The following is a 57,429-nucleotide window of genomic DNA, read 5'->3' on the forward strand; positions in this document are numbered from 1 at the left end:
TCTTCGTCGTGCAGCCGTTCACCGAGCCGGTCAGCGAGCACATCATGGAACTGCTGATCACGCTCGACGCGCTGCGCAGCGCGTCCGCGCGGCGCGTCACGGCGGTGATCCCGTACTACTCGTACGCGCGCTCGGACAAGAAGGACGCGCCGCGCATCTCGATCACTGGGCGCCTCATCGCCGACATGCTCGCGACCGCCGGCGCGAACCGCGTGCTGACGATGGATCTGCACGCCGACCAGGTGCACGGCTTCTTCAGCGTGCCGGTCGACCACCTCACCGCGATCCCGACGATCGCCGAGCATTTCCGCCAGAATCACGATCTGTCGCGGATGGTCGCAGTCGCGACCGACGCCGGCGGTGCGAAGCGCGTCGGGCGCTTCTCGGAGCGCCTCGGCATCCCGATGGCGATCATCGACAAGCGCCGCGTCAGCGACACCGACGTCAAGCAAGGCCGCGTCGTCGGCGAAGTCGCCGGGCGCGACGCGGTGATCTTCGAGGACGAGATCTCGACCGGCGGCACGCTGCTCGCGACGATCGCGACGCTGCGCGCGGCCGGAGCGCGCTCGATCCATGCTGGCGCAGCGCACGGCGTGCTGTGTGGGCCGGCGATCGAGCGGCTGCGCGACGCGCCGATCGAATCGATCATCGTCACCGACACCGTGCACATGCCGCCCGGGAAGCGGCTCGACAAGATCACGCAGCTCACTGTCGCGCCGCTGTTCGCCGCGGCGATCGAGCGCATCCACAGCGGCGAGAGCGTCGGCGCGCTGTTCGGTTAGCGGAAACGCCGCGAGCGAGCGGTGACGGCCGTCCTGCCCGGCACCGACCGCCGCTCTCGGGGCACGACCTTGATCGGCGTCCAAAACTGCGACCGCGTTCTTTCGCGTGGCACTTCCGTCCCGCCCGCAGGTTCCGCACGCACGGCTACCGCCGCTTGTAGCCGGTCAGCATCGACAGGATGAGGTTTTCACGGTGGCGCACGCTTTCGAAGATCGCCGCGGCGACATGGAACGCGATCGCGCCGAGCGTGAGATTGACGGCGGCGCCGTGCACCTCCTCGAGAATTTCACTTCCCCACCCCCAATCCGTCGTCATCAGCCAGCCGGTAGTGCCGGTCGCGGCCACCATCGCCATCAGAAACACGATCATCACCGCGGCTGCCGGATTGTGGCCCAGATGGCGCGGCTCGCGACCGCGCGCGAGCCGACCGACATAGTCGATCAATGTCGCCGGCCGTGGCACGAAGTCGGCAAAGCGTGCGTGCGCACTGCCGACGAATCCCCACACGACGCGGAACGCGACCAACGCGAGCGCGAAGTATCCCGCCCACTGGTGAGGGGACTCGGCGTCCTCGGACGTGAGATAGGCGGTGGCCACCGCAGCGACCAAGCCCCAGTGAAAAATGCGCACCGGGCCATCCCAGACTCTGATCTTTTCGATGGACATCGCGGCCCCCTCTGCGATCGCGCTTACCCGCGCTTCTCTTTGACGACGCTGCCGTCGATCGGGCTGAAGTAGATCTCGACTTTCTTGCCGTCCTTGTCCTTGCCGTAGATTTCGTAGCAGTTGCCGTCCGTCGTCTTGAACTTGTCGACGGTATAGCCCTGTTCGGCGATCTTCTGTTTCATCGCTTCCTCGGACATCCAGTCCGATTTCGGCTGGTCGGTGCACTGCGGGCCGGCGAAGGCAACGGCGCTCAGCGTCAGGCCGGCGACGGCAAGCAAGGCGTTAACGGTTCTCATGGGGATTCTCCAGGTTGGTTGGCATGCCTGATCGGCACGGAACGCATTGTGTCGCGCCGAACCTGAACCCCACCTTAACGACCCCGGTGAAACGAGCCCGGTGTTGGTATCCGTATATGTCAGCGCCCATCCCGAATGGAACGGATCGCACTTGCCCGCGAGTTGTGGGCCACCTCCGATCCGGCCGCGCCTGAGTCGCTCGTTCAGCTTTTATTCATCTGCGTTTCCACAGAATGGATTCCATGCCATCCCGGCATGAAAGGAGAACGGTCATGAAACTTCGTCATCTCATCGTCGCCGCTTCCAGCGTGCTGATTGGCACTGCCGCTTTCGCCGGCCCGACGTGCACCGAAACGCCGGAAAGCAGCTGGATGCCGCAAACGACCATGCTCAGGAAGCTCGTCGACGCCGGCTACACGCTCGAGCGCTTCCAGGTCACGAAGGGGAATTGCTACGAGCTATACGGCACGGACAAGGACGGCAACAAAGTCGAGATCTACCACAACCCGGTCGACGGCAGTGTCGTCGAGGCGAAGACGAAAACAAAAACGAAAACAAAGACTTCTTGAGCCAGGCCCTGTACGGGTGTCGTCCGTCACCTGACCTGATCGCCTCGTCGGCGGCGTAGCCCCGAAAGTCCTTGGCGCACCTGCGTTGAACGAAAAAGAGCTCGAAATACGCGTCAACCGAGCCGGAAGACCGGCATGAGCCGGCCCGTCAGGGTGCCGGCGTGATTGCGGATCTCGGCGTCGCGCCATTGCTGCAGGGGGCTTGGATCGGGCGGCAGCAGGCTGAGCTGCTCGAGCACCGCGTACGTTGCGACCCGTACCGCCCGCGGGGCGCCGTCCGCGATCTTGAGCGCGATGCCGAGGCCGCGGCTGGCAACGCCGAGCGCCTGCACCCCTTCGGCGCCGCCCTTCGCGACCCGGTCTCCCGCGGCGGCCTGCATCAGAATCAGGTCGCCGCGCCGTACCCCCGACACCATTGTGGGGTGCGCAGTCATCGCATCGAAAAGGGTGGCGAGGCCGGCGGCCGGGCCGGCGTCTTCAGCGGGCGCAGCGAGCCGCGCGTAGGCGTACGCGAGCCGCGCAAGCGGGAGCGCGTAATTCGGCGCGCCGCAGCCGTCCGTGCCGGCGACGAAATCGCTTTCGCCGCACTCGAGAAGCCCGGCGAGCGCGCGCCGAATGGCTTGTTGCAGCGGGTGGTCGGCGTCGGGATAAGTTTCGCACGGCTCGTCGCGCAGGCGGCACCATGCGAGAAAACCCGCGTGCTTGCCGGAGCAGTTGTGATGCAGCGGCGTCGCCGCCAGGTCGGGCGGAACGGGAATTCCGGTCGCAGCGTAAAAAAGCGGCGGATGCGAACCGCATTGGAGGTCGCGCTCGCTGCAGCCGACCCGCGCGAGCATGTCGGCGACGGCCGCGACGTGGCGCGGCTCGCCGGAGTGGCTCGCGCACATCAGCGCGACCTGTTCCGGCGAGAAGCCGAAGCGGGCCGGGCCGCCGTCGGCGACGAAGGGGAGCGCCTGGAACGGCTTCAGCGCCGAGCGCGTGAACACCGGGAAATCGACGTCGCCGACGCTGCAGACGAGGCTGCCCGTCGCGCTCGCGACTGCGATCGAGCCGTAATGCACGGACTCGACCGCCCCGCCGCGGGTCGCGATAACGAGCGGCACATGCCGCGGAAGCGGTGTCGTTTCGTTCATCGAGAACGTCCTTTGCCGTTGCGGCGTGCGAGGACTGCTTACAGCAGCGGCGCGAGCCAGCGCGCGGCGGTGTCGACCGTCATGCCGGTGCGCTGCGCCCAGTCCTCGAGCTGGTCGCGGCCGATCTTCGCGATCGCGAAATAGCGCGCGTCCGGGTGCGCGAAATAGAAGCCGCTGACGGAGGCCGCCGGGCTCATCGCGAAGGATTCGGTCAGCGCCATGCCGGCGTTCTTCGGCGCATCGAGCAGCTCGAACAGCGCCGCCTTGACAGTGTGGTCGGGACACGCCGGGTAGCCGGGCGCCGGCCGGATGCCACGATACTGCTCGCGGATCAGCGCGTCGTTGTCGAGCGCCTCGTCGGCAGCATAGCCCCAGAACTCGCGGCGCACGCGCGCGTGCAGCCATTCGGCGCAGGCTTCGGCGAGCCGGTCGGCGAGGCTTTTCAGCATGATTGCGTGATAGTCGTCGTGCACGGCGTGGAAGTCGGCGAGCCGCTTGTCGATGCCGATGCCGGCAGTGACCGCGAACGCGCCGGCGTAGTCGGCGACGCCCGAATCCTTCGGCGCGACGAAATCGGCGAGGCAGTAATGCGGCTTGCCGGCCGGGCGCTCGTGCTGCTGACGCAGGCCGTGCCACATCATCAGCGCCGCCGAGCGCGTCTCGTCGCCGTAGAACGCGATGTCGTCGCCGAGGCTGTTTGCCGGGAACAGGCCGAACACGGCGCGCGCCTGCAGCCAGTTTTCCGCGATGACGCGCTCGAGCAGCGCGCGGCCGTCGGCGAACACATTACGCGCCGTTTCGCCGACGAGTTCGTCGTCGAGGATTTTCGGATAGCTGCCGGCGAGGTCCCAGGTCTGGAAGAACGGGCCCCAGTCGATGAACGGGACCAGCTCGGCGAGCGGCACGTCGAGCGCGTGCACGCCGAGTGTGTTCGGCTTCGGCGGCCGGTAGCCCGCGTAAATTGGGGTCAGACTCGATTTCGATACTGAAGTCGAGTCTGACCCCAATTTGACGTCGGCCCAATCGGTGTGGAACGCGTTCGCGCGCGCCGCTTCGAGGCTGACGAGCTGCACCCCTTTCTTGTTCGCGTGCTGCGCGCGGATCCTGTCGTAGTCGGCAGCGAGCTGCGTCTTGAAGTCCGCGGCGCCGCCTTCGGACAGCAGCGCCGTGACGACGCCGACCGCGCGCGACGCGTCCGGCACATAGACGACCGGGCCGGTGTAGTGCGGCGCGATCTTGATCGCGGTGTGCGCGCGGCTCGTCGTCGCACCCCCGATCAATAGCGGCAGCGCCGCGCCGTTGGCGAAACCCTGGCGCTGCATCTCGGCCGCGACGTGGCTCATCTCCTCGAGCGACGGCGTGATCAGGCCCGACAGGCCGATCGCCTGCGCGTCGTGCTCGCGCGCGGCATTGAGGATCTTCTCGGCCGGCACCATCACGCCGAGGTCGATGATTTCGTAGCCGTTGCAGCCGAGCACGACGCCGACGATGTTCTTGCCGATGTCATGGACGTCGCCTTTGACGGTCGCGACGACGATACGGCCTTTCGACGTCGCGCCGGTCCTGAGCTTCTCGGCTTCGATGTACGGGATCAGGTGCGCGACCGCCTGTTTCATGACTCGCGCGGACTTGACGACCTGCGGCAGGAACATCTTGCCGGCGCCGAAAAGGTCGCCGACGACGTTCATCCCCGCCATCAATGGCCCTTCGATGACCGACAACGGCGGCTTGCCTGCAGCTTCGAGCTTCGCGCGCACTTCCTCGGTGTCGGCGACGACGAAGTCGGTGATGCCCTTGACGAGCGCGTGCGACAGCCGCTCCTCGACCGGCAGCGCGCGCCACGCGAGGTCCGGCCCGGCGTTCTTCGCGCGGCCTTCCTTGACGCTTTGCGCCGCCTCGACGAGCGCCTCGCCGGCGCCGGGCTTGCGATTGAGCACGACGTCCTCGACCTTGTCGCGCAGCACCGGATCCAGATCGTCATAGACGCCCAACTGGCCCGCGTTGACGATGCCCATCGACAGGCCGGCACGGATCGCGTGGAACAGGAACACCGTGTGGATCGCCTCGCGCACCGCGTCGTTGCCGCGGAAGCTGAAAGACACGTTCGACACGCCGCCGGACGTCTTCGCATACGGCAGGTTCGCCTTGATCCACGCGACCGCCTCGATGAAATCGACCGCGTAGTTGTCGTGCTCCTCGATGCCGGTCGCGATCGCGAAGATGTTCGGGTCGAAGATGATGTCCTCGGGCGGAAAGCCGATCCCGGTCAGCAGATCGTACGCGCGCTTGCAGATCCCGGTCTTGCGCTCGAACGTGTCGGCCTGGCCCTGCTCGTCGAACGCCATGACGATGACCGCGGCGCCGTACTGGCGGCACAGCCGCGCCTGGCGCAGGAACTCGGCTTCGCCTTCCTTCATCGAGATCGAGTTGACGACGCCCTTGCCCTGGATGCACTTCAAGCCCGCCTCGATGACGCTCCACTTCGACGAGTCGAGCATGATCGGCACGCGCGAGATGTCCGGCTCGGACGCGATGAGCTTGCAGAAGCGCTCCATCGCCGCGAGCGAGTCGAGCATCGCCTCGTCCATGTTGATGTCGATGACCTGGGCGCCGTTGTCGACCTGCTGACGCGCGACCGCGAGCGCGTCGTCGAAGCGCCCCTCCAGAATCATCCGCGCGAACGCTTTCGAACCGGTGACGTTGGTGCGCTCGCCGACGTTCACGAACAGGCTGTCGGCGCCGACGTTGAACGGCTCGAGGCCCGACAGGCGCAGCTTCTTCTCGAGCACCGGCACCGCGCGCGGCGCAAGACCGGAAACGGCGTCGGCGATCGCCTTGATGTGCGCCGGCGTCGTGCCGCAGCAGCCGCCGACGATGTTGACGAGGCCCGACGCCGCCCATTCGCGGATCGCGCCGGCGAGCGCTTCGGGCGTCTCGTCGTAGCCGGTCGGCGACAGCGGATTCGGCAGGCCGGCGTTCGGGTGCGCCGAGACGTGCGTGTCGCAGAGGGTCGCCAGTTCCTCGACGTACTGGCGCAGCTCCTTCGCGCCGAGCGCGCAGTTCAGGCCGAACGAGATCGGCCGCGCGTGCGCGAGCGAGTTCCAGAACGCTTCGGCGGTCTGGCCCGACAGCGTGCGTCCCGACGCGTCGGTGATCGTGCCGGAGATCATCACCGGCACGCGATTCGCACCGGCGGCTTCGAGCTCCGCAAAGAGCTTCTCGATCGCAAACACCGCGGCTTTCGCGTTCAGCGTGTCGAAAACGGTCTCGATCAATAGCAGGTCCGCGCCGCCTTCGAGCAGCGCGCGCGCCGACTCAAAATAGTCGCCGACGAGCGCGTCGAAACTGATGTTGCGAAAGCCCGGATCATTGACGTCGGGCGAAATCGACAGCGTGCGCGACGTCGGCCCGAGCACGCCGGCGCAAAAGCGCGGCTTGTCGGGGTTGCGGGCGGTGTATTCGTCGCACAGCTCGCGCACGAGGCGGCTGCCTGCGACGTTGATCTCGTACGCGCAGTCGGCCAGGCCGTATTCGGCCTGCGACACGCGCGTGCCGTTGAAAGTGTTCGTCTCGATGATGTCGGCGCCGGCGTCGAGATAGGCGCGGTGGATGCCGGCGACGACGTCGGGCCGGGTCAGCACGAGCAGGTCGTTGTTGCCTTTCAGGTCCTTCGGGTGATCGCGGAACCTTTCGCCGCGGTAATCCGGCTCGCCGAGCTTGTGCTGCTGGATCATCGTGCCCATCGCGCCGTCGAGGATCAGGATGCGCTGGGCGAGGAGAGTGCGGAGTTCTGCGGTGCGGTCGGCTTGCATGGGGGCTACCTCGCTCGTGCGGTTCAGGCACCGGGCAGAAGCCGCAACAAGCGCACAAAAGCGAACGGCGCGGCAAACCCCGGTGGATGGTTTGCGAGCGCCGTTGTTCGGTTGCCGAGCCTGGCCCGGACATCAGTCCCACGGGTCGCAGCGCTCCTCGGCAAGGGAGCGATTCTAGGGAATTTGCCGCAGCGTGCCAAGGCGGTTCACGAGGAGATGCCTCCCGGTGGCCGCGCCGTCGATCCGGACCACGCCTGCGCACATGCTCGCCACATCCCGTTACAATCGTCGCCAAGGAGGGCGCCATGAACATCGAATGGTGGCAGTGGGCGGTCGCAGGCATCGTGCTGGTTCTCGCCGAACTGGCGATCCCTTCCTTCTTCGTGCTCTGGTTCGGCGTCGCGGCCCTCGTGATGGCGCTCGTCGTGCTCGCCGCGCCGGCGCTCACGCTCACGACCCAGCTCGCGCTGTGGACCGCGCTCTCGCTCGCGATGGTCGCGCTGTGGTTCCGCGTGTTCAAGCCGGGCTTTCACAAGACCCGCGTCGGCACCTCCGCGGGCGAGATCATCGGCGAAGTCGGCCTGCTCGTCGCGGCAGTGGCGCCGTTCCAGCGCGGCCGGGTGCGCTTCCAGCGCCCGGTGCTGGGCGCCGAGGAATGGGTATGCCTCGGCGAAAGCGAGATTCCCGCCGGGGAGCGCGTGCGCGTCGTCGCCGTCGAAGGCAGTTTCCTGAAAGTCGTCAAAGCCTGAGCAAGGGGTTCCATGAGCGAAGGGTTCATCGTCGTCGTCGCAGTCCTGATATTCGTCGTCGTCACGCTCGCGAAGGGCGTGCGCATCTTGCCGCAGGGCGAGGAATGGATCGTCGAGCGCCTCGGCAAGTATCACGGCACGCTGAAACCCGGCCTCAACGTCATCATCCCTTATCTCGACAAAGTGGCTTACAAGCTCGTCACCAAGGACATCATCCTCGATGTGCAGGAGCAGGAGGTCATCACGCGCGACAACGCGGTGATCGTCACGAACGCGATCGCCTTCATCAAGGTCACCGACCCGGTCAAAGCGGTGTATGGCGTCACGGACTTCGCCGAGGCGATCCGCAACCTGATCATGACGACGCTGCGCTCGATAGTCGGCGAAATGGAGCTCGACGCCGCGCTGTCGTCGCGCGACAAGATCAAGGCGCGGCTACGAGAGAGCATCGCCGACGAGGCCGTCGACTGGGGCCTCACCGTCAAGTCGGTCGAGATCCAGGACATCAAGCCGTCGGAGTCGATGCAGCGCGCGATGGAAATGCAGGCTGCCGCCGAGCGCGAGAGAAAGGCCGCGGTGACCAAGGCCGAAGGCGCAAAGCAGGCCGCGATCCTCGAAGCCGAAGCGCGCCTCGAATCGGCGAAACGCGACGCCGACGCGCAGGTGATGCTTGCCGAAGCATCCGCCGAAGCGATCCGCCGCGTCGCCGCCGCAATCGGCGACCAGCCCGGGCCGATGATGTACATGCTCGGCGAGAAATACATCGCCGCGATCGAGCGCATGGGCTCGACCAACAGCGCCAAACTCGTCGTGCTGCCGGCTGACTTGCAGGAAACCGTGCGCGGCCTGCTCGCGCGCGGCAAGCTCGCGGTGTAGCACAGCGGACAACGAAGTCGTGCTGCAGAAGGGCCCCGAGCTCGGCGCCCGCCCGGATGGGCTCGCGCAGCAGTGCCGCGCAGCAGTGCCGAATTGGCCGCGAAATCGGCGCTGCCCCGGTCTAGGATGAAATCCCCTGCAGACGAACCGACGGAGAGCCGCCATGAAAAGAATTCTTTCCCTTGCCGTCCTTGCCGCTGCCGCGACCCTGTCGCCGCTCGCGCCGGCGGCCGATCGCGCTTATTTCATCGAGCCTGGCGACGGCGCAGCGGTGCCCGAGGAATTCACGGTCAAGATGGGTGTCGAGGGCATGCGCGTGCAACCCGCCGGCGAGCTCGCCGAACGCACCGGGCATCATCACCTGATCGTCGACGGCAAGCCGATCGAAGCCGGCAAAGCGGTGCCGACCGATGCGACGCATCTGCATTTCGGCAAGGGCCAGACCGAAACCACGCTCAAGCTCCCACCCGGAAAGCACACGCTGACGCTCCAGTTCGCCGACGGCCTCCACCAGTCTTACGGGCGCGGGTTCAGCGATACGATCAGCGTGCACGTGAATAACCCGCTGGCCGTCACGCCGGCAGTGCTCGAACCGTAGAACGCGAGGCGGCGACGGAGCGCCGGCCGCGCGGCAGGAAAAGCGTCAGCCGCTCGTTCGGCTGCCGAAGCCGCACGGGGCGACGGTGCGCCCCCTCACCACGGGTGCCACGGGTAGCCGTGCCAGCCGAAGCCCCAGCCCCAGTACGGCGATCGGTACGAGAACGGATAGCCGTACGGGTAGCGATAGGAATACGGGTACCAATAGCCGGACACCATGCCGTCGCGGGGATAGACGTAAGTGCGGCTGGTGCGCACGACTTTGCCGTCGATGAAATGCACGTTGAACAGCGTCGCGACGCCCGGGCCGTCGTTGTAGACGTTCCAGTCCCACACCTCTTCGCCGCTGAGCTTGAACACTTGCACCGAGCGGTGCGTGCCGAGCAGGCGCGAGACTTCGTCCTGCGTCATGCCCGGCTTGACGCGCGCGAGATTTTCGTCGGAGAGCGCGTCGTACTGGTCGATCACGACGCCGCTCGCGTCGACGGTCACCATCAGCGCGCGATGGCCGTACGGCTGCGTCGAGTATTCCAGGGTCGTCGTGCCGTCGCCGTTGTCCCAGCGCCGCGTCGGTTCGCCGTGCACGGCGAGCGCCTCGGCTTCGGTCGTCAGCGGGCGCGGCGGGGTGAAAGCCGCGCAGCCGGAGAGGATCAGCAGCGCGAGCAGCGCGAGGATGCGGGATGCCATTCAGCCTCCTCGATATTCGGTGTTCCGGCTCGTCTTCGCGACGCGCCCGTCGCTGTTGAAATGCACCGTGAAGAACGTCGCATCGCTCGAAGGCGGCGGCGGTTCGATGCGCCAGTTCCACACGGTCTCCTTGCTCAGCTCGAAGTACTGGCGCGACGCCGGCTTGCCCAGCACGCGGCGCACTTCGTCGCCGGTCATGCCACGTTGGATGCGCGCGAAGCCCGTTTCGTTCAACACCTGATCGACGCTGCGCAGCACATTGTCGGGGCCGATCGTGATCATGTAGCACTTCGTGCCCTCGGGCTGGCGCGAGTACTCCCACGTCACCGAGCCGTCGTCGTTCTTCCACTCCATGCCGGGCGGGCCGAAGCGGTCGCGCACGTCCATCGCCGTGGAGACGCCGGGCTTGAGTTCCTGCAGGTTGAAATAGTCGCACGCGGACAGGCCGATGGCCGCGAGCACGCTGCACAGGAGCAGTAAAAAGCGCTTCATGGACTGGTTTCTCCCCGCTGCCGGACGGCGCCGATGGCTATCGTGCCGTGGGCTAGAATCGCATCATGCCGGCGTGCAGATCAAGTCGCTGCCGCTGGTGACCTGCACCCACCCGGGAGGAGCCTCATGAAAAAGACATTGCTCGCACTCGCACTGGTCGGCTTCGGTTGGTCGGCCCTTGCCCAGACGTCAGTGAAGATCGGCCACGCCGGGCCACTGACCGGTCCGATTTCCCACATCGGCAAGGACGGCGAAAACGGCGCGCGCCTGGCGATCGACGACGCCAATGCGAAGGGCATCACGATCGGCGACCGGAAAGTGCAGTTCGAACTCGTCGGCGAGGACGACCAGGCCGACCCGCGCGTTGCGACGACAGTCGCGCAGCGCCTCGCCGACACCGGCGTCAAGGGCGTCGTCGGCCACGTCACGTCGGGGGCGTCGATTCCGGCGTCGCGCATCTACGAACAGGCCGGCATACCGATGATCACGCCGTCATCGACGAACCCGAAGCTCACGCTGCAGGGATACGACGTCACGTTCCGCGTCATCGCGAACGACCTGCAGCAGGGCGCGGCGATGGCCCGGCATGCGGCGCAGAGCCTGCAGGTCGGCAAGGTCGCGATCATCGACGACCGCACCGCGTACGGGCAGGGGCTCGCCGACGCGTTCGCCGACAGCCTGAAGCAGCACGGCGTGCAGGTCGTCGGGCGCGAATTCACGACCGACAAGGCGACCGACTTCACCGCGATCCTGACGAAAATCAAGGGCAGGCAACCGGACGCGGTGTTCTTCGGCGGCATGGATGCGCAGGCCGCGCCGATGCTGCGCCAGATGAGGCAGCTCGGCATCGGCGCGCGCTTTCTCGGCGGCGACGGGGTGTGCACCAGCGAAATGATCAAGCTCGCCGGCGAGGCGATGAGCGCCGACACGTACTGCACGCAGGCCGGCATCCCGATGGCGAAAATGCCCGGCGGCGCGCAGTTCAACGCGCGCTTCAAGGAGCGCTTCAACACCGACGTGCAGCTGTATGCCCCCTACAGCTACGACGCGACGATGGCGCTGATCGAGGCGATGAAGACGGCCGGCTCGGCCGAGCCGCAGAAATACCTGCCCGCGCTGCGCAAGCTGAACATGCAGGGCATCACCGGCACGATCGCGTTCGACAAGAACGGCGACATCCGCGACGGCGGGGTCACGATGTACCGCTTCAGCGACGGCAAGTGGGAAGCGCTGAACTGAACGCGCGACCTCGACGCCCCGCCGCTGCGGCGCGGCGGGGCGAAATTCCGCCGCGCGGCAGATCGCGGACTCACCATGGCGTCATTGCCGGGCAGTATAGTGGCGCTTTCCGCGGTGTCCGTCGCGCCGGCGTCGAGCGGGCCGGCCGGCTTGCCGCCACGCTGCTGCCGAGGGCGCCGGCGACGGGACGCGCGCGGCGCATCCGCACGGTTTCCCGATTTTCACTGGAGGGGCAAGCATGAAGAGAAGCGTTGTTGCACTCGCGGTCCTGGGGCTCGGCCTGTCGCTGGCCCATGCGCAGGAAACCGTCGTCAGGCTCGGCAGCGTCGCCCCGCTGACCGGCACGATCTCCCACCTCGGCAAGGACAACGAGAACGGCGCGAGGCTCGCGATCGAGGACGCGAACGCGAAAGGCGTGACGATCGACGGCAAGAAAGTCCGGTTCGAACTGCTCGGCGAGGACGACCAGGCCGACCCGCGCACCGGCACGACCGTCGCGCAGCGCCTCGTCGATGCCGACGTCAAAGGCGTCATCGGCCACCTGAATTCGGGCACGACGATTCCCGCGTCGCGGATCTACAACCAGGCCGGCGTGCCGATGGTGTCGCCGTCGGCGACGAACCCGACGCTGACCCGCCAGGGCTACCCGGGGGTGTTCCGCACGATCGCCAACGACGTGCAGCAGGGCGGCATGCTCGGCAAATTCATCGTCGGCTCGCTCGGCGCGAAGACCGTCGCGATCATCGACGACCGCACCGCGTACGGCCAGGGTCTCGCCGACGAAACCGACAAGGCGGTCAAGGCCGCCGGCGGCAAAGTCGTCGCACGCGAATTCACGACCGACAAGGCGACCGACTTCAATGCGATCCTGACCAAGATCCGCGGCATCAAGCCGGACGCGATCTTTTTCGGCGGCATGGACGCGCAGGCCGGCCCGATGCTGCGCCAGCTGAAGCAGCTCGGCATCGACGCGAAATTCGTCACCGGCGACGGCGGCTGCAGCCCGGAGATGATCAAGCTCGCCGGCGACGCGATCAGCGCCACCGCGTACTGCTCGATGCCGGGCCTCGCGATCGACAAGATGCCGGGCGGCCCCGAGTTCCGCACCCGCTACAAGGCGCGCTTCAACACCGACGTGCAGATCTATTCGCCGTACGCGTACGACGCCGCGACGGCGATCATCCGGGCGATGCAGGCGGCCGATTCGGCCGAGCCGTCGAAGTACCTGCCGGCGCTGAAGAAGTCGAACTTCCAGGGCATCATCGGCACGGTCGCGTTCGACGACAAGGGCGACATCAAGGAAGGCGCGGTGACGATGTACCAGTATAGGAACGGCGCGTGGTCCCCGCTGTGAGCTTCGCCGGGACGTGACCGCATACGGGCGGAACCGGGGCGCGACAGAAAGTGTTTGCGCGTCGGAGTCGCCCCGGCATCACAAGGGTAACGATGGAAATCTTCCTGCAGCAACTGGTCAACGGCCTGGTCGTCGGCAGTGTCTATGCGCTCGTCGCGCTCGGCTACACGATGGTCTATGGCATCCTCGGGCTGATCAACTTCGCCCACGGCGACCTCGTCATGGTCGGCGCGATGGTCGCGTTGCAGACGATGCTGTTCCTGATGGGTGCCGCGCCCGGGATGTCGCCGCTCACGATGCTGACGCTGTCGCTCGCCGTCGCGATTCCGGTGTGCATGCTCCTCGGCTACACGATGGAGCGCCTCGCGTACCGGCGGCTGCGCAACGCGCCGCGGCTGGCGCCGTTGATCACCGCGATCGGCATGTCGTTCCTGCTGCAGACGATCGCGATGATCCTGTGGGGACGCAACTACCACACGTTCCCGCAGCTCGTTTCGACCGCGCCGCTGCAGCCGGTCGCGGGGGTGTTCGTCACGCCGATCCAGGTGACGATCGTCGTCGGCTCGGCGCTCATCATGGCCGCGCTGATCGTGCTCGTGACGAAGACCAAGCTCGGCCGGGCGATGCGCGCGACGGCCGAGAACCACCGCGTCGCGGCGCTGATGGGCGTCGACACGAACCTCATCATCGCGCTGACGTTCGTCATCGGCGCTGCGCTCGCCGCGGTCGCAGGCGTGATGTACGCGAGCAACTACGGCATCGCGCACTACGGCATGGGTTTCATGCCGGGGCTGAAAGCCTTCACCGCCGCGGTGCTCGGCGGCATCGGCAACCTCGGCGGCGCGATGCTCGGCGGCATCGTGCTCGGCCTCGTCGAATCCTTCGGCGCCGGCTACATCGAGCACCTGACGTTCGGCTTCCTGAATTCGTCCTACCAGGACATCTTCGCGTTCATCATCCTCGGCCTCGTGCTGATCTTCCGGCCCACCGGCCTGCTCGGTGAACGCGTGTCCGACCGGGCCTGAACGGGGGAATCCGATGAACGAGCTCGCTTCGGCCGTCCCCTGGCTCGGGCGCCGCAACCCGCAGGCCGCGCGCTGGCTGATCGTCATCGTCGCGCTCGCCGCGCCGCTCGTCGCGGTCCTGTTCGGCCGCACCTGGGTGCGCGTGCTCGACTTCGCGCTCCTGTACGTGATGCTCGCGCTCGGGCTGAACCTCGTCGTCGGCTTCGCCGGCCTGCTCGACCTGGGCTACATCGCGTTCTATGCGGTCGGCGCCTACACTGCCGCGTTTCTCGCGTCGCCGCATTTCGGCGTGCATCTGCCGTTCTGGATCGTGCTGCCGGTCGCGGCCGGCTGCGCCGCGCTGGCCGGGATCATGCTCGGCTTTCCGGTGCTGCGGCTGCGCGGCGACTACCTCGCGATCGTCACGCTCGGCTTCGGCGAGATCGTGCGCATCTTCCTCAACAACCTGAACTATCCGGTCAATATCACGAACGGGCCGCAGGGGATCAACGCGCTCGACCCGCTCGTGCTGTTCGGCTGGGACCTGTCGCGCAACATCCCGGTCACCGAAAACCTGTCGATCAACTCGCTGTTCCTGTACTACTACTTCTTCCTCGCGTGCGTCGCGGGTTCGATCGTGTTCATCCAGCGCCTGCAGGTGTCGCGCGTCGGGCGCGCGTGGGCGGCGATGCGCGACGACGAGCTCGCCGCCAAGGCGATCGGCATCAACACGCGCAACTTGAAGCTCCTCGCGTTCTCGCTCGGCGCGACGTTCGGCGGCGTCGCGGGGGGCCTCTTCGGTGCATTCCAGGGCTTCGTGTCGCCGGAATCGTTCTCGCTGATGGAGTCGATCGCGGTGCTGACGATGGTCGTGTTCGGCGGCATGGGCAACGTCGCCGGCGCGATCGTCGGCGCGTTGATCCTGTCGGCGCTGCCCGAGATCCTGCGCCACCTCGCGCTGCCGGTGCAGCAGGCGCTGTTCGGCACGGTGCTGCTCGACCCCGAGGTGCTGCGCATGCTGCTCTTGTCGCTCGCGATGATCCTGATGATGCTGTTGAAGCCCGCCGGCCTGATCCCGGCGCACGCGCGCTACTCGCACGTCGAGCACCTGAAACGCCACGGAGTGGCGCGGTGATCGCGCTGCTTGAAGCCCGCCACATCGACAAGCGCTTCGGCGGCCTGAAAGCGCTGTCGGACGTGTCGCTGACGATCGGCAAAGGCGAGATCTACGGCCTGATCGGTCCGAACGGCGCCGGCAAGACGACGCTCTTCAACGTGCTGAGCGGCGCCTACGCGTCGGACGGCGGCGAGTTCGTGTTCAATGGCGCAGTGCTGCCGTCGGCCAAGCCGCATCTGGTCGTCGCGCAGGGCATCGCGCGCACGTTCCAGAACATCCGCCTCTTTCGCGAGCTGACCGCGCTCGAGAACGTCATGGCCGGCCACCACATCCGCACGAAAGCGAGCGTCTTCGGCATCCTCGTGCAGAACCGCCACACCGTCGAGGAAGAGCGCCTGACGACCGAACGCGCGTACGAGCTGCTCAAGTACGTCGGCATCGAGCGCTTCGCGACCGCGGTCGCGAAGAACCTGTCGTACGGCGACCAGCGCCGGCTCGAGATCGCGCGCGCGCTCGCGACCGAGCCCCAGCTGCTCGCGCTCGACGAGCCTGCGGCCGGCATGAACGCGACCGAGACTGCGCAGCTGAAGCTGCTGATCGAGCAGATCCGCCGCGACGGCATCACCGTGCTCCTGATCGAGCACGACGTGAAGCTCGTCATGGGGCTGTGCGACCGCGTCGCGGTGCTCGACTTCGGTTGCAAGATCGCCGAAGGCATTCCGTCGGTCGTGCAGACGGACGAAGCGGTCATCAGCGCGTACCTCGGCGGGGGCTGCCGGCATGAACCCTAGTCCGGCATCGCCGCTGCTGCGGCTCGACGGCGTGCAGATCGCGTACGGCGGCATCCACGCCGTGAAGGGCATCGACCTCGCGCTGCAGCGCGGCGAGCGCGTCAGCCTGATCGGCGCGAACGGCGCAGGAAAAACGACGACGCTGAACGCGATCGCCGGCCTCCTGCCGCTCGCCCGCGGCGAAATCCGTTACGACGGCGACAGCATCGGGCAACTGCCGGCGCACAAGCGGCTGCGCCGCGGCATCGCGCTGGTGCCCGAAGGGCGCGGCATCTTCACGCGCCTCACGGTCGAGGAGAACCTGCGCATGGGCGCGTATGCGCGCCGCGACGCCGCCGGCATCGAAGCCGACCTGGACCGCGTGTACGCGATGCTGCCGCGCATCAAGGAGCGCCTCGCCCAGGTCGCCGGCACGCTGTCCGGCGGCGAGCAGCAGATGCTCGCGATCGGGCGCGCGCTGCTGTCGCGCCCCAAATTGCTGCTCCTCGACGAGCCGTCGATGGGGCTTGCGCCGCTGGTCGTCGAGAAGATCTTCGAAGTCCTCCGCTCGGTCGGCGACGAAGGCGTGACGATCCTGCTCGTCGAGCAGAACGCGAACCTCGCGCTGGAATTCTCGCAGCGCGCGTACGTCATGGAATCGGGCCGCCTCACGCTGTCCGGCAGCGGCGCGGAGCTGCTGACGGACCCGAAAGTGCGCACCGCCTATCTTGGCGAGATCGACCCCGTCGGCGAACGCGGCTGAACCCGGCGGGGGCGGACCGGATCAGGCTTCCAGGCGGCGCTGCCAGGACAGGAAGCACAACAGGCCGAGCGACAGGAAGCCTACCATGCCGGCGGCGAGCGTCAGCCGCGAGCCCCACAGCAGCGGCGCGAACACGCCCGCAGTCACCGCATTGACGCTGACCTGCAGGAAGCTCTGGCAGCTCGACGCGAGGCCGCGCCGCGCCGGGAAACGGTCGAGCGCGATCAGCGTCAGGCTCGGCGTCGCCAGCGCCATGCCGATCGTATAGAGGGCGATCGGCAGCACCGACCACGGCAGGCCGGGCGTCACCAGCGCGCCGATCAGCACGTTGAGCACCGCCGCCCCGCCCATGATCGCGAAACCGGTCGTGATCGTGCGCCGGTGCTGCCAACGCCCGGCCATGCGCCCGGACAGCGCCGAGCCGCACACCATGCCGAGCACCGTCGGCACGAACATCCAGCCGAACTGCTGCGGGCCGAGGCCGAGATGCCCGATCAGGAACGCCGGCGCGGACAGCACGTACAGGAAGAAGCCGTTGAAGTTGAACGCGACCGCTCCGGCGACGAGCAGGAACGCGCCGCTGCCGAGCACTTTCGCGTAGGCGCGGCCGAGGCTGACCGGATGCAGCGGATGGCGCGCCGCGGCGGGCAGCGTCTCGGGCAGGTAGCGCCACGTCAGGTAAGTCAGCCCGCCGGCGAAGAGCGCGAGAAACACGAACACCGCGCGCCAGCCGGCGAGCGCCAGCAGCAGCCAGCCGATGATCGGCGCGATCGCCGGCGCGATCGCGAAAATCATCGTGACGCGCGCCATCAGCCGCTGCGCCTGCACGCCGTCGTAGAGGTCGCGGATCACCGCGCGCCCGACGACCATTCCGGCGCCGCCGGACAGCCCCTGCAGCACGCGCCCGGCCCACAACCATTCGATCGACGGCGCCAGCGCGCACACGAGCGACGCCAGCACGAACAGCGCCAGCGACCCAAGGATCACGCGGCGCCGGCCGAATCGGTCGGCCAGCGCGCCGTGCCACAGCACCATGAACGCGAAAGTCGCCATGTACGCGGTCAGCGTCTGCTGCACTTCGACCGGCGTCGCGCCGAGCGAGGCGGCGATCGCCGGAAAGGCCGGCAGGTAAGTGTCGATCGAAAATGGCCCGATCGCGGCGAGCGCGGCGAGAATCGCCGCGAGCCAGGGCGAGGAAGCAGGCATCGGAATCTCTCTGGGAATCTTCTGTTTTTCTGTTTTTCTTCACGTTGCCGCAGCCCGGCACGCTTTCGGCACACCCGCAGCTTTGCCCGCGATGCCCGGCCCGGCCACACGCGCGGGCGCGCTATTTAAGGCGGCAATTAAATACAACCGTTCGCCCTGAGCCTGTCGAAGGGCATTGGCTGGGCTTCGACAGGCTCAGCCTGAACGGCATTTTCCTGCCGGGTTAACAGCGCGCGTCCAGCCCGCGTCGATACTGGATCGCTTCGGCCATATGCGCCGGACTGACGGCGTCGGCATCGGCCAGATCGGCGATCGTGCGGGCGACTTTCAGGATGCGATGATACCCCCGCGCCGACAGGTTCAGCCGCTCGATCGCGTGGGCGAGGAGCTTGCGGCCTTCGCCGTCGGGCGCGCACAACGCGTCGACACGGCCCGCCGCGAGCCGGCTGTTCGGCTCATTCTGGCGCTCGCGCTGGCGCGCCCACGCGCGCTCGACGTGGGCGCGCACCGCTGCGCTCGATTCGCCGGCCGGTTGCGCGAGCATCTCGGCGTGATCGAGCAGCGGCACTTCGATGATGACGTCGATGCGATCGAGCAGCGGACCCGACAGCTTGCCGCGATAGCGGGCGATCTGGTCCGCCGAGCAGCGGCAGCGGGCGCTGCCGGCATGGCCGCAGGGACAGGGGTTCATCGCCGCGACGAGCTGGAAGCGGGCGGGGAATTCCGCGCGGCGCCGCGCGCGCGACACGGTCACGAGGCCGGTTTCGAGCGGCTCGCGCAGCGCCTCGAGCACGCGCCGGTCGAATTCGGGCAGTTCGTCGAGGAACAGCACGCCGTGGTGCGCCAAGCTGATCTCGCCGGGCCGCGGGTCGGCGCCGCCGCCGACGAGCGCTGGCGCGGACGCCGAGTGATGCGGCGCGCGATACGGCCGGCGCCCCCAGTGCCGCACGTCAAACGAGCCTTCGATCGACTGGATCGCCGCGCTCTCGATCGCTTCGGCCTGTTCCATCGGCGGCAACAGCCCGGGCAGGCGCCGCGCGAGCATCGACTTGCCGGTCCCCGGCGGCCCGAACAGCAGCAGCGAATGCTGTCCGGCCGCGGCGACTTCGAGCGCGCGGCGCGCCTGAAGCTGTCCCTTGACTTCGGCGAGATCGGCGTCGGGCGATCCGGCGCAGCCACGTCGCGGAGGCGCGTGAGGCAGCAGCGCGGCGTGCCCGTTCAGGTGCCCGCACACCGCGAGCAGGCTCGCCGCGGCCAGCACGCTCGCCCCTTCCGCGAGCGCCGCTTCGTCCGCATTGGCGACCGGCAGCACCAGCGCGCGCCGTTCGCGGGCGGTCTCGAGCGCGACCGCGAGCGCGCCGCGTACCGGCCGCAGCGCGCCGTTCAGCGACAGCTCGCCGACGAACTCGTGCCGCGACAGCGCGCCCGCGTCGATCTGGCCCGATGCCGCGAGGATGCCCAGCGCGATCGGCAGGTCGAAGCGCCCGCCCTCTTTCGGCAGGTCGGCCGGAGCGAGGTTGACGGTGATGCGGCGCTGCGGAAACTCGAACTGCGACGTGACGATCGCGGCCCGCACGCGATCGCGCGCCTCGCGCACTTCGGTGTCGGCGAGCCCGACGAGGTTGAAAGCGGGCAGGCCGTTGGCGAGGTGGACTTCGACCGTCACTTCCGGTGCGGCGAGGCCGACCAGCGCGCGGGTACGTACGAGAGCCAGCGACATCGAAGTCTCCGGAATGGACTGGCAACAGTCTACCGGAGACGGGGTCTATGACAAACGCCTAGATGGTTCGCCGTGACGGCGTTGCGCCGGACGAGGTGGCGGCGGCGCGGGCGCGCCGCGCGACTCAGCCGGCGTCGTTTTCGGTGCGCACGCGCGTCAGTTCGGATTCCAGCGCGGCGACGCGGTCTTCGAGTTCGGCGAGTTTTTGGCGCGTATGCGCGAGCATTTCGCGCTGGACGTCGAATTCCTCGCGCGTGACCAGGTCGAGCTTGCTGAAGGCGCTGCCGAGCAGGGCTTTGGCGTTCTTCTCGAAATCGCGCGCGGGATTGCTCCCGGCAATTTCGGAAAGCTTGGCGCCAAGTTCATCGAGGATGCGGGGACCGGGCATGGCGGCACCTGTGCGGCGGTTGTGATCGGAAAAGCAGTTTATCACGGCGGATTTCGGCCCGCCGACCGCAAGGGATCCACGATGCACCATCGTGCGCTGGCCGCACCGTTTCGGTGCATCACGCAAAGTCGAAGCCTTGTACCTTGCACCGGAACGCGTGCCTGAAGGCCATGAATCTCCATTAATCGCTTGTCAATCATAAGGTTGCAAACCGCCTGCGAAGCCTGGCATCGATCATGCTTATGGTGCACTGCCAGATAATTCCCTTCGAAGGAGCCCCCCATGCGCAAGAGCACAATCGCCGCCGCCCTCTTCACCCTTGTGCCGGCCCTCGGCACGGGCTCGGTCCTCGCCGCCGACAGTCCCTTCACCGCGAACGTCAGCGTCGTCAGCGACTATGCGTACCGCGGCATCAGCCAGACCGATGAACGCCCGGCGCTGCAGGGCGGGTTCGATTACGCCGGCGACCGCGGTTTTTATGTCGGCGTGTGGGGCACGAACGTCTCGTGGCTGCGCGACGCCGAAACGGACGCGTCGTCGGGCAACAGCCTCGAACTGGATGTGTATGGCGGCTACCGGACCGCGTTCGGCGCGCTCGGCTTCGATGTCGGCCTGTTGCAGTACTACTACCCGGGCGACTTCGACCGCTCGTGGCGGCGCGACACCGGGCTGTCGAAGCCGGACACGCTCGAAGGCTACGTCGGGCTGAGCTGGGCATTCCTGACGTTCAAGTATTCCCATGCCTTCACCGATCTGTTCGGCACGCCCGATTCGGATCACAGCAAGTACTTCGACGTGACGGCAAGCCACGAACTGACGCCCGGCCTCGTGCTGAGCGCGCACGTCGGCCGCCAAGTCGTCACCGGCCCGGCCGATTCATATACCGACTGGAAGATCGGCGCGACGCAGGCGCTTGGCGACTTCACGCTCGGCCTGCATTACGTCGATACCGACCTCGACGACGTCGATGTCGCCGAGGAGCGCGTGATCCTCTCGCTGAGCCGGACCTTCTGAACTCCCACCGCTGCCGCGGGCACGTCCCGCCCGACTGAAAGGAAAGACCATGAAATTCGTCACTGCGATCATCAAGCCGTTCAAACTCGACGAAGTGCGTGAAGCGCTCTCGGCGATCGGCGTGCAGGGCATCACCGTCACCGAAGTCAAGGGTTTCGGTCGCCAGAAAGGCCACACCGAGCTGTATCGCGGCGCGGAATACGTCGTCGATTTTCTGCCCAAAGTGAAGATCGAAGCGGCGATCCACCCGGATCTGCTCGACCAGGCGATCGAGGCGATCGAAAAATCGGCCACGACCGGCAAGATCGGCGACGGCAAGATCTTCGTTTTCGATCTCGAACAGGCGATCCGCATCCGCACCGGCGAAACCGGCCCCGACGCGCTGTAACGGAGAAAAAATCATGAAGAAACTCTTTGCAATGCTGCCCGCGGCGCTTGCGCTCGGGCTGGCCGGCGGCGCGGCGCTCGCCCAGGACGCTGCAACGACCCTCGCACCCGCCGCCGAAGTCGCCGCGGCAGCGCCGATCGTCGAGAAAGGCGACGTCGCGTGGATCATGACCTCGACGCTGCTCGTGCTGTTCATGGCGCTGCCGGGCCTCGCGCTGTTCTACGGCGGCCTCGTGCGCTCGAAGAACATGCTGTCGGTGCTGATGCAGGTGATGGTGGTGTTCTCGCTGATCGCGGTGCTGTGGGTGTTCTACGGCTACTCGCTCGCGTTCACCGAAGCGAGCCCGTTCATCGGCTCGCTCGACAAGCTGTTCCTCGCCGGCGTCACGCCCGACACGCTCGCCGACACCTTCACCGAAAACGTCAAGTTGCCCGAGTACGCGTTCATCGCGTTCCAAGCGACGTTCGCCGGCATCACCGGCGCGCTCGTCGTCGGCGCGTTCGCCGAACGGATGAAGTTCTCGGCGGTGCTGGTGTTCTCGGTGATCTGGTTCACGCTGTGCTACCTGCCGATCTGCCACATGGTGTGGGGCCCGGGCGGGCTGCTGCTCGGCGATGGCGCGCTCGACTTCGCCGGCGGCACGGTCGTGCATGTCAACGCCGGGGTCGCGGGGCTCGTCGGCGCGTACATGGTCGGCAAGCGCATCGGCTTCGGCCGCGAAGCGCTGACGCCGCATTCGCTGACGCTGACGATGGTCGGCGCGTCGATGCTGTGGGTGGGCTGGTTCGGCTTCAATGCCGGCTCGAACCTCGAAGCGACGTCGGGGGCGGCGCTCGCGTTCATCAACACGCTGGTCGCGACCGCCGCCGCAGTGCTCGCGTGGTCGCTCGGCGAGGCGCTGTTCAAGGGCCGCCCGTCGATGCTCGGCGCCGCGTCGGGCGCGGTCGCCGGCCTCGTCGCGATCACGCCGGCGTGCGGTTCGGTCGGGCCGATGGGCGCGATCGTCATCGGCCTGCTCTCCGGCTTCGTCTGCCTGTGGGGCGTCAATGGCTTGAAGCGCATGCTCGGCGCGGACGACGCGCTCGACGTGTTCGGCGTGCATGGCGTCGGCGGCATCCTCGGCGCGATCCTGACCGGCGTGTTCACCGCGCCATCGCTCGGCGGCACCGGCGCCGAGGATTTCTCGATCGCTGGCCAAGTCTGGATCCAGACCTATAGTGTACTTATCACGATCGCGTGGTCGGCCGTCGTCGCGGTGATCGCCTACAAGGTCGCGGACCTCCTCGTCGGGCTGCGGGTGCCGGAAGAGGAAGAACGCCAGGGGCTCGATGTCACCGCCCATGGCGAGACGGCATACCACCACTGAGCTTTACGGCCGGGGATCCCTCCTCTTCCCCGGCCACGGGACGGGCGCCCGCTCGAGGGCGCCCGTTTTTTATCGGCTGGAGCAACAAAGAAAGGAGGCTTGCGCCTCCTTCCGTGTTTTGCGGCGCAGCCCGCTTACCCGATCGTCCAGGTTTCGCCGCCTTGCAGCAGCTCGGCGAGGCGGCCGTCGCCTTTTTTCGCACGCGTGTCGGCGTGCAGCTGCGCGTTGAGCTCGTCGTAGCTGTCCTTGCGCACCGAGCGGAATACGCCCAGCGGGACGGGCAGGTCGGGCGTGTCGAACTGCGACAGGAAGAACGCGAGGCCGCTGTGCGCCGCTTTCTCGTCATGCACGACGAGCTCGCTTTCGGCGACGCCGCCTTCGCCGAGCGCCACGACTTCCGGCTCCATGCCGCGCAGACGGATGCCGCGGTCGCGCGCCTTGCCGAACACCAGCGGCTTGCCGTCCTCGAGGAGCACGCGCGCGTCGTCGCGCGTCGCCTTGTCGGTCAGCGTCGAATACGCGCCGTCGTTAAACACGATGCAGTTCTGCAGGATCTCGACGAACGCCGTGCCCTTGTGCGCGGCGGCGCGCGCGAGCACCGAGGCGAGATGCGGCAGATCGGTGTCGACCGAGCGGGCGACGAACGTCGCACCGGCGCCGAGCGCGAGCGCGACCGGCGAGAACGGCCGGTCGATGCTGCCGAGCGGCGTGCTCTTGGTCTTCTTGCCCATTTCGGAAGTCGGCGAATACTGGCCTTTCGTCAGCCCGTAGATGCGGTTGTTGAGCAGGATCACTTTCAGGTCGATGTTGCGGCGCATCGCGTGGATGAAGTGGTTGCCGCCGATTGCCAGTGCATCGCCGTCGCCGGTGACGACCCACACCGACAGCTCGGGGCGCGCGAGCTTCAGCCCGCTCGCGATCGCCGGCGCGCGTCCGTGGATGCTGTGCATCCCGTACGTGTCCATGTAGTACGGGAAGCGGCTCGAACAACCGATGCCGGAGATGAAGGCGAAGTTCTCGCGCGGGATGCCGAGCGTGGGCAGGAGCTTCTGGATCTGCGCGAGGACGGCGTAGTCGCCGCAACCGGGACACCAGCGCACGTCCTGGTTCGATTCGAAGTCTTTTTTCGTCAGCGCGACGGGTGCGGACAAGTCGTTCATGATGATCTTCCTGTAACGGTGGGGCTCGTGGACGCGGTGCAGCGCGGGCGTCAGCTCAGTTCGAGGATGCGGTCATGGATTTCGCTGACCTTGAAGGGCTTGCCCTGCACCTTGTTCAGCGGCACGACCTCGCGCAGGTAGCGTTCGCGCAGCAGCTTCGAGAGTTGCCCCATGTTGAGTTCCGGCACCAGCACCGTCTTGTAGCGTCCGAGCAGCTCGCCGAGGTCCGGCGGCAGCGGGTTGAGGTGGCGCAGATGCACGTGCGCAACCGAGCGGCCTTCGGCCTCGGCCTTCTCGCGCGCCTGCGCGATCGTGCCGTAGGTGCTGCCCCAGCCGATGACGAGCAGGTCACCGGACGCCGGCCCCTCGACCGTCGTCGGCGCGATGTCCTGCGCGGTGCCGGCGACTTTCGCGGCGCGCACTTCGACCATGCGCTGGTGGTTCAGCGGATCGTGCGAGATGTTGCCGGTGAGGAAGTCCTTTTCCAGGCCGCCGACGCGGTGCTCCATGCCCGGCGTGCCGGGGCGCACCCACGGGCGCGCGAGGTTCTCGTCGCGCGCGTACGGCTGGAAGCTTTCCGGATCGGTGCGATAGCGCACTTCGACTTTCGGCAGGCTCGCGACGTCGGGAATCCGCCACGGCTCGGCCGCGTTCGCGATGCCGCCGTCGGTCAGGAGGATCACCGGCGTCATGTATTTGACGGCGATGCGGAACGCCTCGATCGCGCAGTCGAAGCAGTCGGCCGGCGAGCGCGCGGCGATCACCGGAATCGGGCATTCGCCGTTGCGCCCGTAGATCGCCTGCAGCAGGTCGGACTGCTCGATCTTCGTCGGCAGGCCGGTCGACGGGCCGCCGCGCTGCACGTTCACGATCACCAGCGGCAGCTCGAGCATCACCGCGAGGCCCATCGCTTCGGTCTTCAGCGCCATGCCGGGGCCGGAAGTCGTCGTCAGGCCGAGCGCGCCGCCGTAAGCTGCGCCGATCGTCGAGCAGATGCCGGCGATCTCGTCCTCGGCCTGGTAGGTCGTGACGTTGAAATGCTTCAGCGCGGACAGTTCGTGCAGGATGTCGGTCGCCGGCGTGATCGGGTACGAACCGAGGAAAAGTCCGACACCCGACGACTCGGACGCGGCGACGAAGCCGAGCGCCGCAGCGTGGTTGCCGGTGATGCTGCGATAGACGCCCGGCGTCGCCGCCGCTTCGCGCACCTGGTAGGTCGCGGCGAAGATCTCGGCAGCGTCGGCATACGCGAAGCCGGCGCGCAGCGCATTGACGTTGGCGTCGGCGAATTCGGGCTTCTGCGCGAACTTCTCGTAAACGTCCGCGATCTCGTCTTCGATCGGCCGGCCGTACAGGCACAGCATCAGGCCGAGCGCGAAGTAGTTCTTGCAGCGGCCGACTTCCTTCTTCGACAGGCCCGAGTCACGCAGCGCCGCCGCGGTCAGCGCCGAGATGTCGATCTTGAACAGCCGGTAACCGTCGAGGCTGCCGTCTTCGAGCGGATTGCTCGTGTAGCCGGCTTTCGCGAGGTTCGTGTCGGCGAACGCGCCGGTGTTCGCGATGATGATGCCGCCGTGCTTGACGTCGGCAAGGTTGGTCTTCAATGCCGCCGGGTTCATCGCGACGAGCGCGTCGGGCGCATCACCGGACGTGAACACCTGGCGCGACCCGTACTGGATCTGGTAGCCGGACACGCCGAACAGCGTGCCGGTCGGCGCGCGGATTTCGGACGGGTAGTCGGGGTGGGTCGCGAAGCCGTGGCCGGCTTTCGCGACGGCTTTCGAGAATTCGGAACCGGTGAGCTGCATGCCGTCGCCGGAGTCGCCGACGAAACGGATCACGACGCTGTCGAGCGCCTCGACGGCCCGTGCGTGGGCGTTCGATGCGCCGGCGGTTTCGCTGCTGCCGCAGGCTTCCCTGCTCTCGACTTCGGCCTCGGACGTGTATCCGGCTTCTGACATGACTTTCCTCCTCGATGGGCCCGGGTTGCCTGCCCTGGTTGCGGCGCGACGCCATCGACCGCGGGCGGGTTTTTGTTGATTACAAACAGTTTGACGTCCATCAGTATTGACGCAGGTCAAGAGAAGCGAAATATCGCGGCAGCGAAACACTTTTCCCGGACCGGCGGAATTGCCGACGCGCGCGCGCGGCCGCCGCCCTCGGGGCAGCTGCAGCTCGCCAGCGGACTTGCGGGAGGGAAGGTGCGGAACCGGCAGAGCGCAACCGCTTGCATCGCCCTTCGGCGGCGCGCAGGAGCGCCGAGCCGGGCTCAGCCGGCGCAGTCGATCTCGTCGCGGTGGCCGAAGCCGGCGGCGTTGTCGATGAAATACACGCGCTCGGGCACGAAGCGGTACCAGCGCACTTTCGCCAGCGCCTTGACGATCGCCGCCGGCGCCAGCGCGAGCTTGCCGACGACCGGGTACTTGTCGCCATACAGCCGGCGCGCGCGCTTTTCCTCGTCGCCCGACACTTCGCACGCCAGCCCTTCGGCCTGGATGCCCTTGATCTGCGGCCAGTCCGCGTAGTCTTCCTGCACCGTGACCGCGACCCGCGCATGCGCGGCAAGCGCGCCGGCGTGGCGACTCGCCGGCGCCGACAGGAAATACAGCGTGAAGCCGTCGCTGACGTAGAACACCGCCGCGGCCCACGGGCCGTCGCTGCCGTGCGTCGCGAGCGTCATCACGTGGTGCGTCTGCAGGTACGCGAGCGCCGCTTCGCGCGCCGCTGCCGCGCTCAAGATTCGACGCTCCCCGGCTCGCGCACGGGCTGCGGCGTCGCCCGCGCATGGCCGCTTTCGTGCAGCCGCTTGAGCCGGTACGCGAGCTGCGGGCGGCTCAGGCCGAGCATGCGCGCCGCGGACGACAGGTTGCCGCGCGCCTTGTCCGTCGCCGCTTCGATCAGCATCGCTTCGACCTGGTCGAGCGTCAGTGTGCCGTCGCACACCGCGTCGCAGATCGACTTGCCGGCCTCGCCGTCCCCGGCGTCGAGCTTGCCGTCCGGGTCGAGCCCGAACTCGCGCGCCTCGTCGCCCCACGACAGGAACAGGTGTTCGACTTCGATGCGCGTGCCGTGCGGCGCGAGGATCACGCCGCGTTCGACGGTGTTCTGCAGCTCGCGGATGTTGCCGGGCCACGCGTAGGTCGTCAGCGCGCGCTTGGCCTTGTCGGTGAACCCGAGCAGCTTCTTGCCGTTGATCGCAGCGTGCTTTTCGAGGAAATGCTTGGCGAGGACGGAGATGTCCTCGCGGCGTTCGCGCAGCGGCGGGATGTTGATCTGGTAGGCGTTGAGGCGATAGTAAAGGTCGGCGCGAAAGCGCCCTTCCTTGACGAGCTGCGGCAGCCCGACGTTGGTCGCGGCGACGAGGCGCACGTTGATCTTGCGCACCCGGTCGTCGCCGAGGCGCTCGACTTCGCCTTCCTGCAGCACGCGCAGCAGCTTGCTCTGCGCCGTCAACGGCAGATCGCCGATCTCGTCGAGGAACAGCGTGCCGCCGTCGGCGCGCTCGAAACGCCCGGGGCGCGACACCAGCGCGCCGGTGTAGGCACCTTTCTCGACGCCGAAAAGCTCGGATTCGACCAGATCGTGCGGGATCGCCGCGCAATTGATCGCGACGAGCGGACGGTCGCGGCGCGTGCTCATCTCGTGCAGCGCGCGCGCGAACAGTTCCTTGCCGACTCCGGTCTCGCCGAGCAGCAGCACCGAGATCGGGCTCGCCGCTGCCTGGCTCAGCAGCTCGAGGGCGGCGCGAAAACCCGGCGAAGTGCCGATCATGTCGCCGGGAATCTGGTTCTTCTCGCCGATCGTCGAGCGCAGCTGCACGACTTGCGTCTGCAGGTCGATCAACTGGTCGGCGATCGACTCCGGCGCGAAGAAGCGCATGTGCTCGTCGGCGTCTTCCCATTCCTCGACCGGCTTGCCGACGATGCGGCAGCACTCGTCGCCCATGCCGACGCATTCGACTTCCTTGTACAGGATCGCACGTCCCATGAACGCCGAAGTGTAGCCGCAGGCGTAACCGATCTGCGTCCAGCACACCGGCTCGTCGTGCGTGCCGAAGTGCCGGCGGTGCGACTGGCCTTCCCACGAATTGATCCAGCGGAATTCGCCGTAGAAGCTGCCGGACGCGCGGTCGAACTCGACGCGGATCGGCACGACGCCGACGTTGCCTTCGAGCGCATGCAGCCGCGGTCCGGTCATGAAGATTTCCATGTCCGTCATGTCCTGCGCGCGGGTGCGCACGAGCTCGGCGTCGCGCATCCCCGAAGCGTAGCCCATGCGCAGCAGCAACCCGCGCGCGCGGGTGATGCCCAGCGTGTCGATCAGTTCCTTGCGCAAGGACGCCTGCGCTTCCGCATGCACGAGCAGCATGCGGTGTTCATGAAGCCATATCTGTCCGGTGTCGGAACAGAAATGCACGCGTGACCTCAGGTCAGCGCCGTCTGCGCGGCTCGCGTCTTGGAGCTTGGTCATGCCTCGCCCTCCTCCTGGATCGCTTGTTCTACGCGTCGCCACGACCCCTCGTGTTGACCTGGATCAAAGAGTTCAGACGACAACTATGCGGCCGGAGCCGGACCGCCACTGAACGGCAGTTCACCAAATGATCAAGCCGCGTCGCCACGGAAGATGAAATCTCATCAATTGGTAAAGCTGCGCTCGTTGCCCGCTGCCGCGCCGCGGCCCCGCTTCTGCGCCTTTTCCGGCCTTTTGCGTCAGCCCCCGAAAACGCTTCCATCGCGCGCCGTACGGGCGCTCCGGCTCCATCCCCGGGTCTGCAGAAGGCCTGTTCGGCCGCGCAGCGCCACCGCAATGGCACACCCCTTGCGAAAGGACTCCGGCAGGCGTCGTCCAACAAATCCGGGTGCCGCGACCGACACCGGAATTACAAAGGAGGGGGCATCAGATGAAGTTTCCTGTTCCGCACGACATCAAGGCCAAGACGATTCCCGGGACCGAAGGCTGGGAGCGGATGTATCCGTACCAGTACCAGTTCGTCACCGACGACCCGCAGCGCAACCAGTACGAGAAGGACACTTTCTGGTTCTACGACGGGCTGCATTACCCGGAGCCGCTGTACCCGTTCGACACGATCTGGGACGAGGCCTGGTACCTCGCGCTGTCGCAGTTCAACAACCGCATTTTCCAGGTGCCGCCGGTGCGCGGCGTCGATCACCGCATCATCAACGGCTACATTTATATCTCGCCGGTGCCGGTCAAGGACCCGGACGAGATCGGCCGCCGCGTGCCCAATTTCATGGAGCGGGCAGGCTTCTACTACAAGAACTGGGACGCGCTCGAAGCGAAGTGGAAAGTGAAGATGGAGGCGACGATCGCCGAGCTCGAGGCGCTCGAGATCCCGCGCCTGCCCGACGTCGAGGACCTGTCGGTCGTCACTGACGGGATTGGCGAGTCGAAAGGCTATCACCTGCTGAAAAACTACGACGACCTGATCAACCTCGGCATCAAGTGCTGGCAGTACCACTTCGAGTTCCTGAACCTCGGCTATGCGGCCTACGTGTTCTTCATGGACTTCACGCAGAAGCTGTTCCCGAGCATCCCGATGCAGCGCGTCACGCAGATGATCTCCGGCATCGACGTGATCATGTACCGCCCTGACGACGAGCTGAAGGAACTGGCGAAGAAGGCGGTCGCCCTCGAAGTCGACGGCATCGTCGCGGGGCACCGCGAATGGGACGACGTCAGGGCCGCGCTCGGCGCGCACCGCCACGGCGCCGAGTGGCTCGCCGCGTTCGAGAAAGCGCGCTACCCGTGGTTCAACATCTCGTCGGGCACCGGCTGGTTCCACACCGACCGCAGCTGGAACGACAACCTCAACATCCCGCTCGACGGCATCCAGACCTACATCGGCAAGCTGCGTGCGGGGATCTCGATCGACCGGCCGATGGAAGCGGTGCGCGCCGAACGCGACCGGATCACCGCCGAATACCGCGAGCTGATCGACAACGACGAAGACCGCAAGCAGTTCGACGAGTTGCTCGGCTGTGCGAAGACGGTGTTCCCGTACGTCGAGAACCACCTCTTCTACGTCGAGCACTGGTTCCACTCGGTGTTCTGGAACAAGATGCGCGAAGTCGGCGCGATCATGAAGGAACACGGCATGATCGCTGACGTTGAGGACATCTGGTACCTGCGTCGCGACGAGATCAAGCAAGCGCTGTGGGATGTCGTCACCGCGTGGGCGACCGGCGTCACGCCGCGCGGCACCGCGACCTGGCCGGCGGAAATCGAATGGCGCAAAGGCGTGATGCAGAAATTCCGCGACTGGAACCCGCCACCGGCGATCGGCGTCGCGCCGGAAGTGATCCAGGAGCCTTTCACGATCGTCCTGTGGGGGGTCACGAACAACTCGCTGTCCGACTGGGCCGCGGTCCAGGACATCGGCGACTCCGGCACGATCACCGAGCTGAAAGGCTTTGCCGCGAGCCCCGGCACGGTCGAAGGCCGCGCCCGCGTGTGCCGCAGCGCCGAGGACATCCGCGACCTGCAGGAAGGCGAGATTCTCGTCGCGCCGACGACATCGCCATCGTGGGCGCCGGCGTTCGCGAAGATCAAGGCGTGCATCACCGACGTCGGCGGCGTCATGAGCCACGCGGCGATCGTGTGCCGTGAATACGGCATGCCGGCGGTGGTCGGCACGGGCGTGTCGACGCGCGTGATCCGCAGCGGCATGACGTTGCGCGTCGATGGCTCGTCCGGCGTGATCTCGATCATCACGAGCTGAAAAGGTGACTCCGATGGGAAGCGTTATTTCTGCAGCGGCCCTGCCTTGGGCCGCCCTCGACAGCGTCGCGCCGAAAGTGTGCTCTTTCGACGAGTGCGGCAAGGATTCGGTGCAGCTCGTCGGCGGCAAGTGCGCGTCGCTCGGCGAGCTGATCAACGCGGGCGTGCGGGTGCCGCCGGGCTTCGCGCTGACCACCCGAGGCTATGCCCAGTTCATGCGCGAGGCCGGCATCCAGGCCGAAGTCGCGGCGCTCCTCGACGGCCTCGATCACGAGGACATGGACAAGCTCGAAGAGGCGTCGCACGCGATCCGCGAGATGATCGAATCGCGCCCGCTGCCGATCGAGCTCGAGGACCTGATCGCCGAGGCCTACCGCAAGCTGTCGGTGCGCTGCTACCTGCCGGCGGTGCCGGTCGCGGTGCGCTCGTCCGCGACCGCCGAGGACCTGCCGGGCGCGAGCTTCGCCGGCCAGCAGGACACTTACCTGTGGATCCGCGGCGTCGATGACGTGATCCATCACGTGCGCCGCTGCATCTCCAGCCTCTACACCGGCCGCGCGATCGCCTACCGCATGAAGATGGGATTCCCGCACGAACAGGTCGCGATCAGCGTCGGCATCCAGAAGATGGCGAACGCCTACACCGCGGGCGTGATGTTCACCGTGCATCCGGCGACCGGCGACCGTTCGGTGATCGTCATCGACGCGAATTTCGGCTTCGGCGAATCGGTGGTGTCGGGCGAAGTCACGCCGGACAACTTCGTCGTCAACAAGATCACGCTCGACATCATCACGCGGACGATCTCGACGAAGGAGCTCTGCCACACCGTCGATCTGAAGACCCAGAAGTCGATCGCGCTTCCGGTGCCGGTCGAGCGCCAGAACATCCAGTCGATCACCGACGACGAGATCAGCGAACTCGCGTGGATGGCGAAGAAAATCGAAAAGCACTACGGCCGCCCGATGGACATCGAGTGGGCGATCGACAAGAACCTTCCGGCCGGCGGGAACATTTTCATCCTGCAGGCGCGCCCCGAGACGATCTGGAGCAACCGGCAGAAAACCACCGGTGCGGCAAGCAGCACGTCGGCGATGGATTACATCGTGTCGAGTCTGCTCGCCGGAAAACGACTCAGCTAGGAGGGCGACCAAAGTGATCGTACGCAACTGGATGCAGCCGAATCCGACCGTGCTGACCGGCGACACCCTGCTGTCCGAGGCGAAGCGGATCCTGTCGGAAGCCAATGTCCACGCGTTGCCGGTCGTCGATGACGGCCGCCTGCGCGGGCTCATCACGCGGGTCAATTGCCTGCGCGCCGCGCACGCCGCGCTGCGCACCCAGGACACCGACGAGCTCAGCTATTTCTCGAATCACGTCAAGGTCAAGGACATCATGGTCCGCAACCCGGCGACGATCGACGCCGACGACACGATGGAGCACTGCCTGCAGGTCGGCCAGGAGCACGGCGTCGGCCAGCTGCCGGTGATGGACGGCAACAATGTCGTAGGCATGATCTCGGCGATCGAGATGTATTCGCTGGCCGCGCATTTCCTCGGCGCCTGGGAAAAGCGCAGCGGAGTGACGCTCGCGCCGATCGAGCTCAAGCCGGGCACGATGGGCCGCATCGTCGACATCGTCGAATCGGCGAACGCCGAACTGCTCGCGATCTATCCGATCAGCATCGGCCACCTGAACGCGGCCTCCGCGTCGCAGGCGAAGAAAGTGATCGTCCGCTTCCACGCCGCCGACAACGACGCGGTGATCCGCGCACTCGGCGACGCGGGATTCGAAGTCATCGAATCCGTCCAGGCAATGCATTGAGCCCTCATTTTCCGCCTTCCCGCTGACCTGCACCGTCACCCACCGAGGAGTTTTCGAATGGATCTGAGATATTTCATCAACCAGTGCGCCGACGCCCACGAACTGAAGCGCGTCACGACCGAGGTCGACTGGAATCTGGAGATCTCGCACGTCTCCAAACTGACCGAGGAGAAGAAAGGCCCGGCGCTGCTGTTCGAGAGCATCAAGGGCTACGACACCCCGGTATTCACCGGCGCGTTCGCGACGACGAAACGCCTCGCGATCATGCTCGGCCTGCCCCACGACCTGACGCTGTGCCAGTCGGCGCAGCAGTGGATGAAGAAGACGATCACCTCCGAAGGCCTGATCAAGGCGAAGGAAGTGAAAGAGGGGCCGGTGCTCGAAAACGTGCTGACCGGCAACAAGGTCGATCTGAACATGTTCCCGGTGCCGAAGTTCTTCCCCCTCGACGGCGGGCGCTACATCGGCACGATGGTGTCGGTCGTGTTGCGCGACCCCGAGACCGGCGAAGTGAACCTCGGCACGTACCGCATGCAGATGCTCGACGACAAGCGCTGCGGCGTGCAGATCCTGCCCGGCAAGCGCGGCGAGCGGATCATGAAGAAGTACGCGAAGATGGGCAAGAAAATGCCCGCCGCGGCGATCATCGGCTGCGATCCGCTGATCTTCATGGCCGGCACCCTGATGCACAAAGGGGCTTCCGACTACGACATCACCGGCACCGTGCGCGGCCAGCAGGCCGAGTTCCTGATGGCGCCGCTGACCGGCCTGCCGGTGCCGGCCGGCGCCGAGATCGTCCTCGAAGGCGAGATCGATCCGAACGCTTTCCTGCCGGAAGGCCCGTTCGCCGAATACACCGGCTATTACACCGACGAGCTGCACAAGCCGATCCCGAAGCCGGTGCTCGAAGTGCAGCAGATCCTGCACCGCAACAACCCGATCCTGTGGGCGACCGGCCAGGGCCGGCCGGTCACCGACGTGCATATGCTGCTCGCCTTCACGCGGACCGCGACGTTGTGGACCGAGCTCGAGCAGATGCGCCTGCCGGGCATCAGTTCGGTGTGCGTGCTGCCGGAATCGGCCGGCCGCTTCTGGGCGGTCGTGTCGGTCAAGCAGTCGTATCCGGGCCATTCGCGCCAGGTCGCCGACGCAGTCATCGGCAGCAACACCGGCAGCTACGGCATCAAGGGCGTCATCACCGTCGATGAGGACATCCAGGCCGACGACCTGCAGCGCGTGTTCTGGGCGCTGTCGTGCCGTTACGACCCGATGCGCGGCACCGAGCTCATCAAGCGCGGCCGCTCGACGCCGCTCGATCCGGCACTCGATCCCGACAGCGACAAGCTCACGACGTCGCGCATCCTGATGGACGCGTGCATCCCGTACGAATGGAAGCAGAAGCCGGTCGAGGCGCGCATGGACGACGAGATGCTCGCGAAGATCCGCGCGCGCTGGCACGAGTACGGGATCGGGATCTGAAGTACCTCCGTTCGCCCTGAGCCTGTCGAAGGGCAATCGGCAGGGCTTCGACAGGCTCAGCCCGAACGGTATCCGGGTGCTCGGCTGGCGAGACGGAAGTGATCAATCAAGAGGGATTTGGAGACATGGAACAGGCAAAGAACATCAAGCTGGTGATCCTCGACGTCGACGGCGTGATGACCGACGGCCGCATCGTCATCAATGATGAAGGCATCGAATCGCGCAACTTCGACATCAAGGACGGCATGGGCGTCGTCGTGCTGCAGCTGTGCGGCATCGACGTCGCGATCATCACGTCGAAGAAGTCCGGCGCGGTGCGGCACCGTGCCGAGGAGCTGAAGATCAAGCGCTTCTTTGAGGGGATCAAGAAGAAGACCGAGCCGTACGCGCAGATGCTCGAGGAGATGAACATCTCCGACGCCGAAGTCTGCTACGTCGGCGACGACCTCGTCGATCTGTCGATGATGAAGCGCGTCGGCCTCCCGGTGGCGGTCGGCGACGCGGTCGCGGACGTCAAGGAAGCGGCGGCCTACGTGACGACGGCGCGCGGTGGCCACGGCGCCGTGCGCGAAGTCGCCGAGCTGATCCTGAAAGCGCAGGGCAAGTGGGACGCAGTCCTCGCGAAAATCCACTGACCGATCCAACACTTTTCGAATCGCTTTTATCCACAGCAAGGAGATCGACGTGGCAAAGATTTCAGCACCGAAAAGCAACCGCGAATTCATCGACGCGTGCGTCAAGTCCGGCGATGCCGTGCGCATCAAGCAGGAAGTCGACTGGGACAACGAGGCCGGCGCGATCGTGCGGCGCGTCTGCGAGCTCGGCGAAGCCGCGCCGTTCATGGAGAACATCAAGGACTATCCGGGCTTCAGCTACTTCGGCGCTCCGCTGTCGACCTACCGCCGCATGGCGATCTCGCTCGGCATGGACCCGGCCTCGACGTTGCCGCAGATCGGCGCCGAGTACTTGAAGCGCACGAACAGCGAGCCGATCGAACCGGTCGTGATCGACCGCCGCGACGCGCCGTGCAAGGAGAACGTGCTGCTCGGCGCCGATGCCGACCTGACGAAGCTGCCGGTGCCGCTCGTGCATGACGGCGACGGCGGGCGCTACGTCGGCACCTGGCACGCGGTGATCACGAAGCACCCGGTGCGCGGCGACGTGAACTGGGGCATGTACCGGCAGATGATGTGGGACGGCCGCACGATGTCGGGCGCGGTGTTCCCGTTCTCGGATCTGGGCAAGGCGCTGACCGAGTACTACCTGCCGCGCGGCGAAGGCTGCCCGTTCGCGACCGCGATCGGTCTGTCGCCGCTCGCCGCGATGGCCGCGTGCGCGCCGTCGCCGATCCCCGAGCCGGAACTGACGGGCATGCTCGCCGGCGAGCCGGTACGCCTCGTGAAGTGCGAGACGAACGATCTCGAAGTGCCGGCTGATGCCGAGATCATCATCGAGGGCATGATCCTGCCCGACTACAAGGTCGAGGAAGGCCCGTTCGGCGAATACACCGGCTACCGCACGAGCCCGCGCGACTTCCGCGTGACGTTCCGCGTCGATGCGATCACCTACCGCAACAACGCGACGATGACGATCTCGAACATGGGCGTGCCGCAGGACGAAGGGCAGCTGTTGCGCTCGTTCTCGCTCGGGCTCGAGCTCGAGAAGCTCCTGAAGAGCCAGGGCATTCCGGTCACCGGCGTGTATATGCACCCGCGCTCGACGCACCACATGATGATCGTCGGCGTGAAGCCGACCTACGCCGGCATCGCGATGCAGATCGCGCAGCTCGCGTTCGGCTCGAAGCTCGGGCCGTGGTTCCACATGGTGATGGTCGTCGACGACCAGACCGACATCTTCAACTGGGACGAGGTCTATCACGCGTTCTGCACGCGCTGCAATCCGGAGCGCGGCATCCACGTGTTCAAGAACACGACCGGCACCGCGCTGTACCCGCACGCGACGCCGCACGACCGCAAGTACTCGATCGGCTCGCAAGTGCTGTTCGACTGCCTGTGGCCGGTCGACTGGGACAAGACCAACGACGTGCCGACGCTCGTCAGCTTCAAGAAAGTCTATCCGCAGGACATCCAGGACAAGGTCACGAACAGCTGGACCGATTACGGCTTCAAGCCGGTCAAATAAGGAGACGACGCGATGAACCAGTGGGAAGTTTTCGTCATGGATCTGGCCGAACTGCCGGAAGGCACGGAGCTCGAACTGAGCGTGCGCACCCTCAATCCGGGATTGAAGAAATACACTTATCAGCGCGTCAAGGCCGAACTGTCGAATTCGCTCGACAAGTTCCCCGACCGCCTGCAAGTGCGCTTCGGGCGCGGCCAGCTGTGCAAACAGGAGTTCTCGATCCGCATCATCGAGCAGGTCCAGCGCATGCCGGCGAAGTATCTGTAGCAACGCGTGCCCGGGCCCCGTGCGGGTTCCGGGCAGCGCCAGCACATTCAGGACGCGCACCCGCGGCCGGCGCCGCGGCTCTACACGGTTTCAAGAACTGGGGGAACGATGGCTTATTCCGATTTGCGCGCCTTTCTCGCCGACCTCGGCGACGATCTGCGGCATGTCCGCGACGAGTTCGATCCGCGCTTCGAGATTGCCGCAGTGTTGCGCAGCCTGCCCGCGGGCGCGCCGGCGGTGCTGTTCGACGACATCCGCGGCTATCCCGGCGCGCGCGTCGCCGGCAACCTGATTGCCAGCCGCCCTCGCCTCGCCCGCGCGCTCGGCACGACCGCTGAGCGGCTCGCGCAAACCTGGCTGCAGCGCAAGGAACAGGGTGTGACGCCGGTCGTCACGACGGGCGCGGCGCCGGTCAAGGAAGTCGTGCATCGCGCCCCCGACGACCTGCTGTCGCTGCTGCCGATCCTGACTCACCACGAGAAGGACGCGGCGCCGTTCATCACCACCGGCGTCGTGCTGTGCACCGACCCCGAAACCGGCCGCCGCGGCATGGGCATTCACCGCATGATGGTCAAAGGCGGCAGGCGGCTCGGCATCCTGCTCGCGAATCCGCCGCTGCCGCAGTTCCTCGCGCGTGCCGAAGCCGCCGGCCGGCCGCTCGACGTCGCGGTCGCGCTCGGCCTCGAACCGGCGACGCTGCTCGCGTCGGTCGTCAAGGTCGGTCCGCTGGTGCCGGACAAGATGGCGATCGCCGGCGCGCTGCGCGGCGCACCGGTCGAACTGGTGCGCGCCGAGACGGTCGACGTCGAAGTGCCGGCGCGCGCCGAGATCGTCATCGAGGGGCGAATGCTGCCGGGCGTGCGCGAGCTCGAAGGGCCGTTCGGCGAGAACACCGGGCATTACTTCTCGAACGTCAGCCCGGTCATCGAAGTGAGCGCGGTCACGCATCGCGACAACTTCATCTACCCCGGCCTGTGCCCGTGGTCGGCCGAAGTCGACGCGCTGTTGTCGCTCGCCGCCGGCGCGGAGCTGCTCGGCCAGCTGCAGGCGCTGATCGGCGGCGTCGTCGACCTGGAACTGGCCGCCGGCACCAGCGGTTTTTCCGCCGTCATCGCCGTTCATGACTGCACGCCGGCCGACGTGAGAAGGCTCGTGATGCTCGCGCTGAACCTCGACCGCCGCCTGAAGATAGTCACCGTCGTCGATGACGACGTCGATATCCGTGACCCGCGCGAAGTCGCATGGGCGCTGGCGACGCGCTACCAGCCGGCGCGCGACACCGTCGTGATCCACGGCTGCGAAGCGTATGTCATCGATCCGTCGGCGTCCGGCAACGCCGCTTCGAAAGTCGGCTTCATCGCGACGCGCGCGAGCGGCGCCGAGTCCGACCGCATCACGCTGCCCGCCGCCGCTGCGGCAAAAGCCCGCGCAGTTATCGCCGCAGTGCTTTCCTGAGGGAGATCTGAAATGAGAATAGTCGTCGGAATTTCCGGTGCCAGCGGCGCGATCTACGGCATCCGCCTGCTCGAGGTGCTGAAGAAGATCGGCGTCGAGACCGACCTCGTGATGTCGGATTCGGCCAAGCGCACGATCGTCTACGAAACCGATTATTCGATCAACGACGTCAAGCTCCTCGCTTCGTGCGTGCACGACATCAACGACGTCGGCGCGTCGATCGCGAGCGGCTCGTTCCGCCACGCCGGCATGGTCATCGCGCCGTGCTCGATCAAGACGCTGTCGGCAGTCGCGAACTCGTTCAACACGAACCTGCTGATCCGCGCCGCCGACGTGACGCTGAAGGAGCGCCGCAAGCTCGTGCTGATGATCCGGGAAACCCCGCTGCACCTCGGGCACCTGCGGCTGATGACGCAGGTCACCGAGACCGGTGCGGTGCTGGTGCCGCCGCTGCCGGCGTTCTACCACCGCCCGCAGACGATCGACGACATCATCAACCAGTCGGTGACGAAAGTGCTCGACCAGTTCGACCTCGACGTCGACCTGTTCGGTCGCTGGACCGGCAACGAAGAACGTGATTTCGCGAAAGCGCGCTGACATCATGCTGCTCGCCTCCGTCACGCGCACCGGCCGCTTCGTCCGGATGTCGTCCGCCCCCCAAGGCAGCTTCGAGCCCGTCGCCGGCGCGAGGATCCCGCTCACCGGCGTGGTCACGCGCGGCGACGGCGTCGCTTGCCGCTTCACGTCGCTCGACTGGCTCGTCGAGGAGTTCCGCATGAAGCTCGGCTTCGTGCCGCACCCGGGCACGCTGAACCTGCACATGTCCGGCCCGCGCTGGCGCGCTGCGCGCCAGCGACTCGCAGCCGCATCGGGCATCGCGATCACGTCGCCCACGGGCTTTTGCGGCGCGCGATGCTTCCGCGTCCGGCTCGCCGGGCGGATCGACGGTGCGCTGGTGCTGCCGGACGTCGCCCACTACCCATCGCACAAATTCGAGATCGTCGCGCCGGTGCCGGTGCGCGCGACGCTCGGCCTTGGCGACGGCGACCGCGTCGCGCTGCGGCTCGAGCTTACCTGCAGCACAGTCCCGCTGCGCGTTGGCGCGAGCGGCGACGCACGCACCGCTTCGCGCACGGAGATCGCGCGGCTCGTCGGAGGAGAACGGTCATGACAATGAAATTCTGTCCGGAATGCCGGACGCCGCTTGCGCTCGCCAAGGTACATGGACGCGAACGGGAAAGCTGTCCGGCCTGCGGCTACGTCGCGTTCCACAAGCCGGCGCCGGTCGTGCTCGCGATCATCGACCACGCCGACCATCTCGTGATGATCCGTCGCGGGCTCGCGCCGCTGGCCGGCTACTGGGCGCCGCCCGGCGGCTACGTCGAGCTCGGCGAGTCGCTGGAGGACGCGGTCATCCGCGAGGCGCGCGAAGAAACCGGCCTTGACGTCGTCGTCGACGGTTTCGTCGGCGCGTACTCGCAGACCGGCGCACGCGCGCTGATCCTCGCGTATCGCGCGCATTCGATCGGCGGGCACCCGGTCGCCAGCGACGACGCGGCCGAGCTGCGCCTCGTCGCGCCGGGCCAGCTGCCGCTGCAGCGTTCCCCCGAAGGCGCGCCGCTCCTCGACCGCTGGTTCTTCGACGTCATCGAGGACGTCACCGCACCGTGGAAGTGGGGCCGGCGCCCCGCCGCGCGCTCGGTCGCCGGGAGATGACGATGACCGCACCGCCGACCGGGCCGCCCGCCTGACCGACGCGCCGCCACGGCGCTTCCCCGACTCTCGTTGATACCTGCCTGCATGCCGCGCGAGCGGTGTGCACGGTGCCGCATTGCCTCGCCCAACCGAAGGAAGATCCTCATGGCATTTTTCGACGAAGCTACCGAAACCCTGCCGCGCGACAAGCTCGAAGCGCTGCAGCTGCAAAAACTGCGCGCGATGCTCGCCGAGCTGTGGCAGCGCAACCGGTTCTACACGGCGAAATGGACGGCTGCGGGGGTGGACCCGCGCGACGTCGGCACGCTCGCCGACCTCGCGCAGCTGCCCTTCACGACGAAGTCCGAGCTGATGGAGGCGCAGCAGGCAGCGAACGGGTCGTTCGGCACGACCCTGACGTACCCGCCCGACGCTTACGTGCGGCTGCACCAGACCTCGGGCACGACCGGCGTGCCGCTGAAAGTGCTCGACACCGCGCAATCCTGGGACTGGTTCGGACGCTGCTGGGCGCACGTCTTCGCCGGCGCGGGCGTCGGTCCGGCCGACCGCGTGTTCCTGGCGTTCTCGTTCGGCCCGTTCATCGGCTTCTGGTCCGCGGTCGAAGGGGCCCACAAAGTCGGCGCGACGCTGATCCCCGGCGGCGGGCGCGACTCGCTGCAGCGGCTCGAGCTGATGCGCGACACGGGCGCGACGGTGCTGTGCTGCACGCCGACCTACGCGCTGCGGCTCGCCGAAGTCGGGCGCGAATCGGGCTTCGACCTCGCGTCGATCCCGCTGCGCGCGACGATTCATGCCGGCGAGCCGGGCGCGAATATCCCGGCGACGAAGCAGCGCATCGAGTCGGCGTGGTCGGCGAAGTGCTTCGACCACGCCGGCGCTTCGGAGATCGGCGCGCATTCGTTCGAATGCGAGCATCAGCCGGGCGGCACGCATCTGGTCGAGAGCGAATTCATCGCCGAAGTCATCGATCCGGCCACCGGCGCGCCGGTCGCGCCGGGCCAGCGCGGCGAGCTCGTGCTGACGAACCTCGGCCGCTGGGGTTTCCCCGTGCTGCGTTACCGCACCGGCGACCTGGTCGAGGTCAACCACGCCCCTTGCGCGTGCGGCCGCAGCTTCCTGCGTTTCGAAGGCGGCATCCTCGGCCGCGCCGACGACATGGTCACGGTGCGCGGCGTCAACGTCTATCCGTCCGGCGTCGAGAACATCATCCGCAAATTCACCGAAGTCGACGAATTCCGCATCCACGTGCGCCGCGAGCACGCGCTCGACGAGATGGACGTCGAGATCGAGCTGTGCGAAGGTGCCGACGCATGCATCGTGCATTCGATCGCCGAAAAACTCGATTCGCTCCTCGCCTTCCGGCCGCGCGTCCACCACGTCGGCCGCAACGCGCTGCCACGCTTCGACATGAAAGCGCGGCGCTTCCATGTCAGCCGCGAGGGGTGACGACGGCGCCGGGACGCATCACCTGCGCGCTCCCCGGCAGGCGTGTGGCTGCGGGGCAGCTGAAGGTGTTACCGCTGCGGCCGGGACGGGCCGGCAAGCCCGTCCCGGCCGCAGCATTGCAGTGAGCAGAGCAATAAAACATCAAGGAGGAGACTTATGAGGATGAACAAAGTCGGCGTTGCGATCGCGCTGTCGGCCCTCGTTGCGACCAGTGCGAGCGCGAAGGAAGGCGGCGATCAGTATCCCCACGGCAGCGAGAACTGGCTCGCTGGCGCGCTGCCGCCGCCGGGCGATTATTTTCTGAACTACTTCGGCTATTACGACGGCGACCTGCGCGACGGCGACGGCGACAAGGTGCCCGGCGCTTCCGTCACCGCGTGGTTCGACGCGCTGCGCTGGGTCAAGGTCACGAACCAGCAGATCCTCGGCGGCAACTGGGCGATGCACGCGATCCTGCCGGTCGTGCACCAGGAACTGGAGCTTGGCGCCGGCGGCAAGACGGTCAGCGGGCTCGGCGACATCGTGTTTTCACCGTTCGTCGTCGCGTGGCATTCCGGCAACTGGCATTGGGTCGCTGCGCTCGACTTCTACGCGCCGACCGGCAAGTACAAGTCCGGCGAGCCGCGGAAGAGCATCGGCGCGCACTACTGGAGCGTCGAACCGGTATTCGCCGCGACCTGGCTGTCGGAGAGCGGCTGGGAAGTGTCGGCCAAGTTCATGTACAACATCAAGGCGAAGAACAAGGACTTCCGGCCCGCGCCGGGCGCGCCGAAGATGGACTACGAGTCCGGCGACGAACTTCACATCGACTACCTCGTCGGCAAGCGCTTCGGGCCGTGGGGGGCTGGTCTGTCGGGCTACTACGTGAAGCAGACCACCGACGACGAGCTCGACGGCCGCAAGATCCCCGCGGCGATCGGCCCGTGGTCCGCAGGGCGCCGCGGCGAAGTGTTCGCGATCGGCCCGAGCATCAGCTACACGACGAAAGGCGGCACGCTGCTCGTCGCGCAGTGGCAGCACGAAACCGAAGCCGAGAATCGCTTCCGCGGCGACAAGGCGTGGTTCAAGCTCGTGACGCCGTTCTGAGCCAGGCTGCGGCGCGCGCGGAAATTGCGCGTCGCGCCGCCGTCTCGTGTGCGGGCAGGCTTTCAGCCGGTGCCGTTCGCCCCCGGCAGATCGGCCGGGCGGCCTTGATCGGGCTGCCGGTAGTCACACACGCCGTGCGGAAAGATCTGCTCGAGTCGCGCCCGGTAGGGACGCATGTCGACCGGTTCGTAGAGCCCGGCATCGAGCGCCTCGCCGACCGTCTGCAGCGCACACTTGAAATGATCGCCGCGTATCGTGTCGCCCGCGACGATGCGCGGCGTGTCATAGATCGGATAGGCGCGCATGCACGACCCGCGCGGACGCCCGTTCCATTCACCGTCCCATACCCGATCGCCGCTGAACATCGTCCTCCCCCGCGCATCGATGCAACGATCGCTCGCGGCCGCCGGGCGCAGCGCGGACCACGACTGCTCGGGACGCGCGCGTTTGGCGGCGAGCCATCGCTCGATCGCGGCAAAGGCTGCCGGAGTCGGATCGTGCTTCCTGTCGCTGACCCAGATCGCCTGGTTTCCCGCGTCTCCCTGGGCCGCAAGCAGCCGGGCGCGCACCGAAAAGGACGCTGACGCATGATGCATGTCCAGCACCGGTTCCAGATAGTGGCGCACGTCGATGACCGGAATGTCGAGCCGCCCGAGAAAGACCTGCCCCGAGCGATACGCCGCCGCCATTGCCATGCGGTCGCCTTCGAAGCGCGGCGCCGGCGCATCGCGCGTCGTGCCGCGATTCATGTTGTGCGCGCTCCACGGCGAGAAATCGTCCAGATCGCTGGCGGCTCCGCGCAGGATCCAGAAACGCTCGCGCTTCATCTCGGCGACGGGCTTCCAGCTGCCGACACGGGCATTGAGGCGCAGGAACTGCTCGGCATCGATCTGCCCGCGCTGCAGCGCCCGCAGGCCGTACTGGACGCCCACGTTGTCCCACGGAATGCGCGCATAGCCGTGCGCATCGGTGCCGTAGAAGTCCTTCAGATCCTCGAAATGGCTCCACTGCACGCGCCGGAACACGCGCCTCGCGACCCGGTCTTCGATCAACGCAAAGCGCGGGTTCAGCACCAGCGGCGTCAGCCCGCGCCAGCCGACCACGCATTCGGTCTGACCCTCCGGGTCCGCCACCCGACGCTCGCCGGCCAGCAGCGCAAGCCGGGTCGTCGTCGCGATGGCTCTTGCCTTGCCCTCGCCCTGGTACTCGTTGCGGGCATTGAGACCTTCGACCCACTGCCGGTTTTCGGCCTCGTGCCACAGCGGATTGCGGCGGTCGGTCCTGTCGAAGTAAAACTCCAGCAGTTCGCAGTCGAACGCCCAGATGGTCTGGGTGACCATGTCGGGATACGAATACTGCGCGATCGCCGCATCGATCAGGCCGGGACGGTTCTGCGCGAGCAGATACTGCTGGATCGCCCCCCCGGACCCGCCCACGCCGATCGTGTACTCCGGTTCGCCGTACAGCGCGACGAACTGGCGCTTTACGCGCAACGCGGTGTCTTCGGCCAGCCAGATGTTGTAATGGGTGGACGTCGTCGTACCGGTCGACGCGACGACCGCATAGCCCTGCGCCAGCTGCTCGCGCCGCCCTTCGAGGACCCTCGACGGCTTGACCCGGCCTTGCCGGTGCCCGATGCCGACGCCACCGGAAAACTGATAGATCAGGCGACCGTTCCAGTGCGCAGCACTCGGGGCAGCGAGAGTTTCGTGAGGCCCTTTCAGCGCCGCAATGACGTAGATGAAACGGTTGATCGTGCCCATTTCGACGCGCACGATGAACGGCACCTGCCTACCGTTGATGCTGACGCTGTCGACGTCGCGCACCGCCTCCGACCACCGCTCGAATTTTTCCTTGTCCCGCGGCTTGTAGTAATACCACGCCCGGGTGCGCGCGAGACAGTCCTGGCTGTAGCCGATCGGTGCCGGGTTCGCAAAGACCGTCGCGGCTTTCGAGACGACCGGTGTGCCGACTCCGGCCTGATTGTCCACCAGCGGCTGGCCCAGGCCGGAAGTTTCGGTATCGCAAACAAACGGATACTGGCGCGGGCCGGCAAACAGGGCTTCGCTCGGCCCGACTTCACCGAGCCTTATCGGAAACGGGAACGTCTCGGCAGGGCGCTGCAACCGCGACGGGTGCGGTCCGTCGTACGGTGCGGTGGGCGCTTTCGCATCGAAGCCGGTCGGCAGGCCGACGACGATCGGGCTTTGCGCCTTCGGCGGCGCGGAGGAGCCGGCGGGCAGCGTGGCCATCAGCAGCAAGCTCAACCAGACCCATTTTTTCGCCGGCATATTCCCCCCTATCCGAGTGAATCGATCAGGACCGGCCCCCGTTCTTTACGTATTCGCGGGTCACTTGCGCGGTATCGTCGTCTGTCTCCGGATCCGGGTCCTTGCTCGGGTCGGGCACCGGGTCGGGCTCCGGTGCCGGGTCGGGCTGCGGACCCGGCACCGGGGGTGTAGGCGTATGCATGATCCCTCCGTCAGCAAGTCGACAATCGCTCGCCGTCGCGCGCGGCGTCGGCTTCGACCTGCCGCCGTCACGCCTTCCAATATTAGGACACGCCGGTCGCAGCCGCTTTTCCACGTGTAAAGCCGGGCTGCGGGCGCGATCGCTCGCCCGTTGGAGAACGCGTCGACAGATCCAAAAATTCGATATCTCCAATCCGGTCGATCGAATTTACAAACCCTACCCTGCGCTTTAACTTACTCCTGACCCCCGGCAGATCGGGGACTTGTAAAGCGCGGGACGAGTACGACGGAAACCTCCGCCGTACGAACCTGAAGACTGCGCGACGCTCGAGGGGTGGGGGTTATGGAGGCAGCGAAACCGGTCGCAGCAGGCGCAGCGTGGAACAGAGGACCACGTCTGACTCGCACCGTACCGCCCGTGGGAGCCGAGCCGGTGAGAGCCAAATCATGATGCTCATGCGCCGCTGGTCGGTGCGCCGCGCCTCGTCGCTGGCGCGTGTCTACCGCGCGGTGCTGGCCGTCATGCCGGTCGCGCGGGCAGGCCTGCGCTTCGTGGGCCGACGGCCCGCGGAACGGCTGCTCGGGCCGGTTGAACGCGCCGCCAAGGCTTTCCTCTTCGATTGCCGCATGTGCGGCCAGTGCGTCCTGTCATCGACCGGCATGGCCTGCCCGATGAACTGCAGCAAACAGATGCGAAACGGCCCGTGCGGCGGAGTGCGTCCGGACGGCGGCTGCGAAGTGGTGCCGGGAATGCGCTGCGTGTGGCTCGAGGCGATCGACGGGGCGAGGCGTATCGCCTGCGGGCAACGCCCCGCCGCGACACGGCTGGCACCCCTTGATCACCGCCATCGTGGCAAGTCCACATGGATACAGGTGATCGCGGTCGACATGCCGGACGCGCCCGTGCCAGCTGCGCCCGAAGCGCGGCCTGTACCGCAGCAAGGCTCGTTCGAGCGCGCCTGCGCCTCCGGCCGCTTCGTCGTCACGGTCGAAGTCGGCCCGCCCGACTCCGCCGACCCCGCCGCGCTGCTGCAGCGCGCGGCCCGTTTCCGGGGACTCGTCGACGCGATCAACATTACCGACGGCGCGGGCGGTAACTGCCACATGTCGAGCGTCGCTGCATCCGCGTTGCTGGTTGCTGACGGCATGACGCCGATCTACCAGGTGACGTGCCGGGACCGCAATCGCATCGCGATTCAAGGCGATATCCTCGGCGCTGCGGCACTCGGGGTACGCAACATCCTGTGTCTCACTGGCGACGACGTCAGTCAGGGTGACCAGCCCGAAGCGAAGCCGGTGTTCGACCTCGACGCAGTGTCCCTGCTGGGCACCGCGTGCGGCATGCGCGACGGCGGCACATTCGCGTCCGGCCGCCGGCTCGACACGCCGCCGGATCTCTTCGTCGGCGCGACCGCGAACCCGTTCGTGCCGCCGCACCGCGAGCGCATCATCAACCTCGAGAAGAAGATCGACGCAGGCGCGCAGTTCATCCAGACGCAGTTCTGCTTCGACCTCGACCTGCTCGAAGACTTCATGCGCGAAGTACGCGCCCGCGAGCTGCATCGGCGCGCCCGCATCATCGTCGGCGTCGGCACGCTCGGGTCGGCCCGCGCGCTGCAGTGGATGGCCGCGCACGTGCCCGGCGTGTACGTCCCGGAAGCGACGCTGCGGCGCATCGCCGCGGCCCGCGACCAGAAGGAGGAAGGCCGACGCGTGTGCCTCGAAACCATCCGCGCGCTGACGCAGATCGACGGCGTCGCGGGCGTGCACCTGATGGGCCACAAGAACGAGGACGTGCTGGCGGACATCATCGTCGCTTCGGGCCTGCGCCGCCGGCCCGCTCTGCAAGTCCATTGAAATCCCGTGTCGATTGAGGAGGAAACCCGGATGAACGCGATGACCGATCAGGAAACGCTGCTCGTGGAGTGGCTCGCCGACATGAACGAGGACGACGCGCTCGAGCTCGCGAAGAAGATGCTGTTCGACGAGAAGGCGGACCCGCTGCGCGTGCTCGAGCTTTGCCGCATGGCGATGGACGAGGTCGGCAGGCGCTTTGAGCAGGGCGAGTACTTCCTGCCCGAGCTGGTACTCGCCGGCGAGATGCTCGAGACCATCGGCGCGCTGGCCAAGCCGTTGATCAGCGAGGACGGCGAAGGTGCGCAGAAGCTCGGCCGCGTGCTGCTCGGCACGGTGCACGGCGACCTGCACGACATCGGCAAGAACATCGTCGGCTTCATGCTCGACATCAACGGCTTCGAAGTGAAGGACATCGGCATCGATGTGCCGGTCGCCGAGTTCCTCGCCGCGATCCGGGAGTTCGATCCGCAGGTCGTCGCGCTGAGCGGCTTTCTGACGCTCGCGTTCGACTCGATGAAGGAGACGATCGAGGCGATCGAGCGGGCGGGCCTGCGCGAAGGCCGCAAGATCATGATCGGCGGCGGGCAGATCGACAACACGGTGTGCGCGTACACCCGGGCCGACGCGTTCGGCGTCAACGCCGTCGATGCGGTGACGCTGAGCAAGAGCTGGATCGCGGTCGCCGCGTGATCACGCTTGGTAGCGAGAGGAATTCCAGATGCCCTGCACGCGCAACCTCGACGTGCTGAAAGCCGCAGACGGCCTGGCCGAAGGATCGGTGAGCCGCAGCCGGCTGCGACGCGAAGTCCTCGGCCTCGCGCGCGACGAACGGCTCGTAGAGGCCGCCTACAGCTACCACATCGTTGCGCTCGACGCGCCGCCGGGGGAGTGGCTGCACGCGGGCGGTGAGGCTTTCCACGCGCCGTGGCTGCTGCCCGAATCGGGACGGCTGACCGCACTGGCCTGCGCGAGCTGCACCATCGGCGCGGGCATCGAGAGGCGCGTCGCGAGCCTCATCGCCGCGCGCCAGGCGTCGCGTGCGTTGGCGCTCGACGAGCTCGGCAACGAACTGCTGTTCGAAGTCGCCCGCATCGCCCAGGACCGCATGCTCGCCGACGCGAGGCGCCGGGCGCTCACGATGGCCGGCGAATTGCGCCCCGGCGACCCGGGCCTCGCGCTCGACGCCCAGGCCGCCGTGCTGCGGCTCGCGGATGCCGCCGCGATCGGCATCGAGCTCAACGCCGGCCTGCTGATGCGCCCGCACAAGTCGACGTCGATGGTGCTCGGCGTCGGCATCGACCTGCCGCCGGTATCGTGGTCGCGCTGCCAGCACTGCCGCTCCCGCGCGCGCTGCCGGCACGGCGCGGCGGCGGCTGCGGCCGCCTGATCCGGACGAAAACGCTGCGGAGCCTCCATGACCAGTCGTGACAAACCGTTCGCGCGGGCACTGACGCTGAACTTCCCGCAGCTCGGCCGCGCCATTGCCGCGAGCGGCGACGAGACGGTCCTCCAGAGCGCCCGGCGCCACGGCGTTCGCATCGTCGGCGCGTGCGGCGGCCGTGGCACGTGCGGCGCGTGCATGGTGCACATCCGTGACGGCGAGATCGAAGCCGACCATGCCGATCCCGCCGCCCCGTCGCCCGCCGCGCCGGCAAACCGGAAGAAATGGGTCCGCGCCTGCCGGGTTCGCGCTCGCAGCGACTGCACGGTCGAAGTCGCGCCGCGCTCGCTCGCACCGGTCGCGCGCGCGGACGTCGCGGGCGACGGCGATGCCGACCGCCTGCGCCTCGACGCGGCGGTCGCGAGCCGCGAGGTGCACCTCGCCGAAGCGACGCTCACCGACAACGTCGCTGACATCGACCGCGTGATCCGCGCGCTCGCCGTGCCCATCGACGCGCCCGGCACGCCGTCGATCGGCACGGTCGACCTGGTCGCCGCGCGGCAGCTGCCGCAGACGCTTCGCGACGCCGCCTGGTCGCTGCGCCTGTGCCTGAGAGGCTCCGAGCTGATCGACGTCGCCCCGCCGGGCAGCCGCGTGCTCGGGCTCGCTGTGGACCTCGGCACGACCAATGCGGCCGGCTTCCTCGTCGATCTGCAAAGCGGCGCGCAGCTCGCCAGCTTCGGGCTCGAAAACCCGCAGGTCGCGTGGGGCGCAGACCTGGTCAGCCGTATCGATTACGCCGTCAGTGGGCCAGCGGGGGCGGCTGACGAACTGCGCATCGCGGCGGTGGCCGCGATCAACGCGCTCGCTCACGACTTGTGCGCCGCCAGCGGTGCGAAAGCGACTGAAATCGTCGACGTCGTCGTCTGCGGCAACACCGCGATGCATCACCTGCTGCTCGGGCTGCCCGTGCGGCAACTCGGCCGCGCGCCGTTCGTCGCGGCGGTGCGCGACGCGATGGACGTCAAGGCGCGCGAGTTCGGCCTCGGCGTGAGCCCCGGCGCGTATGTCCACGTCACGCCGAACGTCGGCGGCTTCGTCGGCGGCGATCATGTCGCCGCGCTGCTCGCGACCGAAAGCCACTGGCGCGACGCCGCGACGAGTCTCGTGATGGACATCGGCACGAACACCGAGATCTCGCTGATCCACGACGGCGTCTTCCTGTCCGCGTCGAGCCCGTCGGGGCCGGCGCTCGAAGGCGGCCACATCTCGTGCGGCATGCGCGCCGCCGCGGGCGCGATCGAGCAGGTCGGGCTCGACGACGGCCATGTCACGGTGCGCACGATCGGCGGCAAGACACCGGTCGGGCTGTGCGGCTCGGGCGTGCTCGACGCGCTGGCGACGCTGTATCGAGCCGGCATCGTCGATCGCCGCGGGCGCATCCAGGCGCCGCACCGCGACGTCGGCGCACAGGACGGCGAGCGCTTCGCGGTGCTCGCCCCCGGCGTCCATTTCACCCAGGCCGACGTGCGCGCGGTGCAGCTCGCGAAAGCGGCGATCCGCACCGCCGTCGACCTGCTGCTCGCCGACGCCGGGGTTGAGGCGCCGGCGATCGGGCGCTTCATCATCGCCGGCGCTTTCGGCGCGTACATCGACATCGACAGCGCGGTTGCAATCGGCATGTTCCCGGACCTGCCGCGCGAACGTTTCGTGCAGGTCGGCAACGCGGCCGGCGCCGGCGTGCGGCAGATGCTCGCCAGCACGGCGGCACGCAGCCGCGCACGGCAGCTCGCCGCCGGCTGCCGCTATGTCGAGATGAGCACGCGCGCGCAGTTCCAGCGGGCGTTCATCCACAACCTCGGATTCCACTGAAGCACACACGGAGGAAAGATCGTGACGACAGGCAACAGCTTCGACATCCGGATCATCGGCGAGCGCATCAACCCCGGCTTCAAGAGCACGCGGGCGCTGTTCGACAACAGCGACATTCCCGGCATCCAGGCATTGGCCATCAGGCAGGTCGAGGCCGGAGCGGTGTACCTGAACGTCAATGTCGGCTCGCAGGCGATGACCGACCGCCCGTTCCTGACCGACGTGGTTCGAGCGATCCAGGACGTCGTGGACGTGCCGCTGTCCTTCGACGTACCGAACACGGAGCTTTTCGAACTGTGCCTGGACACCTACGACCGCGACGCAGCGGGCGGCGAGCTGCCGATCGTCAATTCCATCACCGAGCACCGCTGGGACGCGATGGACCTGTACCGCGAGCATCCGTTCAAGGTCATGGTCATGGCCTCGGAGAGCGTCGTCGATGGCGTCGCGAAGAACAACAAGACCGCCGAGGACATCGCCTCGACAGCGCGGCGCGCGGCGCTGCGTCTGCGCGACGACTGTGGCATGCCGATGGACCACATCTACATCGACCTGTCGGTCAGCGCGATCATCGCCGACACTGAAGGACTCAACCGCGCCACGCTCGACGCGGTGCGGCTGATCGGCAGCGACCCGGAGCTCGAAGGCCTGCACATGACCGGCGGGCTGTCCAACATTGGCCAGCAGTTGCCGGCCAAAGCTGCCGACGGTTCCGACCTCAAGCACAAGCTGGAGAACGCCTTCCTCACGCTCGCCGTGCCTTTCGGCTTCGACACCGTGCTCGGCACTCCGTGGCGTGGCTACGAGCCGCTGCCCGAGGACGACTACGTACTGACGACCTACCGCCACTTTCTCGACCAGAAAGGCAGCCAGGCGCTGCGCGCGGTGCGCAAGTTCTACAAGGCGTGACGCGATGCCGGCCGAAACCATCATTGTCGACAGCTACTTCGACGGCGAGCGCCACCACGAGCATGGCCCGTATGGCTTCCTGATTGCCGACGGGCGAATCGCCGCGATCCTGCCGGCAGCGCAGCTCGCGCTCGTCGCGCCCCCAACCGCAGCGCCGCAACGCGCGGCGTTCCTGATGCCGGGCCTCGTCGACGCCCACGTGCACCTGTTCCTCGACGGCACGCAACTCGACGCGACGCGGCGTGCCGACTACTTGAAGGCGCCGCTCGAGGAGATGCTCGCGGTGGCGACGCACAACGCGGCGGCGACGCTCGCGTGCGGCATCACGACGGTGCGCGACGCGGGAGACCGCTTCGGCATCAACCACCGCCTGCGGGCAGCGGCCGCGGAACGGGGCGCCACCCTGCCGGCAGTACGCTCCGCCGGCCTCGGGCTGAAGCGCCCGAAGCGCTATGGCGCATTCATGGGTCGGGATGTCGCGGACAGCGACGAGATCGTCGCGGCGGTGCAGGAGCTTGCCGCCGACTGCGACGACATCAAGCTGATCCTCACCGGCATCATCGATTTCGACGCCGGCCGCGTCGCGGGCGAGCCGCAGTTCGACCTGGAGTCGGCGTCGCTGGTCGTACGCACCGCACACGCGCTCGGCAAACGCGTATTCGCGCACTGCAGCGGCACGACCGGCCTCGACGTCGCGATCGCGGCGAAAGTGGATTCGATCGAGCACGGTTTCTTCATGACCTGCGACAGGGTCCGGGCGATGGCCGACCGCGGCATCGCGTGGACGCCGACTTTCGCGCCGGTGCATTTCCAGTGGGCGCGCCCCGAAGTCGCCGGCTGGTCGCCGCAGACGGTCGACAACATCGCCCGCATCCTCGACGAGCATGCGGAAAACCTCGTGCGCGCCGACGCAGCGGGTGTCACGCTGCTGTGCGGCTCCGACGCCGGAAGCCATGGTGTCGGCCATGGTACCGGGCTGCTCGATGAACTGCAGTGGCTGCACGAAGCCGGGCTGTCGGTCACGACGGTGCTGCGTGCGGCGACCAGCGCTGCGCGGCGTCACTGGGGCGAGCCGGCGCTGCTCGCCGAGGGCGCAGCGTTCGATGCGGTGCTGCTCGAGGCGTCGCCATTCGAGCGGTTCGCCGCGCTGCGCGAGCCGCTGGCGGTATTCCGCAGCGGCTCATGTCACGCATCCCGGCCGGATGGGACGCTGCGTCCGTTGGCAACGGGGCGCACCGGGCGGGACCGGGTCCCGCCCGCCGCCGCTACTGCATGAGCATCGCCTTCGCGTCCGCGAGCAGCTTGTCGCCGTCGTAGCCTTTGGCCGTGACCTCCTTGACCCATTCGAGGGCGACGCCCTCGGACGCCTTGATCCAGTGCTGCACTTCGGCGGCTGGCACGGTGTAGAACGCGTTGTTGCGCGCTTCGGCCAGCTTGCGGTTCGGCGCTTTCGTCTCGTCCCAGATCCTGCCGATCCAGGCCGAGGTCTCGGCGCCGCTGTTCGCGTCGATCACTTTTTTCAGCTCCGGAGGCAGGCTCTCGTATTTGGCCGGGTTCATCGCCAGCACGAAAATGGTGTTGGCGATGTTCGGCAACGAAGCTTCGGTCTCGGTGTGGTACTTCACGATTTCGTCGAGCTTGAGCCCCGGCATCACCTCCCATGGCAGCAGCGCGCCGTCGATGACCCCTTTGGCAAGGCTTTCCGGAACCTGCGGAACCGGCATCGGCACCGGCGTCGAGCCCAGCGCCGCAACCAGCTTGGTCGACAGGCGGCTCGGCGCGCGCAGCTTCAGACCCGCGAAGTCCGCCATCGTCCTGACCTGCTTCTTCGTCGTGTGGATCTGCGCCCCTTCGTGGGTATGGAAGGCGAGTGGCCGCACGCCCTTGTATTCCTCGGCAGCGTACTTCGCCGCGTAGTTCCACAACGCACGGCTGGCTTTTTCGGCGGTGCTCGTCATGAACGGCAGCTCGAACACTTCGGTGACCGTGAAGCGCGCCGCCTGGTAGGTCGGCACCGTCAGGACGATGTCCGCGACGCCATCTTTCGCCTGGTCGAAAAGCTGCGTCGGCATGCCGCCCAGCTGCATCGACGGATAGATCTGGCACTTCAGCTCCCCGGCGGATTCCGCCGCGATCTTCGCGCACCACGGGCCAAGCAGCCTGGTCTGGGCGGTGGAGCTCGGCGGCAGCATATGATGGACCTTGAGTACGATTTCTGCATGTGCCGGCAAGGCGCCGGCCATTGCCCCTGCTGCGAGCACCGGTAATAGAAGCGCGCGTGTTTTCATGCTTTGGGTCTCCCGGAATCAGTCGGATTGGCAGCCGACGGCGACGTGATAGCGACCTCGCGGAGGCACGAGGGACGGTGAAGGCGCGGTGGCTCGATCCGTCTGCCCGAGCCTTGGGCGAAGCCGCACTCCGGCTTTGGTGAGGAACGGGTGTGCGCACTCAGCCCGCATACTTGCGGGCGGCGGCGAACATCGCGCGGACGTTATCGACCGGCGCCTCGTCGGGCAGGCCGAACGCACAGTCGAGAATCAGCTTGCCGCCCTTGTGAAACACGTTTTCGGCAAGATGGCGCACTGCGGCGTCGACCTCGGCGGGCGTCCCGGTGGTCATCATCGACGGCGACAAATTACCGCGCAGCGCCACCACGTCGCCGAGCACCTCGAACGCCTTGACCAGGTCGGTGCGCTCGAACCAGTAGATGCACTTGCCCGCCGGGATGTCCTTGATGATCTCGAGCCGCTTCGTGCAATCGGCTTCCCAAAGCGGCATCGGGATCAGCCCGGCGTCGATCAGGCCGACCAGCAGGCGACGGAACGACGGCCACCAGAACGTCTCGAACTGCTTCGGCGACATGAACGCGTCGGGCGCCCAATGCACCGGGATGAAGACGACGGGATTGCCGGAAGCGCGCGCCGCCGAGACGATCTGTTTCAGCAGGAACACCGCAACTTTGTCCAGCAGGGTCAGCAGCTGGTCCTTTTTGCGGTATAGGTCTTTCATCATGCCGGTCGCGCCGCGAAAGTAGTCGGCGATGAAGTCATACGGCGCGATGCCTGTTGTACCGTTCGTGCAAGGGTAGCCGAGCGTCGCCAGGCGGTCGGTGAACGCGATATGGTGCTGCGCGAAGCGCTCGGCCTCTTCAGCGGCCCGGATGACTTTTTCGAGCGCCTCGCGTACCCGCGACTTCGCGAACGGGCGGATGCCGCCGAGCAGGCGGAAGTAGTACAACCCGGGAAGATAAGGCAGATCCTCGAAGCCCTCGAACGCCGAGGCGACACGCGGCAGGTAGGTGTGCAGATAATAGCCGGTCGGATCGAAGATGAAGTCTTCGTACTCGTCGGCTTTCATGTATTCGCGGTCGAGATACTGGAACGGCTGGTCGTCGCCGACGCCGTGCCCCGGCCACTGCAGCTGCTTGAAACCGATGGCGTCGAGCGACGGGCCGGCAGTCGCCGTGAGCAGCAGCGGACTGACGACGTCGGGGTCGAATTCCAGCACCGCGCGCTCGCCGATCTCGCGCGTCTTTTCGTAGTCGTACATCAGCTCGCGGCACGTGATGCCGGCGTAACGGGCGAGCCAGAACGTCGAGTAGAAAGCTACGGGCATGCGATCCGGCTGCTTCAGCGCGACGCAATCGATGATGCGCTGCCAGCGCGTGTCGAAAGCGGAGGGGGCGGTGGCGGCCACGGCCGGACTCTTGACGAGCGTTTCGCAGATGGCATTCATCGTATGCATTTCCTTCCTGGAACATGAGGGCATCGGGAAAGACGCGCCGACTTGCTGATCGGCCTTGCGGGGGCAGCACATGCCTCGTTCCGATATCCGGCAGGCGACCGTGACGGGCTGTCGCGGAGTCAATTTCTCCCTGCAGGTGGCGGTGCAGGCAGCTGAAGGCAATATCGTGAAAGTGCTAGAGTCCGTCAATCCACTCTGATGGATTAGGAAAATCCAAAAAATGAATCTTCATTCAGTGGATCTGAACCTGCTGGTGATCTTCGATGCGATCCTGCGCCACAAGAGCGTCAAGGACGCCGGAACCGAACTCGGTCTCAGCCAGCCGGCGATGAGCTATGCGCTCGCGAAGCTGCGCACGACTTTCGACGATCCGCTGTTCTTCCGCACCGGCATCGAGATGCTGCCAACCGCGCGCGCGTCACTGCTGGCGCTGCCGATAGGCGAGGTGATCGAGAAGATAAGGAACGACGTTTTCGGCGCCGCACCGTTCGACCCGGCCCAGTCGACGCGCCGCTTCACGCTGTGCATGGCCGACATCGGCGAGAGCAACTACGTGCCGATGCTAATGAACGCGCTGCAGGTCAAGGCACCGGGCGTCAGCCTCCGAACCGTGTTCATGCCTTCGAATGCAATGAAGGAAGCGATGCTGACGGGCGAAGTGGACCTTGCGATCGGCCCGTTCACCGACCTCGAACAGGCGCAGTATTTCCAGCAGGGGCTGCTCGACTGCGGCTTCGTTTGCATCGTCCGCTCGGACAACCCGCTCGCACGAGACGAGCTGACGATGGAGCGTTTCCTCGCGGCACGTCACGTTACAGTGAGTTCCCCGGCCCGCAGCATGGTGCTGATCGAACAACACATGCACCAGCTCAGGCTCGATCTCGACGTGAAACTGCGGGTGTCGAGCTTCCTGAGCCTGCTCCACATCGTTACCCGCACCGATCTCATTGCGGTGGTTCCGGCTGAGGTCGCGCGCACGCTGAAGGAATCGGGCGGGGTCGAGGCCTTGCCACTGCCTTTCGACGCGCCGACCTTCACCATTCGCCAGTTCTGGCATCAGCGCTTTCATAACGACCCGGGCAATCGCTGGCTGCGCCGCGAAATCCACCAGTTGTTCCGCAAGCTCGAGATGGGCTGAACACCCGCTGCAGGTGCAGAATAAAAATGACCATTCGCTCGGCGCATTGCCACCGCGTCCTCGAATCGGGACGCGCTCGAGCGCAGCGCGCAATGAAAGCACGCATTTTGCAGTTGACCGATCCGCGCGCACAGGTCACCTTCTCGTCGAAGGCGGTACGACGGGCCTCGCGTAGACGCGGAGAAAGCCTCCGCGCAGGCCGTCCCGATAACCCTGGCCGCCACCCGTAATGGAAGAGAGACCACGATGCACACCGCGGATACCCGAAACGCCGGGGCGGTCGCGAGCGCCGATGAAACCGAGCAGCGGAACACCCGCCTCGTCGCTTCATGCCGGTTGCCGACCCCTTGGGCAACTTTCCGAATGCACGGCTTCGAAGAGCCGGCGACCGGGCGCGAGCACGTCGCGCTGACGCTCGGCGCGGTCGCCGACGGTCAGCCGGTTCTGACTCGCGTCCATTCAGAATGCCTCACTGGCGACGCGCTGTTCAGCCGGCGCTGCGACTGCGGCCCGCAACTCGAAGCGGCGCTCGCGGCGATCGCTGCCGAAGGGCGCGGCGTGCTGCTGTACCTGCGCCAGGAAGGCCGCGGCATCGGTTTGCTGAACAAGGTCCGCGCCTATGCGCTGCAGGACGAAGGCGCGGACACCGTCGAAGCCAACCACCTCCTCGGCTTCGACGCCGACACGCGCGATTACGCCGTCGCCGCCTCGATGCTGCGCGAACTCGACATCGCCTCGCTGCGGCTGATGACGAACAATCCGCGCAAAGTCGCCGCGCTCGAGCAGTACGGCATCACCGTCGCCGAGCGCGTGCCGCACGTCATCGAACCGAACCCGCACAACGCGAACTACCTGCGCACCAAGGCCCAGCGGCTCGGCCACCTGCTCGCCGGACACTGAGACGGCAGCGGCGCGCTGCCGCTCGTCTCACGGCTTGATCGCGATCTTCAGCACCCCGTCGCGCTGATTCGCGAAGAGATCGTAGGCGGCGACGATATCGTCGAGCGCGTAGGTGTGCGTGACGAGGGCGCCGAAATCGGCACGACCGGAGGCGACGACGTTCATCAGCCGGCGCATCCGCTCCTTGCCACCGGGGCACAGCGACGTGACGATCCTGTTGTCGCCGAGGCCGGCGTGGAACGCACCGAGCGGGATCGTCAGGTCGCTCGAATACACCCCGAGGCTCGACAGCGTGCCGCCCGGCTTCAGCACGCGCAGCGCCGACTCGAACGTCGTCTGCAGGCCGAGCGCCTCGATCGCTGCATCGACGCCGCGCCCGCCGGTGATCCTGAGGATTTCGCTGACGACATCGACTTCGCGGAAATTCAGCGTCACGTCGGCGCCCATGTTGCGCGAGATCCGCAGACGTTCGTCGACGCCATCGACGGCGATGATCAGGCTCGCGCCGCGCAGCTTCGCGCCGGCAGTCGCGCACAACCCGATCGGTCCCTGCGCGAACACCGCGACGATGTCGCCGATGCGGATGTTCGCGGCTTCGGCGCCGGCAAAACCCGTCGACATGATGTCCGGGCACATCAGCACCTGCTCGTCGGTGAGGCCGTCGGGAACCGGCGCGAGGTTCGCGATCGCGTCCGGCACGAGGACGTAGTCAGCCTGCGCGCCGTCGATCGTGTTGCCGAATCGCCAGCCCCCCATCGGCTTGTAGCCGTGGCCGACATGGCCGCCGTCCTGCGCCGGCACGCCGTCCTGGCAGCCGTAGGACGTGAAACTCGGGCAAATCGCGCCGGCGATCACGCG

Annotated in this window: 52 protein-coding genes and 1 riboswitch (2 of these 53 only partly in view); of the genes, 35 read left to right on the forward strand and 17 right to left on the reverse strand. The window is 67.0% G+C overall.

Features of this window, described 5'->3' with window-relative positions; all coding sequences use genetic code 11:
- Positions 1–782, forward strand: the 3' portion of a protein-coding gene (locus tag PA01_07625) for a ribose-phosphate pyrophosphokinase (GenBank protein ID KON81493.1). It extends 160 nt beyond the left edge of the window; the window shows 782 of its 942 coding nt (coding positions 161–942); the start codon falls outside the window, past its left edge; its stop codon occupies positions 780–782.
- Between the two features lie 145 nt (positions 783–927).
- Here PA01_07625 and PA01_07630 read toward each other — a convergent pair whose 3' ends face one another.
- Positions 928–1,449: a cytochrome b/b6 domain-containing protein gene (locus PA01_07630; GenBank protein KON81494.1), complete on the reverse strand. Its 522-nt coding sequence runs from the start codon at positions 1,447–1,449 to the stop codon at positions 928–930.
- Positions 1,450–1,472: 23 nt separating this feature from the next.
- Complete coding sequence (locus tag PA01_07635) at positions 1,473–1,745, reverse strand: PepSY domain-containing protein (protein ID KON81495.1); 273 nt, start codon at positions 1,743–1,745, stop codon at positions 1,473–1,475.
- A gap of 272 nt (positions 1,746–2,017) precedes the next feature.
- Between PA01_07635 and PA01_07640 the strand changes: the two genes are divergently transcribed.
- Positions 2,018–2,314: a PepSY domain-containing protein gene (locus PA01_07640; protein KON81496.1), complete on the forward strand. Its 297-nt coding sequence runs from the start codon at positions 2,018–2,020 to the stop codon at positions 2,312–2,314.
- Positions 2,315–2,427: 113 nt separating this feature from the next.
- Here the strand turns inward: PA01_07640 and PA01_07645 are convergent, their stop codons facing one another.
- On the reverse strand, positions 2,428–3,447 hold the full coding sequence (locus tag PA01_07645; protein ID KON81497.1) for an asparaginase: 1,020 nt from the start codon (positions 3,445–3,447) through the stop codon (positions 2,428–2,430).
- Between the two features lie 38 nt (positions 3,448–3,485).
- Complete coding sequence (metH, locus tag PA01_07650) at positions 3,486–7,259, reverse strand: methionine synthase (protein ID KON81498.1); 3,774 nt, start codon at positions 7,257–7,259, stop codon at positions 3,486–3,488.
- A gap of 88 nt (positions 7,260–7,347) precedes the next feature.
- Positions 7,348–7,424, reverse strand: a riboswitch (S-adenosyl-L-homocysteine riboswitch).
- 140 nt (positions 7,425–7,564) lie between these two features.
- Here metH and PA01_07655 point away from each other — a divergent pair.
- The 3 genes from PA01_07655 to PA01_07665 all read left to right on the forward strand — a co-directional run bounded on the left by PA01_07655 (position 7,565) and on the right by PA01_07665 (position 9,482).
- Positions 7,565–8,008, forward strand: a complete 444-nt coding sequence (locus tag PA01_07655; GenBank protein ID KON81499.1) for an NfeD family protein — start codon at positions 7,565–7,567, stop codon at positions 8,006–8,008.
- 12 nt (positions 8,009–8,020) lie between these two features.
- Positions 8,021–8,884 (forward strand): paraslipin, encoded by an 864-nt coding sequence (locus PA01_07660; protein KON81500.1) that lies wholly within the window; start codon positions 8,021–8,023, stop codon positions 8,882–8,884.
- Positions 8,885–9,047: 163 nt separating this feature from the next.
- Entirely contained in the window at positions 9,048–9,482 is a 435-nt protein-coding gene (locus PA01_07665; GenBank protein ID KON81501.1) for a DUF4399 domain-containing protein, read from the forward strand.
- Between the two features lie 95 nt (positions 9,483–9,577).
- Here the strand turns inward: PA01_07665 and PA01_07670 are convergent, their stop codons facing one another.
- Both PA01_07670 and PA01_07675 read right to left on the reverse strand, forming a co-directional pair.
- Entirely contained in the window at positions 9,578–10,168 is a 591-nt protein-coding gene (locus PA01_07670; protein KON81502.1) for an outer membrane protein assembly factor BamE, read from the reverse strand.
- A complete protein-coding gene (locus PA01_07675; protein ID KON81503.1) occupies positions 10,169–10,660 on the reverse strand; it encodes an outer membrane protein assembly factor BamE in 492 nt (163 codons plus the stop codon).
- A gap of 126 nt (positions 10,661–10,786) precedes the next feature.
- On the opposite strand from PA01_07675, the gene PA01_07680 reads away from it, so the two are divergent.
- The 6 genes from PA01_07680 to PA01_07705 all read left to right on the forward strand — a co-directional run bounded on the left by PA01_07680 (position 10,787) and on the right by PA01_07705 (position 16,907).
- A complete protein-coding gene (locus PA01_07680) occupies positions 10,787–11,899 on the forward strand; it encodes a branched-chain amino acid ABC transporter substrate-binding protein (GenBank protein ID KON81504.1) in 1,113 nt (370 codons plus the stop codon).
- Between the two features lie 238 nt (positions 11,900–12,137).
- Positions 12,138–13,253, forward strand: a complete 1,116-nt coding sequence (locus PA01_07685; GenBank protein ID KON81505.1) for a branched-chain amino acid ABC transporter substrate-binding protein — start codon at positions 12,138–12,140, stop codon at positions 13,251–13,253.
- A gap of 92 nt (positions 13,254–13,345) precedes the next feature.
- Entirely contained in the window at positions 13,346–14,278 is a 933-nt protein-coding gene (locus PA01_07690; GenBank protein ID KON81506.1) for a branched-chain amino acid ABC transporter permease, read from the forward strand.
- Between the two features lie 13 nt (positions 14,279–14,291).
- A complete protein-coding gene (locus PA01_07695) occupies positions 14,292–15,392 on the forward strand; it encodes an ABC transporter ATP-binding protein (protein KON81507.1) in 1,101 nt (366 codons plus the stop codon).
- A complete protein-coding gene (locus PA01_07700; protein ID KON81508.1) occupies positions 15,389–16,165 on the forward strand; it encodes an ABC transporter ATP-binding protein in 777 nt (258 codons plus the stop codon). The genes PA01_07695 and PA01_07700 overlap by 4 nt, the downstream gene beginning before the upstream one ends.
- Positions 16,155–16,907, forward strand: a complete 753-nt coding sequence (locus PA01_07705; GenBank protein KON81509.1) for an ABC transporter ATP-binding protein — start codon at positions 16,155–16,157, stop codon at positions 16,905–16,907. Before PA01_07700 ends, PA01_07705 begins: the two co-directional genes overlap by 11 nt.
- Positions 16,908–16,928: 21 nt before the next feature.
- Here the strand turns inward: PA01_07705 and PA01_07710 are convergent, their stop codons facing one another.
- The 3 genes from PA01_07710 to PA01_07720 form a co-directional block, all read right to left on the reverse strand.
- Positions 16,929–18,113, reverse strand: coding sequence for a multidrug effflux MFS transporter (locus PA01_07710; protein ID KON81510.1), 1,185 nt, complete (start codon positions 18,111–18,113; stop codon positions 16,929–16,931).
- 223 nt (positions 18,114–18,336) lie between these two features.
- A complete protein-coding gene (locus PA01_07715; protein ID KON81511.1) occupies positions 18,337–19,833 on the reverse strand; it encodes a YifB family Mg chelatase-like AAA ATPase in 1,497 nt (498 codons plus the stop codon).
- 124 nt (positions 19,834–19,957) lie between these two features.
- Positions 19,958–20,221: an accessory factor UbiK family protein gene (locus tag PA01_07720; protein ID KON82374.1), complete on the reverse strand. Its 264-nt coding sequence runs from the start codon at positions 20,219–20,221 to the stop codon at positions 19,958–19,960.
- A gap of 282 nt (positions 20,222–20,503) precedes the next feature.
- Here PA01_07720 and PA01_07725 point away from each other — a divergent pair, with 282 nt between their 5' ends.
- The 3 genes from PA01_07725 to amt are packed head-to-tail and all read left to right on the forward strand — an operon-like array spanning position 20,504 to position 22,989.
- Positions 20,504–21,235 (forward strand): TorF family putative porin, encoded by a 732-nt coding sequence (locus PA01_07725; GenBank protein KON81512.1) that lies wholly within the window; start codon positions 20,504–20,506, stop codon positions 21,233–21,235.
- A 49-nt stretch (positions 21,236–21,284) separates the two neighbouring features.
- Entirely contained in the window at positions 21,285–21,623 is a 339-nt protein-coding gene (gene glnK / locus PA01_07730; GenBank protein KON81513.1) for a P-II family nitrogen regulator, read from the forward strand.
- 13 nt (positions 21,624–21,636) lie between these two features.
- Entirely contained in the window at positions 21,637–22,989 is a 1,353-nt protein-coding gene (gene amt / locus PA01_07735) for an ammonium transporter (GenBank protein KON82375.2), read from the forward strand.
- A gap of 134 nt (positions 22,990–23,123) precedes the next feature.
- Here amt and PA01_07740 read toward each other — a convergent pair whose 3' ends face one another.
- The 4 genes from PA01_07740 to PA01_07755 form a co-directional block, all read right to left on the reverse strand.
- Positions 23,124–24,149: a 2-oxoacid:ferredoxin oxidoreductase subunit beta gene (locus tag PA01_07740; protein KON81514.1), complete on the reverse strand. Its 1,026-nt coding sequence runs from the start codon at positions 24,147–24,149 to the stop codon at positions 23,124–23,126.
- A gap of 50 nt (positions 24,150–24,199) precedes the next feature.
- Positions 24,200–26,110 carry a 2-oxoacid:acceptor oxidoreductase subunit alpha gene (locus PA01_07745; protein KON82376.2) on the reverse strand — a complete coding sequence of 637 codons (1,911 nt, stop codon included), beginning with the start codon at positions 26,108–26,110 and terminating at the stop codon, positions 24,200–24,202.
- 308 nt (positions 26,111–26,418) lie between these two features.
- Complete coding sequence (locus PA01_07750; GenBank protein KON82377.2) at positions 26,419–26,886, reverse strand: pyridoxamine 5'-phosphate oxidase family protein; 468 nt, start codon at positions 26,884–26,886, stop codon at positions 26,419–26,421.
- Positions 26,883–28,619 (reverse strand): sigma 54-interacting transcriptional regulator, encoded by a 1,737-nt coding sequence (locus PA01_07755; GenBank protein ID KON81515.1) that lies wholly within the window; start codon positions 28,617–28,619, stop codon positions 26,883–26,885. Before PA01_07755 ends, PA01_07750 begins: the two co-directional genes overlap by 4 nt.
- Before the next feature lie 430 nt (positions 28,620–29,049).
- Between PA01_07755 and PA01_07760 the strand changes: the two genes are divergently transcribed.
- The 13 genes from PA01_07760 to PA01_07820 all read left to right on the forward strand — a co-directional run bounded on the left by PA01_07760 (position 29,050) and on the right by PA01_07820 (position 42,299).
- A complete protein-coding gene (locus PA01_07760; protein ID KON81516.1) occupies positions 29,050–30,888 on the forward strand; it encodes a PEP-utilizing enzyme in 1,839 nt (612 codons plus the stop codon).
- A gap of 13 nt (positions 30,889–30,901) precedes the next feature.
- On the forward strand, positions 30,902–32,026 hold the full coding sequence (locus PA01_07765; GenBank protein KON81517.1) for a phenylphosphate synthase subunit beta: 1,125 nt from the start codon (positions 30,902–30,904) through the stop codon (positions 32,024–32,026).
- Positions 32,027–32,039: 13 nt separating this feature from the next.
- Positions 32,040–32,708 (forward strand): CBS domain-containing protein, encoded by a 669-nt coding sequence (locus PA01_07770; GenBank protein KON81518.1) that lies wholly within the window; start codon positions 32,040–32,042, stop codon positions 32,706–32,708.
- Between the two features lie 57 nt (positions 32,709–32,765).
- Positions 32,766–34,187 (forward strand): phenylphosphate carboxylase subunit beta, encoded by a 1,422-nt coding sequence (ppcB, locus tag PA01_07775; GenBank protein KON81519.1) that lies wholly within the window; start codon positions 32,766–32,768, stop codon positions 34,185–34,187.
- Between the two features lie 125 nt (positions 34,188–34,312).
- On the forward strand, positions 34,313–34,822 hold the full coding sequence (gene ppcD, locus PA01_07780) for a phenylphosphate carboxylase subunit delta (GenBank protein ID KON81520.1): 510 nt from the start codon (positions 34,313–34,315) through the stop codon (positions 34,820–34,822).
- A gap of 49 nt (positions 34,823–34,871) precedes the next feature.
- On the forward strand, positions 34,872–36,329 hold the full coding sequence (gene ppcA, locus PA01_07785; protein KON82378.2) for a phenylphosphate carboxylase subunit alpha: 1,458 nt from the start codon (positions 34,872–34,874) through the stop codon (positions 36,327–36,329).
- Between the two features lie 12 nt (positions 36,330–36,341).
- Entirely contained in the window at positions 36,342–36,596 is a 255-nt protein-coding gene (gene ppcG, locus PA01_07790; GenBank protein ID KON81521.1) for a phenylphosphate carboxylase subunit gamma, read from the forward strand.
- A gap of 108 nt (positions 36,597–36,704) precedes the next feature.
- Complete coding sequence (locus PA01_07795; protein KON81522.1) at positions 36,705–38,051, forward strand: UbiD family decarboxylase; 1,347 nt, start codon at positions 36,705–36,707, stop codon at positions 38,049–38,051.
- Positions 38,052–38,063: 12 nt separating this feature from the next.
- The gene (locus PA01_07800) at positions 38,064–38,648 is read left to right on the forward strand and encodes a UbiX family flavin prenyltransferase (GenBank protein KON81523.1); all 585 of its coding nucleotides are present in this window, start codon (positions 38,064–38,066) and stop codon (positions 38,646–38,648) included.
- 4 nt (positions 38,649–38,652) lie between these two features.
- On the forward strand, positions 38,653–39,222 hold the full coding sequence (locus tag PA01_07805; protein KAI5913073.1) for a CTP-dependent riboflavin kinase: 570 nt from the start codon (positions 38,653–38,655) through the stop codon (positions 39,220–39,222).
- Positions 39,219–39,767, forward strand: a complete 549-nt coding sequence (locus PA01_07810; GenBank protein KON81524.1) for an NUDIX hydrolase — start codon at positions 39,219–39,221, stop codon at positions 39,765–39,767. Before PA01_07805 ends, PA01_07810 begins: the two co-directional genes overlap by 4 nt.
- A 144-nt stretch (positions 39,768–39,911) precedes the next feature.
- Positions 39,912–41,213 (forward strand): AMP-binding protein, encoded by a 1,302-nt coding sequence (locus PA01_07815; protein ID KON81525.1) that lies wholly within the window; start codon positions 39,912–39,914, stop codon positions 41,211–41,213.
- Positions 41,214–41,369: 156 nt separating this feature from the next.
- On the forward strand, positions 41,370–42,299 hold the full coding sequence (locus tag PA01_07820; GenBank protein KON82379.2) for a transporter: 930 nt from the start codon (positions 41,370–41,372) through the stop codon (positions 42,297–42,299).
- Positions 42,300–42,361: 62 nt separating this feature from the next.
- Here the strand turns inward: PA01_07820 and PA01_07825 are convergent, their stop codons facing one another.
- Complete coding sequence (locus PA01_07825; GenBank protein KON82380.2) at positions 42,362–44,590, reverse strand: DUF6351 family protein; 2,229 nt, start codon at positions 44,588–44,590, stop codon at positions 42,362–42,364.
- Between the two features lie 627 nt (positions 44,591–45,217).
- On the opposite strand from PA01_07825, the gene PA01_07830 reads away from it, so the two are divergent.
- Genes PA01_07830 through PA01_18705 form a run of 6 tightly spaced genes read left to right on the forward strand, consistent with a single transcriptional unit; the run spans position 45,218 to position 52,065 of the window.
- Positions 45,218–46,627 carry a methylenetetrahydrofolate reductase C-terminal domain-containing protein gene (locus PA01_07830; GenBank protein ID KON82381.2) on the forward strand — a complete coding sequence of 470 codons (1,410 nt, stop codon included), beginning with the start codon at positions 45,218–45,220 and terminating at the stop codon, positions 46,625–46,627.
- Positions 46,628–46,657: 30 nt separating this feature from the next.
- Positions 46,658–47,317, forward strand: coding sequence for a cobalamin-dependent protein (locus PA01_07835; protein KON82382.2), 660 nt, complete (start codon positions 46,658–46,660; stop codon positions 47,315–47,317).
- A gap of 28 nt (positions 47,318–47,345) precedes the next feature.
- Positions 47,346–48,014, forward strand: a complete 669-nt coding sequence (locus PA01_07840; protein KON81526.1) for a hypothetical protein — start codon at positions 47,346–47,348, stop codon at positions 48,012–48,014.
- 27 nt (positions 48,015–48,041) lie between these two features.
- The gene (locus PA01_07845; GenBank protein ID KON81527.1) at positions 48,042–49,880 is read left to right on the forward strand and encodes an ASKHA domain-containing protein; all 1,839 of its coding nucleotides are present in this window, start codon (positions 48,042–48,044) and stop codon (positions 49,878–49,880) included.
- 21 nt (positions 49,881–49,901) lie between these two features.
- The gene (locus PA01_07850; protein KON81528.1) at positions 49,902–50,789 is read left to right on the forward strand and encodes a dihydropteroate synthase; all 888 of its coding nucleotides are present in this window, start codon (positions 49,902–49,904) and stop codon (positions 50,787–50,789) included.
- Positions 50,790–50,793: 4 nt separating this feature from the next.
- Positions 50,794–52,065 (forward strand): amidohydrolase family protein, encoded by a 1,272-nt coding sequence (locus tag PA01_18705; GenBank protein KAI5913074.1) that lies wholly within the window; start codon positions 50,794–50,796, stop codon positions 52,063–52,065.
- Here PA01_18705 and PA01_07860 read toward each other — a convergent pair.
- On the reverse strand, positions 52,055–53,077 hold the full coding sequence (locus tag PA01_07860; protein ID KON81529.1) for a TRAP transporter substrate-binding protein: 1,023 nt from the start codon (positions 53,075–53,077) through the stop codon (positions 52,055–52,057). The genes PA01_18705 and PA01_07860 overlap by 11 nt on opposite strands.
- A 160-nt stretch (positions 53,078–53,237) precedes the next feature.
- Positions 53,238–54,524 carry a hypothetical protein gene (locus tag PA01_07865; GenBank protein ID KON82383.1) on the reverse strand — a complete coding sequence of 429 codons (1,287 nt, stop codon included), beginning with the start codon at positions 54,522–54,524 and terminating at the stop codon, positions 53,238–53,240.
- 229 nt (positions 54,525–54,753) lie between these two features.
- Between PA01_07865 and PA01_07870 the strand changes: the two genes are divergently transcribed.
- Both PA01_07870 and ribA read left to right on the forward strand, forming a co-directional pair.
- Positions 54,754–55,671, forward strand: coding sequence for a LysR family transcriptional regulator (locus PA01_07870; protein KON81530.1), 918 nt, complete (start codon positions 54,754–54,756; stop codon positions 55,669–55,671).
- A 246-nt stretch (positions 55,672–55,917) separates the two neighbouring features.
- Positions 55,918–56,571: a GTP cyclohydrolase II gene (gene ribA, locus PA01_07875; GenBank protein ID KON81531.1), complete on the forward strand. Its 654-nt coding sequence runs from the start codon at positions 55,918–55,920 to the stop codon at positions 56,569–56,571.
- A gap of 27 nt (positions 56,572–56,598) precedes the next feature.
- On the opposite strand, the gene PA01_07880 is transcribed toward ribA, so the two are convergent.
- On the reverse strand, positions 56,599–57,429 hold the 3' portion of the coding sequence (locus PA01_07880) for an NAD(P)-dependent alcohol dehydrogenase (protein KON81532.1). Its footprint extends 243 nt past the window's final position; the window shows 831 of its 1,074 coding nt (coding positions 244–1,074); its start codon lies off the right edge, out of view; its stop codon occupies positions 56,599–56,601.

This window comes from Azoarcus sp. PA01, assembly GCA_001274695.2.
GTDB lineage: Bacteria > Pseudomonadota > Gammaproteobacteria > Burkholderiales > Rhodocyclaceae > Aromatoleum.

What these genes read in the sequence shown, in the direction of transcription:
- PA01_07630 (KON81494.1), bottom strand. Translation starts at nt 1,449, where the DNA reads ATGTCCATCGAAAAGATCAGAGTCTGGGATGGCCCGGTGCGCATTTTT.
- PA01_07635 (KON81495.1), bottom strand. Translation starts at nt 1,745, where the DNA reads ATGAGAACCGTTAACGCCTTGCTTGCCGTCGCCGGCCTGACGCTGAGC.
- PA01_07640 (KON81496.1), top strand. Translation starts at nt 2,018, where the DNA reads ATGAAACTTCGTCATCTCATCGTCGCCGCTTCCAGCGTGCTGATTGGC.
- PA01_07645 (KON81497.1), bottom strand. Translation starts at nt 3,447, where the DNA reads ATGAACGAAACGACACCGCTTCCGCGGCATGTGCCGCTCGTTATCGCG.
- metH (KON81498.1), bottom strand. Translation starts at nt 7,259, where the DNA reads ATGCAAGCCGACCGCACCGCAGAACTCCGCACTCTCCTCGCCCAGCGC.
- PA01_07655 (KON81499.1), top strand. Translation starts at nt 7,565, where the DNA reads ATGAACATCGAATGGTGGCAGTGGGCGGTCGCAGGCATCGTGCTGGTT.
- PA01_07660 (KON81500.1), top strand. Translation starts at nt 8,021, where the DNA reads ATGAGCGAAGGGTTCATCGTCGTCGTCGCAGTCCTGATATTCGTCGTC.
- PA01_07665 (KON81501.1), top strand. Translation starts at nt 9,048, where the DNA reads ATGAAAAGAATTCTTTCCCTTGCCGTCCTTGCCGCTGCCGCGACCCTG.
- PA01_07670 (KON81502.1), bottom strand. Translation starts at nt 10,168, where the DNA reads ATGGCATCCCGCATCCTCGCGCTGCTCGCGCTGCTGATCCTCTCCGGC.
- PA01_07675 (KON81503.1), bottom strand. Translation starts at nt 10,660, where the DNA reads ATGAAGCGCTTTTTACTGCTCCTGTGCAGCGTGCTCGCGGCCATCGGC.
- PA01_07680 (KON81504.1), top strand. Translation starts at nt 10,787, where the DNA reads ATGAAAAAGACATTGCTCGCACTCGCACTGGTCGGCTTCGGTTGGTCG.
- PA01_07685 (KON81505.1), top strand. Translation starts at nt 12,138, where the DNA reads ATGAAGAGAAGCGTTGTTGCACTCGCGGTCCTGGGGCTCGGCCTGTCG.
- PA01_07690 (KON81506.1), top strand. Translation starts at nt 13,346, where the DNA reads ATGGAAATCTTCCTGCAGCAACTGGTCAACGGCCTGGTCGTCGGCAGT.
- PA01_07695 (KON81507.1), top strand. Translation starts at nt 14,292, where the DNA reads ATGAACGAGCTCGCTTCGGCCGTCCCCTGGCTCGGGCGCCGCAACCCG.
- PA01_07705 (KON81509.1), top strand. Translation starts at nt 16,155, where the DNA reads ATGAACCCTAGTCCGGCATCGCCGCTGCTGCGGCTCGACGGCGTGCAG.
- PA01_07710 (KON81510.1), bottom strand. Translation starts at nt 18,113, where the DNA reads ATGCCTGCTTCCTCGCCCTGGCTCGCGGCGATTCTCGCCGCGCTCGCC.
- PA01_07715 (KON81511.1), bottom strand. Translation starts at nt 19,833, where the DNA reads ATGTCGCTGGCTCTCGTACGTACCCGCGCGCTGGTCGGCCTCGCCGCA.
- PA01_07720 (KON82374.1), bottom strand. Translation starts at nt 20,221, where the DNA reads ATGCCCGGTCCCCGCATCCTCGATGAACTTGGCGCCAAGCTTTCCGAA.
- PA01_07725 (KON81512.1), top strand. Translation starts at nt 20,504, where the DNA reads ATGCGCAAGAGCACAATCGCCGCCGCCCTCTTCACCCTTGTGCCGGCC.
- glnK (KON81513.1), top strand. Translation starts at nt 21,285, where the DNA reads ATGAAATTCGTCACTGCGATCATCAAGCCGTTCAAACTCGACGAAGTG.
- amt (KON82375.2), top strand. Translation starts at nt 21,637, where the DNA reads ATGAAGAAACTCTTTGCAATGCTGCCCGCGGCGCTTGCGCTCGGGCTG.
- PA01_07740 (KON81514.1), bottom strand. Translation starts at nt 24,149, where the DNA reads ATGAACGACTTGTCCGCACCCGTCGCGCTGACGAAAAAAGACTTCGAA.
- PA01_07745 (KON82376.2), bottom strand. Translation starts at nt 26,110, where the DNA reads ATGTCAGAAGCCGGATACACGTCCGAGGCCGAAGTCGAGAGCAGGGAA.
- PA01_07755 (KON81515.1), bottom strand. Translation starts at nt 28,619, where the DNA reads ATGACCAAGCTCCAAGACGCGAGCCGCGCAGACGGCGCTGACCTGAGG.
- PA01_07760 (KON81516.1), top strand. Translation starts at nt 29,050, where the DNA reads ATGAAGTTTCCTGTTCCGCACGACATCAAGGCCAAGACGATTCCCGGG.
- PA01_07765 (KON81517.1), top strand. Translation starts at nt 30,902, where the DNA reads ATGGGAAGCGTTATTTCTGCAGCGGCCCTGCCTTGGGCCGCCCTCGAC.
- ppcB (KON81519.1), top strand. Translation starts at nt 32,766, where the DNA reads ATGGATCTGAGATATTTCATCAACCAGTGCGCCGACGCCCACGAACTG.
- ppcD (KON81520.1), top strand. Translation starts at nt 34,313, where the DNA reads ATGGAACAGGCAAAGAACATCAAGCTGGTGATCCTCGACGTCGACGGC.
- ppcG (KON81521.1), top strand. Translation starts at nt 36,342, where the DNA reads ATGAACCAGTGGGAAGTTTTCGTCATGGATCTGGCCGAACTGCCGGAA.
- PA01_07795 (KON81522.1), top strand. Translation starts at nt 36,705, where the DNA reads ATGGCTTATTCCGATTTGCGCGCCTTTCTCGCCGACCTCGGCGACGAT.
- PA01_07800 (KON81523.1), top strand. Translation starts at nt 38,064, where the DNA reads ATGAGAATAGTCGTCGGAATTTCCGGTGCCAGCGGCGCGATCTACGGC.
- PA01_07805 (KAI5913073.1), top strand. Translation starts at nt 38,653, where the DNA reads ATGCTGCTCGCCTCCGTCACGCGCACCGGCCGCTTCGTCCGGATGTCG.
- PA01_07810 (KON81524.1), top strand. Translation starts at nt 39,219, where the DNA reads ATGACAATGAAATTCTGTCCGGAATGCCGGACGCCGCTTGCGCTCGCC.
- PA01_07815 (KON81525.1), top strand. Translation starts at nt 39,912, where the DNA reads ATGGCATTTTTCGACGAAGCTACCGAAACCCTGCCGCGCGACAAGCTC.
- PA01_07820 (KON82379.2), top strand. Translation starts at nt 41,370, where the DNA reads ATGAGGATGAACAAAGTCGGCGTTGCGATCGCGCTGTCGGCCCTCGTT.
- PA01_07825 (KON82380.2), bottom strand. Translation starts at nt 44,590, where the DNA reads ATGCCGGCGAAAAAATGGGTCTGGTTGAGCTTGCTGCTGATGGCCACG.
- PA01_07830 (KON82381.2), top strand. Translation starts at nt 45,218, where the DNA reads ATGATGCTCATGCGCCGCTGGTCGGTGCGCCGCGCCTCGTCGCTGGCG.
- PA01_07835 (KON82382.2), top strand. Translation starts at nt 46,658, where the DNA reads ATGAACGCGATGACCGATCAGGAAACGCTGCTCGTGGAGTGGCTCGCC.
- PA01_07840 (KON81526.1), top strand. Translation starts at nt 47,346, where the DNA reads ATGCCCTGCACGCGCAACCTCGACGTGCTGAAAGCCGCAGACGGCCTG.
- PA01_07845 (KON81527.1), top strand. Translation starts at nt 48,042, where the DNA reads ATGACCAGTCGTGACAAACCGTTCGCGCGGGCACTGACGCTGAACTTC.
- PA01_18705 (KAI5913074.1), top strand. Translation starts at nt 50,794, where the DNA reads ATGCCGGCCGAAACCATCATTGTCGACAGCTACTTCGACGGCGAGCGC.
- PA01_07860 (KON81529.1), bottom strand. Translation starts at nt 53,077, where the DNA reads ATGAAAACACGCGCGCTTCTATTACCGGTGCTCGCAGCAGGGGCAATG.
- PA01_07865 (KON82383.1), bottom strand. Translation starts at nt 54,524, where the DNA reads ATGAATGCCATCTGCGAAACGCTCGTCAAGAGTCCGGCCGTGGCCGCC.
- PA01_07870 (KON81530.1), top strand. Translation starts at nt 54,754, where the DNA reads ATGAATCTTCATTCAGTGGATCTGAACCTGCTGGTGATCTTCGATGCG.
- ribA (KON81531.1), top strand. Translation starts at nt 55,918, where the DNA reads ATGCACACCGCGGATACCCGAAACGCCGGGGCGGTCGCGAGCGCCGAT.